This window comes from Paenibacillus sp. YSY-4.3 (genome assembly GCF_054767475.1).
On the sequence record NZ_BAABMC010000007.1, the window covers coordinates 57672 to 115342 of the forward strand.

56 protein-coding genes (2 of these 56 cut by a window edge) are annotated in these 57671 nt (G+C 50.6%); 9 read left to right on the plus strand and 47 right to left on the minus strand.

The window, feature by feature from the left end; translation table 11 throughout:
• The 7 genes from ACYUJT_RS19925 to ACYUJT_RS19955 all read right to left on the minus strand — a co-directional run.
• Positions 1 to 578 carry the 5' portion of a hypothetical protein gene (locus tag ACYUJT_RS19925; protein WP_460325509.1) on the minus strand. 316 nt of this gene lie to the left of the window's left edge, so only the first 578 of its 894 coding nucleotides appear in the window; it begins with the start codon at positions 576 to 578; its stop codon lies beyond the left edge, outside the window.
• Positions 579 to 858: 280 nt separating this feature from the next.
• Positions 859 to 1269, minus strand: coding sequence for a VOC family protein (locus ACYUJT_RS19930; protein WP_460325511.1), 411 nt, complete (start codon positions 1267 to 1269; stop codon positions 859 to 861).
• A 152-nt stretch (positions 1270 to 1421) separates the two neighbouring features.
• A complete protein-coding gene (locus ACYUJT_RS19935) occupies positions 1422 to 2441 on the minus strand; it encodes an LLM class flavin-dependent oxidoreductase (protein WP_460325513.1) in 1020 nt (339 codons plus the stop codon).
• Between the two features lie 42 nt (positions 2442 to 2483).
• The gene (locus tag ACYUJT_RS19940; RefSeq protein ID WP_460325515.1) at positions 2484 to 2966 is read right to left on the minus strand and encodes an RrF2 family transcriptional regulator; all 483 of its coding nucleotides are present in this window, start codon (positions 2964 to 2966) and stop codon (positions 2484 to 2486) included.
• Between the two features lie 215 nt (positions 2967 to 3181).
• Positions 3182 to 4111, minus strand: a complete 930-nt coding sequence (locus ACYUJT_RS19945) for an ABC transporter ATP-binding protein (RefSeq protein WP_460325517.1) — start codon at positions 4109 to 4111, stop codon at positions 3182 to 3184.
• A gap of 18 nt (positions 4112 to 4129) precedes the next feature.
• Complete coding sequence (locus ACYUJT_RS19950; protein WP_460325519.1) at positions 4130 to 5176, minus strand: FecCD family ABC transporter permease; 1047 nt, start codon at positions 5174 to 5176, stop codon at positions 4130 to 4132.
• Positions 5173 to 6156 (minus strand): FecCD family ABC transporter permease, encoded by a 984-nt coding sequence (locus ACYUJT_RS19955; RefSeq protein ID WP_460325521.1) that lies wholly within the window; start codon positions 6154 to 6156, stop codon positions 5173 to 5175. The genes ACYUJT_RS19950 and ACYUJT_RS19955 overlap by 4 nt, the downstream gene beginning before the upstream one ends.
• 214 nt (positions 6157 to 6370) lie before the next feature.
• Here ACYUJT_RS19955 and ACYUJT_RS19960 point away from each other — a divergent pair, with 214 nt between their 5' ends.
• Complete coding sequence (locus ACYUJT_RS19960) at positions 6371 to 7399, plus strand: ABC transporter substrate-binding protein (protein WP_460325523.1); 1029 nt, start codon at positions 6371 to 6373, stop codon at positions 7397 to 7399.
• A gap of 50 nt (positions 7400 to 7449) precedes the next feature.
• On the opposite strand, the gene ACYUJT_RS19965 is transcribed toward ACYUJT_RS19960, so the two are convergent.
• The 11 genes from ACYUJT_RS19965 to rhaB form a co-directional block, all read right to left on the minus strand.
• Positions 7450 to 8553, minus strand: coding sequence for a metallophosphoesterase (locus ACYUJT_RS19965; RefSeq protein ID WP_460325525.1), 1104 nt, complete (start codon positions 8551 to 8553; stop codon positions 7450 to 7452).
• Positions 8554 to 8601: 48 nt separating this feature from the next.
• Positions 8602 to 8991: a hypothetical protein gene (locus ACYUJT_RS19970; protein ID WP_460325527.1), complete on the minus strand. Its 390-nt coding sequence runs from the start codon at positions 8989 to 8991 to the stop codon at positions 8602 to 8604.
• Positions 8988 to 10403 (minus strand): radical SAM protein, encoded by a 1416-nt coding sequence (locus tag ACYUJT_RS19975; RefSeq protein WP_460325529.1) that lies wholly within the window; start codon positions 10401 to 10403, stop codon positions 8988 to 8990. The genes ACYUJT_RS19970 and ACYUJT_RS19975 overlap by 4 nt, the downstream gene beginning before the upstream one ends.
• Positions 10400 to 11179: a prolipoprotein diacylglyceryl transferase gene (locus ACYUJT_RS19980; RefSeq protein ID WP_460325531.1), complete on the minus strand. Its 780-nt coding sequence runs from the start codon at positions 11177 to 11179 to the stop codon at positions 10400 to 10402. The genes ACYUJT_RS19975 and ACYUJT_RS19980 overlap by 4 nt, the downstream gene beginning before the upstream one ends.
• A gap of 204 nt (positions 11180 to 11383) precedes the next feature.
• On the minus strand, positions 11384 to 12121 hold the full coding sequence (locus tag ACYUJT_RS19985; protein ID WP_460325533.1) for a LutC/YkgG family protein: 738 nt from the start codon (positions 12119 to 12121) through the stop codon (positions 11384 to 11386).
• A complete protein-coding gene (locus ACYUJT_RS19990; protein WP_460325535.1) occupies positions 12118 to 13716 on the minus strand; it encodes a LutB/LldF family L-lactate oxidation iron-sulfur protein in 1599 nt (532 codons plus the stop codon). Before ACYUJT_RS19990 ends, ACYUJT_RS19985 begins: the two co-directional genes overlap by 4 nt.
• Complete coding sequence (locus ACYUJT_RS19995) at positions 13713 to 14441, minus strand: (Fe-S)-binding protein (protein WP_460325537.1); 729 nt, start codon at positions 14439 to 14441, stop codon at positions 13713 to 13715. The genes ACYUJT_RS19990 and ACYUJT_RS19995 overlap by 4 nt, the downstream gene beginning before the upstream one ends.
• A 46-nt stretch (positions 14442 to 14487) precedes the next feature.
• A complete protein-coding gene (locus tag ACYUJT_RS20000; protein ID WP_460325539.1) occupies positions 14488 to 15252 on the minus strand; it encodes a DeoR/GlpR family DNA-binding transcription regulator in 765 nt (254 codons plus the stop codon).
• 45 nt (positions 15253 to 15297) lie between these two features.
• Positions 15298 to 16518: an L-rhamnose isomerase gene (gene rhaI, locus ACYUJT_RS20005; protein ID WP_460325541.1), complete on the minus strand. Its 1221-nt coding sequence runs from the start codon at positions 16516 to 16518 to the stop codon at positions 15298 to 15300.
• Positions 16519 to 16620: 102 nt separating this feature from the next.
• Entirely contained in the window at positions 16621 to 18690 is a 2070-nt protein-coding gene (locus ACYUJT_RS20010; protein ID WP_460325543.1) for a bifunctional aldolase/short-chain dehydrogenase, read from the minus strand.
• A gap of 61 nt (positions 18691 to 18751) precedes the next feature.
• Positions 18752 to 20236, minus strand: a complete 1485-nt coding sequence (rhaB, locus tag ACYUJT_RS20015; RefSeq protein ID WP_460325545.1) for a rhamnulokinase — start codon at positions 20234 to 20236, stop codon at positions 18752 to 18754.
• Between the two features lie 335 nt (positions 20237 to 20571).
• Between rhaB and ACYUJT_RS20020 the strand changes: the two genes are divergently transcribed.
• On the plus strand, positions 20572 to 21612 hold the full coding sequence (locus ACYUJT_RS20020) for a MaoC family dehydratase (protein WP_460325547.1): 1041 nt from the start codon (positions 20572 to 20574) through the stop codon (positions 21610 to 21612).
• On the opposite strand, the gene ACYUJT_RS20025 is transcribed toward ACYUJT_RS20020, so the two are convergent.
• The 17 genes from ACYUJT_RS20025 to ACYUJT_RS20105 form a co-directional block, all read right to left on the minus strand.
• Positions 21609 to 22769 carry an acyl-CoA dehydrogenase family protein gene (locus ACYUJT_RS20025; RefSeq protein WP_460325549.1) on the minus strand — a complete coding sequence of 387 codons (1161 nt, stop codon included), beginning with the start codon at positions 22767 to 22769 and terminating at the stop codon, positions 21609 to 21611. The two genes, ACYUJT_RS20020 and ACYUJT_RS20025, sit on opposite strands and share 4 nt — an antisense overlap.
• A gap of 51 nt (positions 22770 to 22820) precedes the next feature.
• Positions 22821 to 23957 (minus strand): glycosyltransferase, encoded by a 1137-nt coding sequence (locus ACYUJT_RS20030; RefSeq protein ID WP_460325551.1) that lies wholly within the window; start codon positions 23955 to 23957, stop codon positions 22821 to 22823.
• A gap of 67 nt (positions 23958 to 24024) precedes the next feature.
• The gene (locus ACYUJT_RS20035; RefSeq protein ID WP_460325553.1) at positions 24025 to 25257 is read right to left on the minus strand and encodes a glycosyltransferase; all 1233 of its coding nucleotides are present in this window, start codon (positions 25255 to 25257) and stop codon (positions 24025 to 24027) included.
• Positions 25258 to 25280: 23 nt separating this feature from the next.
• Positions 25281 to 26129: an SDR family NAD(P)-dependent oxidoreductase gene (locus tag ACYUJT_RS20040; RefSeq protein ID WP_460325555.1), complete on the minus strand. Its 849-nt coding sequence runs from the start codon at positions 26127 to 26129 to the stop codon at positions 25281 to 25283.
• Positions 26130 to 26152: 23 nt separating this feature from the next.
• The gene (locus tag ACYUJT_RS20045) at positions 26153 to 27322 is read right to left on the minus strand and encodes a thiolase family protein (protein WP_460325557.1); all 1170 of its coding nucleotides are present in this window, start codon (positions 27320 to 27322) and stop codon (positions 26153 to 26155) included.
• Positions 27323 to 27324: 2 nt separating this feature from the next.
• A complete protein-coding gene (locus ACYUJT_RS20050) occupies positions 27325 to 28866 on the minus strand; it encodes an AMP-binding protein (RefSeq protein ID WP_460325559.1) in 1542 nt (513 codons plus the stop codon).
• A gap of 40 nt (positions 28867 to 28906) precedes the next feature.
• Positions 28907 to 30631, minus strand: a complete 1725-nt coding sequence (locus ACYUJT_RS20055) for an adenine deaminase C-terminal domain-containing protein (RefSeq protein ID WP_460325561.1) — start codon at positions 30629 to 30631, stop codon at positions 28907 to 28909.
• A gap of 9 nt (positions 30632 to 30640) precedes the next feature.
• Complete coding sequence (locus ACYUJT_RS20060) at positions 30641 to 31444, minus strand: energy-coupling factor transporter transmembrane component T family protein (RefSeq protein WP_460325563.1); 804 nt, start codon at positions 31442 to 31444, stop codon at positions 30641 to 30643.
• 3 nt (positions 31445 to 31447) lie between these two features.
• Positions 31448 to 32323 (minus strand): ATP-binding cassette domain-containing protein, encoded by an 876-nt coding sequence (locus ACYUJT_RS20065; RefSeq protein ID WP_460325566.1) that lies wholly within the window; start codon positions 32321 to 32323, stop codon positions 31448 to 31450.
• Positions 32308 to 33120: an energy-coupling factor transporter ATPase gene (locus ACYUJT_RS20070; protein ID WP_460325568.1), complete on the minus strand. Its 813-nt coding sequence runs from the start codon at positions 33118 to 33120 to the stop codon at positions 32308 to 32310. Before ACYUJT_RS20070 ends, ACYUJT_RS20065 begins: the two co-directional genes overlap by 16 nt.
• 105 nt (positions 33121 to 33225) lie before the next feature.
• Positions 33226 to 33795 carry a biotin transporter BioY gene (locus ACYUJT_RS20075; protein WP_460325570.1) on the minus strand — a complete coding sequence of 190 codons (570 nt, stop codon included), beginning with the start codon at positions 33793 to 33795 and terminating at the stop codon, positions 33226 to 33228.
• Positions 33796 to 33951: 156 nt separating this feature from the next.
• Positions 33952 to 35676, minus strand: coding sequence for an assimilatory sulfite reductase (NADPH) hemoprotein subunit (cysI, locus tag ACYUJT_RS20080; protein ID WP_460325572.1), 1725 nt, complete (start codon positions 35674 to 35676; stop codon positions 33952 to 33954).
• A 39-nt stretch (positions 35677 to 35715) separates the two neighbouring features.
• Positions 35716 to 37539, minus strand: coding sequence for an assimilatory sulfite reductase (NADPH) flavoprotein subunit (locus ACYUJT_RS20085; protein ID WP_460325574.1), 1824 nt, complete (start codon positions 37537 to 37539; stop codon positions 35716 to 35718).
• A gap of 479 nt (positions 37540 to 38018) precedes the next feature.
• Positions 38019 to 38777 carry a MerR family transcriptional regulator gene (locus tag ACYUJT_RS20090; RefSeq protein WP_460325576.1) on the minus strand — a complete coding sequence of 253 codons (759 nt, stop codon included), beginning with the start codon at positions 38775 to 38777 and terminating at the stop codon, positions 38019 to 38021.
• A 134-nt stretch (positions 38778 to 38911) separates the two neighbouring features.
• Complete coding sequence (locus ACYUJT_RS20095) at positions 38912 to 39580, minus strand: pectate lyase (protein WP_460325578.1); 669 nt, start codon at positions 39578 to 39580, stop codon at positions 38912 to 38914.
• Between the two features lie 245 nt (positions 39581 to 39825).
• Positions 39826 to 40368: a methylated-DNA--[protein]-cysteine S-methyltransferase gene (locus ACYUJT_RS20100; RefSeq protein ID WP_460325580.1), complete on the minus strand. Its 543-nt coding sequence runs from the start codon at positions 40366 to 40368 to the stop codon at positions 39826 to 39828.
• The gene (locus ACYUJT_RS20105) at positions 40365 to 40931 is read right to left on the minus strand and encodes a bifunctional transcriptional activator/DNA repair enzyme AdaA (RefSeq protein ID WP_460325582.1); all 567 of its coding nucleotides are present in this window, start codon (positions 40929 to 40931) and stop codon (positions 40365 to 40367) included. Before ACYUJT_RS20105 ends, ACYUJT_RS20100 begins: the two co-directional genes overlap by 4 nt.
• Positions 40932 to 41080: 149 nt before the next feature.
• On the opposite strand from ACYUJT_RS20105, the gene ACYUJT_RS20110 reads away from it, so the two are divergent.
• Entirely contained in the window at positions 41081 to 41992 is a 912-nt protein-coding gene (locus ACYUJT_RS20110) for a DNA-3-methyladenine glycosylase 2 (RefSeq protein WP_460325584.1), read from the plus strand.
• A gap of 68 nt (positions 41993 to 42060) precedes the next feature.
• Complete coding sequence (locus ACYUJT_RS20115) at positions 42061 to 42849, plus strand: hypothetical protein (protein ID WP_460325586.1); 789 nt, start codon at positions 42061 to 42063, stop codon at positions 42847 to 42849.
• Positions 42850 to 42963: 114 nt separating this feature from the next.
• Here the strand turns inward: ACYUJT_RS20115 and ACYUJT_RS20120 are convergent, their stop codons facing one another.
• From ACYUJT_RS20120 to ACYUJT_RS20140, 5 genes are all read right to left on the minus strand, one after another.
• Positions 42964 to 43389: an Rrf2 family transcriptional regulator gene (locus ACYUJT_RS20120; protein ID WP_460325588.1), complete on the minus strand. Its 426-nt coding sequence runs from the start codon at positions 43387 to 43389 to the stop codon at positions 42964 to 42966.
• An 82-nt stretch (positions 43390 to 43471) separates the two neighbouring features.
• Complete coding sequence (locus ACYUJT_RS20125) at positions 43472 to 44257, minus strand: TIGR00266 family protein (RefSeq protein WP_460325590.1); 786 nt, start codon at positions 44255 to 44257, stop codon at positions 43472 to 43474.
• A gap of 182 nt (positions 44258 to 44439) precedes the next feature.
• The gene (locus ACYUJT_RS20130) at positions 44440 to 44916 is read right to left on the minus strand and encodes a hypothetical protein (protein ID WP_460325592.1); all 477 of its coding nucleotides are present in this window, start codon (positions 44914 to 44916) and stop codon (positions 44440 to 44442) included.
• Between the two features lie 92 nt (positions 44917 to 45008).
• Positions 45009 to 46151, minus strand: a complete 1143-nt coding sequence (locus ACYUJT_RS20135) for an AI-2E family transporter (RefSeq protein ID WP_460325594.1) — start codon at positions 46149 to 46151, stop codon at positions 45009 to 45011.
• 51 nt (positions 46152 to 46202) lie between these two features.
• Entirely contained in the window at positions 46203 to 46472 is a 270-nt protein-coding gene (locus tag ACYUJT_RS20140; protein WP_460325596.1) for a hypothetical protein, read from the minus strand.
• A 183-nt stretch (positions 46473 to 46655) separates the two neighbouring features.
• Here ACYUJT_RS20140 and ACYUJT_RS20145 point away from each other — a divergent pair, with 183 nt between their 5' ends.
• Together ACYUJT_RS20145 and ACYUJT_RS20150 are read left to right on the plus strand one after the other, a co-directional pair.
• Positions 46656 to 48011 carry a TrkH family potassium uptake protein gene (locus ACYUJT_RS20145; RefSeq protein WP_460325821.1) on the plus strand — a complete coding sequence of 452 codons (1356 nt, stop codon included), beginning with the start codon at positions 46656 to 46658 and terminating at the stop codon, positions 48009 to 48011.
• 109 nt (positions 48012 to 48120) lie between these two features.
• Positions 48121 to 49353, plus strand: a complete 1233-nt coding sequence (locus tag ACYUJT_RS20150; RefSeq protein ID WP_460325598.1) for an aminopeptidase — start codon at positions 48121 to 48123, stop codon at positions 49351 to 49353.
• 83 nt (positions 49354 to 49436) lie between these two features.
• On the opposite strand, the gene ACYUJT_RS20155 is transcribed toward ACYUJT_RS20150, so the two are convergent.
• Together ACYUJT_RS20155 and ACYUJT_RS20160 are read right to left on the minus strand one after the other, a co-directional pair.
• Positions 49437 to 49628, minus strand: a complete 192-nt coding sequence (locus tag ACYUJT_RS20155; protein ID WP_460325823.1) for a hypothetical protein — start codon at positions 49626 to 49628, stop codon at positions 49437 to 49439.
• Between the two features lie 57 nt (positions 49629 to 49685).
• A complete protein-coding gene (locus ACYUJT_RS20160; RefSeq protein ID WP_460325601.1) occupies positions 49686 to 50876 on the minus strand; it encodes an MFS transporter in 1191 nt (396 codons plus the stop codon).
• Between the two features lie 235 nt (positions 50877 to 51111).
• Between ACYUJT_RS20160 and ACYUJT_RS20165 the strand changes: the two genes are divergently transcribed.
• Both ACYUJT_RS20165 and ACYUJT_RS20170 read left to right on the plus strand, forming a co-directional pair.
• Positions 51112 to 51726: an RNA polymerase sigma factor gene (locus ACYUJT_RS20165; protein WP_460325603.1), complete on the plus strand. Its 615-nt coding sequence runs from the start codon at positions 51112 to 51114 to the stop codon at positions 51724 to 51726.
• A complete protein-coding gene (locus tag ACYUJT_RS20170; RefSeq protein ID WP_460325605.1) occupies positions 51680 to 52525 on the plus strand; it encodes a DUF4367 domain-containing protein in 846 nt (281 codons plus the stop codon). Before ACYUJT_RS20165 ends, ACYUJT_RS20170 begins: the two co-directional genes overlap by 47 nt.
• A 76-nt stretch (positions 52526 to 52601) precedes the next feature.
• Here the strand turns inward: ACYUJT_RS20170 and ACYUJT_RS20175 are convergent, their stop codons facing one another.
• The 3 genes from ACYUJT_RS20175 to ACYUJT_RS20185 form a co-directional block, all read right to left on the minus strand.
• Entirely contained in the window at positions 52602 to 53885 is a 1284-nt protein-coding gene (locus ACYUJT_RS20175) for a hemolysin family protein (RefSeq protein ID WP_460325607.1), read from the minus strand.
• A 399-nt stretch (positions 53886 to 54284) separates the two neighbouring features.
• Positions 54285 to 54746: a spore coat protein GerQ gene (gene gerQ, locus ACYUJT_RS20180; RefSeq protein ID WP_460325609.1), complete on the minus strand. Its 462-nt coding sequence runs from the start codon at positions 54744 to 54746 to the stop codon at positions 54285 to 54287.
• A 55-nt stretch (positions 54747 to 54801) separates the two neighbouring features.
• Complete coding sequence (locus tag ACYUJT_RS20185; RefSeq protein WP_460325611.1) at positions 54802 to 55224, minus strand: cell wall hydrolase; 423 nt, start codon at positions 55222 to 55224, stop codon at positions 54802 to 54804.
• Positions 55225 to 55500: 276 nt separating this feature from the next.
• Here ACYUJT_RS20185 and ACYUJT_RS20190 point away from each other — a divergent pair, with 276 nt between their 5' ends.
• Positions 55501 to 56829, plus strand: coding sequence for an FAD-dependent oxidoreductase (locus ACYUJT_RS20190; protein WP_460325613.1), 1329 nt, complete (start codon positions 55501 to 55503; stop codon positions 56827 to 56829).
• A gap of 84 nt (positions 56830 to 56913) precedes the next feature.
• Here the strand turns inward: ACYUJT_RS20190 and ACYUJT_RS20195 are convergent, their stop codons facing one another.
• Entirely contained in the window at positions 56914 to 57333 is a 420-nt protein-coding gene (locus tag ACYUJT_RS20195) for a DUF2500 domain-containing protein (RefSeq protein ID WP_460325615.1), read from the minus strand.
• Positions 57334 to 57543: 210 nt separating this feature from the next.
• On the minus strand, positions 57544 to 57671 hold the 3' portion of the coding sequence (locus tag ACYUJT_RS20200) for a hypothetical protein (RefSeq protein ID WP_460325617.1). It continues 67 nt past the right edge of the window; 128 of the gene's 195 nt are visible here — the last part of the coding sequence; its start codon lies beyond the right edge, outside the window; it ends in the stop codon at positions 57544 to 57546.

Here is a 57671-nt window from a genome sequence, read left to right on the forward strand (position 1 = left end):
AACCACTCCGCGCGCAGTTCCTCCTCATCCGAGATCAGTACGGAGCATGGCACTAATTTTTTCCCTCCGGCGCTTGCGGCTGCTTCGCTCCAGCCCTTTTCCGTAAGCTGAAAAGTCATTCCCTCCCTGATAAGCAGCTGCTCGCTTCTAAGCTTATCAATGATATATACCAGCTCTTGCAAATTGGGAGAATACGTCAGATTATAGCTGCTGGAGAGCGGATGAATGACAACCGGCTCCCCGGGGCCTTGTGAATGCCTATACAAAAATTGCAGCAGACGGTTTCCTTTATCTTCAACGGCCACAGGAATATTGGGAGAATTAACGATAGCTTCTAAATCATTGGCTTGTAAAGTGACCTTCTCATCGCAATCCGTATGCTGCCGGATATAAGCAGAGACTATATGAAACATGTCGCGTTTTTTTTGGTGCGTGAACGAATAAATCGTTTCATAGCTGTCTCTTCGCAGACTATAGAACCCATTTGGCGAACAGGAACAGCCTACGTAAATATCGTAATCGCCTTCCGCTTTAGTTGGGACTATCTCATCGCAGAACAAACAATGTTTCTTATTCATAACCACTTATCACCTCTTATCTATTACTTATCCTCTACCTTACCAAGATTTTTTTGAAAAATAGACAAGAAAATTCTTCCTTGGTCCAAGTTAACAATCTATGATACGGCGGCGATAAAAAAAGAAGTCTCCCCAGGTCTAACCTGAAGGAGACTCCCTATTTCAAATTACGTCCTAACTATATTCCTTGCAATGATAAGCAACGTCTTCTTGGCTTATCGTTAGTTAATGCAATTAACTAACTCCATTAATTCATGTCGTTAAATATATCGATTCAGCCTTATTCAACCGTGGCCGGATCCATATAAATGACTTCCCATAAATGGCCATCGGGATCCTGGAAGCTCCAACTGTACATAAATCCATGATCCACCGGATCATTAAACGGTTGCCCTCCCGCGGCAAGAGCGCGCTGCACGATTTCATCCACCTGCTCCCGGCTGCTCGCAGACAAAGCGACGATAACCTCTGCATTTTCCTTCGTATCCGGTATTGCCTTCTTCGTAAACGATTGGAAGTAGGCCTCGCTCAGCAGCATGGCATAAATATGCTCGCTAATGACCAGGCAGGCTGCTTTCTCGTCCGTAAACTGGGGATTAAACTCAAATCCGACCTCTTCAAAGAATTCCTTCGTCTTTGGCAAATCTTTTACCGGCAAATTCACAAAAATCTGATTACATTGAAGCGCCATTGGGATACCACCTTTTCATGGATTGGTAATACATAGTTAAGCCTGACGAAGGTGCTTAAACAAAGAAGAACCTTTGTTCGTATATATATAATACTATAATAATCCAAAAAAGGGAATCCAAATTTAGTTTACATAATATATATTACGTTAACTCATTTCTTCATGCCAGTAATTTCGGCAACAAGCTCATATGAACGAATGCGCGCTTTATGATCATACATCGTCGTATTGATAATCAGCTCATCCGCCCCGGTGTTATCTACAAACGCCTGTAGTTTCTCCCTTACTTCGTCCGGGTTGCCAATAATCGAAGCATTAAGCTGCTTCATGACCAAGGCTTTCTCATACTCCGTCCAAATGTTCTCCATGCTCTCGACAGGCGGTGGAATTTGGCCGGGATGATTGCGGATCAGGCTAAGGAACTGTTGCTGGAACGAGGTCGCAAGGTACTCCGCCTCTTCCGTCGTGTCGGCTGCGAACACATTAATCCCCGCCATCGCATGCGGCTTATCCAGCACATCGGAAGGCTGAAACTGAGATTTATACTGCGTTAGCGCCGCAACCGTGTGCTCAGGGGCGAAATGGCTAGCGAACGCAAACGGCAATCCCAGCTTTGCCGCTAGCGCGGAGCTGAAGCCACTGGAACCAAGCAGCCAGATCGGAATATCTTGACCTTCTCCAGGTATCGCCCTTACACGGTTATGCCGTGAATTCTCATCCAGGTAGCTCTGCAGTTGCTGCAACTGATCCGGAAAATCATGGCCGTTCGCGCGCGGATCCCGACGCAGCGCCAGCATCGTGCTCTGATCGCTTCCCGGAGCGCGGCCTAAGCCCAGATCGATTCGCCCGGGATACATGGCTTCAAGCGTGCCGAATTGCTCGGCGATGACCAGTGGCGAATGGTTCGGCAGCATGATTCCTCCAGAACCAACTCGAATCGTGCTTGTTCCGCCAGCGATATATCCGATGACCACCGAAGTCGCCGAGCTGCCGATTCCCGGCATATTGTGATGCTCTGCGAGCCAAAACCGCTGATATCCCCATTGCTCGGCATGCTGGGCCAAATCAAGACTGTTCTTGAAAGATTCGGCTGGCGAGCCCCCTTTCGTTATCGGCACAAGATCCAATACAGAATATGAAATTTCGTTTAGCTTTTTATGATGATGGCTCATATAATTTCCCTCTTTTCCGTGTAATAAGCTTCCTAGCTTACGTTATATAACCATTTTTTCCTTGATCCATGCTTGTAAACACTCTAATTTGCCTCTAAACCGCTCCTCCTGCATTTCCGCGGACAAATCGGCGACAGTTTGGCGCTTCAGCACGGACTTCCAGGCCGTCTCCGCTTCCTGCATCAAATCGGTTAACAGACAGCAATGATCCTCCTCAGGCAGTTCGAGCATATCGTTCAAAGTTCCGCACGAGGAATACAGCGTCTGTTGTCCCTCTATAGCGAGATACACGTCATAAATCCGGATATCCTCCAGCTTCTTCTTCAGCTTGAAGCCGCCTTTAACGCCAGGTACGGATGTAATGAGATCAGCACTCACCAATTTTCGCAATAATTTCTGAAAATAGGTAGCCGAGGCTCCCAATTGCTGGCTGATCGCTTCCCCCGGCAACACCGCCTTGTCGGGCAGCAGGCTGAGCAGGAAGATGGCATACACCGATTGTTCAACGCCCGTCTTCATGTGCATTTGTGTTTCTCACGCCTTTATGTTGATCTTATGCAACTAACGCGGATAAACATTATCCACGTTAATTACACTTTTAACAATATACTTTATTTTTTATAGTAAGTAAACCTCTTCTCTATCCGTCGCAGATGTTCTTTTTTTGCAAAATTAAAAAACCTCGCCAATTGGCGAGGTCGACATCGTGCAAATACCTATAAACTGTAACAAGCTTCAACTTACATCGTAGCGGATGAGGCAGCAACTAACTCCTTCTTCGGCTCAGCTGCTTCATCTTCTTTGTTTCCTTCTTTAAGCGATGAGCCATTATGCGGGTTATCGAACTGTCTTTGCTTTTGCTGCGCCAGCGCACGGGCTGCCCGCAGTCGGCAATTATCATGCGGAATGCACAGCGGTGTGCCATATAACGGGTCAGCAATGATCTCGCATTTGAGCCGGAAGACGTTTGCGATCAGCTGCTCGTCTATAACTTCATTAGGCGCTCCTTGCGCTTCGATTCGTCCGTCGCGAATTGCCACGATATGATCCGCATATCTGCAGGCAAGATTAATGTCATGAAGTACCATGACAATGGTCCGTTTATCGCGATCATTCATCTCATAAAGTAAATCCAGAACTTCGATTTGATGCGTCAAATCAAGGTATGTCGTCGGTTCATCAAGCAGGATGACCGGCGTCTCCTGAGCCAATGTCATGGCGATCCATGCTCGCTGCCGCTGCCCGCCCGACAAGGCGTCTACCGGCCGCTCCGCAAACTCGCTCATGCCTGTTGCTTCGAGCGCCTTCTGAACGATTTCCTCGTCTTCTCGCGACCATTGCTTGAGCCAGCTCTGGTATGGATATCTTCCCTGCTTAACAAGCTGCAGCACGGTCAAACCCTCTGGTGCCGTCGGTCCCTGCGGCAGGATCGCCAGTTTCCTTGCAACCTCTTTGGTTGACATGCTGGAAATGTCGTTCCCCGCGAGAATGACCGAGCCTTGCTGCGGTTTCAGGAGTCTGGCCATGGAGCGAAGGAGCGTTGATTTGCCGCAGCCGTTGCTGCCGATAAATACGGTAATCTTGCCCTCCGGTATAGAGAGATTCAAATTCTCGAATATATAGGAGCTTCCATATGACAATCCAAGCTCTTTCGCTTCCAGCGTACCCATAATAGCATTCCTCCTGAATTAATAACGGTTTCGATTCCTATACAGCAAATACATAAAGAACGGAGCTCCGATGGCTGCGGTTAATACCCCGGCAGGGACATCATTTGGCAAGAACGCCGTCCGCGCCGCCAAATCAGCCAGCAGCAAAATAATCGCACCAAGCAGAGCACTGACAGGCAGTAAGCTGCCAAAGGATGAACCCACGAGCTTGCGCGCCATATGCGGAGCCATTAAACCAATAAACCCGATAGCTCCGGCAATAGCGACCGCAGCTCCTGCGAGCGCTACGCTCAGCGCAAGAAGTACTAGACGATGCCTCTGTACATGCGCTCCGGCACTGCTTGCCACCTCGTCCCCAAGCGCCTGAATGTTCACATTCCGCGACTGAAGCCAGGTAAGGGGCAATAGAATCGCCACCCACGGCAGCAGCGTCATAACATCTTTATCCCAAGACGTTCCGTAGATGCTTCCAGTCATGAAAGTTAATGAGCGCTGGGCTAGCTGCAGCGGCCCGGAGATGATTAACATGTAGGAGATCGATTTGATCGCAGCGGACAGTCCGATTCCGATCAGCACCAACCGCAGCGGATCGACGCCTTTTTTCCAGGATAGGATGTACAGCAGCCCTGTGACCAGAAAGGCTCCCACTATAGAAGTCAGTGGCATCCAATGGATTGACACCGTGCCTCCGAACATAAAAATAAACAAAACGGCGCCGAGCGACGCCCCTTCCGTGATCCCCGCGACATCCGGAGAAGCTAGCGGATTGCGGATAATGCTCTGCAGAACCGCACCGGCGACAGCCAACGATGATCCCACTAGCACAGCAATAACAATACGCGGTAGTCGGAGCTTCATGATGATGACTTCATATGTAGGCTCCCCTTTGCCCAACAGAACTTTGATAACATCCAGCGGCGAGATGAACTGACTTCCCGATCCAGTGCTCACGATCATAACTGCCAAACAGATAAATAATAATATGAAGGAAGTCCAGACAGCCTTTTTCTCGATCAACAAGGATAATTTAGCGTCCTTTGAACGTAGCGATTTATATTTACTCATGACGTGCGTCTGCCTTTCCTAGCAATGTAGACAAAGAACGGTACGCCGATCACCGCGGTCATTACCCCGACGGGTACTTCCTTCGGCATAGCGATATAGCGCGAACCCAGATCGGCACCCACCAGCAGTATAGCGCCGAGCACTGCGCAATAAGGAAGTATCCAACGATAATCCGAGCCGACCCAGTAACGTACGATATGCGGAATGATGATCCCTACGAACGCAATCGGGCCTGCTGCGGCGACCGAACCGCCCGCCAGCAGTATTACCGCAAGCGCACCGAGTAGCTTGATGTATGCCGTGCTTTGGCCGAGCCCCTGCGCGACATCATCGCCCATCGCCAGTACATTTAAATGCCTCGACAGCAGCAGCGAAAAAACCATGCCTGCCAGCATATACGGCCAAACCGCCTCAAGCTGGGCCATTTCCCGCCCCGCGACCGACCCGACAAGCCATACGAGAATCTGATCGAACATTTTGCCATTCGTCAGCATCAGGCCCTGAGTCAGCGAAGCAAAAAATGCCGACATCGATGCCCCGGCAAGTGTGATCTTGACCGGCGACATGCCGTCCCTGCCAATGCTCCCCAAAAGAAAGACGATTCCTCCGCTAATCGCAGCTCCGATCAGCGCTACCCACGTAAAAGCATGCATCCCGGACACCCCCAGCCAAAGCGAGGCCAGCATAATGAAAAAAGCGGCTCCCGAGTTCACGCCAAGCGTACTAGGCGATGCAATCGGATTTCGTGTCATCACCTGCATAACCGCTCCGGCTACCGCTAGACAGGCGCCTACCGAAGCGGCGATCAGCGCCCTTGGAATCCTCGTGGTGCGAATCACCAAATGTTCATTGCTTCCATTAAAGTGAGTAAGCGATTCCCAAACTGTGCCTAACGGAATATCGGTTACCCCAAAGGCGATGCTAGCTATCATTATCGCGCCCAGGGCGACGAGTGATGCGACCAAATATACGACTCTCATAATTTTCCACGCTTCCAACTTAATCTCTGCAATAATATCACATGAACTCCTTATGAATTTTAGATGAAGAAGCCGGCAATGTCAATGAATATGAGAATCATTCTCAGATTTTTATTGACAGCAATTCTTCTCTCGATTATAGTTTGATAGTGTCAACAAGTGATAATCATTCTCAGACAGAGACACTACATCATATTAGGGGGAAACAGAATTCATGTTAGTACACAAAACAAATAAAAAATTGAGCCATACTTTCAAAATAGCCGCACTATTTATGGCACTGTTCCTGGTGCTCACCGCATGCGGCAGCAAGGATTCGGCGGGCGGAAACAACCAGCCTGCTCCAGCCAATAATGCACCGACTGAGAATGCTTCTGCCGGCAATGACGATCAAGTTCGCGTGGTCAAGCATGCCATGGGAGAAACCGAAATCAAAGGCACGCCGCAAAAGATCGTAGTCCTGACCAACGAAGGAACCGAAGCCCTGCTCGCTCTTGGCGTCAAGCCTGTAGGTGCCGTTCGATCCTGGACGGGAGATCCTTGGTATGATCACATTAAAGATGAGATGGAAGGCGTAACTGTAGTCGGCGAGGAAAGCCAGCCGAACCTGGAGCTGATCGCCGGGCTGCAGCCAGATCTAATTATCGGAAACAAAATGCGTCAGGAAAAAGTTTACGAACAGCTGAAAGCTATCGCTCCGACTGTAATGGCCGAGGATCTGCGTGGTGAATGGAAAATCAACTTCAAGCTATATGCTGAAGCACTTGGCAAATCTGCAGAGGGCGATGAACTGATGGCCGCATACGATGCACGGATCGAGGACTTCAAAGCGAAAGCCGGCGACAAATTGAACGAAACCGTATCCGTCGTCCGTTTCATGGCAGGCAAAACTCGCGTCTATCATACCAATACGTTCTCCGGCATTATCTTCGACCAGATCGGCCTGGCACGTACAGAAATGACAAAGAACGCGAAGGACAGTTTCGTTGATGAAATTACCAAGGAACGTCTGCCGGAAGCAGATGCCGATCGTCTCTTCTACTTTACGTATGAGACCGGTGATGACAAGGCCAGTGAGACGGAAAAGGAATGGACAAACGATCCATTGTGGAAAAACCTCAGTGCGGTAAAGAACGGACGCGCCTATAAAGTAAGCGATGCGATCTGGAACACCGCCGGTGGCATTAAGGCAGCTAACTTGATGCTCGATGAACTTTATGAAATCTATGATATTCAACAATAAGCGCTAGAAACGATATAAAAAAAGAGACCGTCATCGGTCTCTTTTTTATTTCAATCCGTGAAAGTAATATGAATTTGTACGATTTCGGACCGGCTGCCAATACGGATCGGCGGGCCCCAGAAGCCGAAGCCGGAAGTTACGATAGAATGCAGCTTTTCCTTCTGTAAGTAGCCCCAATCGTTCTCGAATAACATGCCGGTAATGAGATGCGCCGGCGCAATCTGTCCGCGATGCGTATGACCCGACAACATCAAGTCGATCCCCTCCTGCTGAGCGAGATCGAGGTCATAAGGCTGGTGATCCAGTAAGATCAACGGTTTGGTAGCATCCAATCCTTGGACAAGCTCGCGAAGTGGAGCGCGTTCCTTGTCGATCCGGTCCTTACGCCCGATCAGGGTAAAGCTATCGTCGATCGTAATGGCCTCATCGTAAAGAATCTTCATATTCCCCTGTTCAAGGACCTCGATCAAATGCTCCATTTGGCCGCTGTAGCGGTCATGATTGCCCAAGGTGGCATAGACGCCATAACGGGCGGAGATGCTGCTTAGAATTTTATCGATCCCCTTATGCTCGTATGGACGGAGATCGTCATCCACGATATCTCCCGGAAATAAGACGATATCTGGCTGCAGAGCGTTGATCCGCTTCACTAGCCGGATCGCATGCTGCTTTCCTGATAACACTCCGAAATGCATATCTGCCGCCATGACGATATTCATTTCCGGAGCAGCCGGATTAGCCTTCGGAATTTCAATGCGATATTCCCGGACAACGGGGCTATAGGCGTTAAAAGTGCCGTATCCGATGGCGGCCAGCAGCGTAATTAGCACAAGGGCCCCTGCCCCCTTTTTCGCCGTTGAGTGCGACAGCCTCGTCAGCCGGAGTACCCACAAGCTAATATGAACGACCGGCAGTACAAGCAGCAGCACGCAAAATATGGCCATCCAGTATGCACCGAGAATCTGGAACAGCACGAGCCCCTCTCCAATCCTCCCTAGCAGAAAAGAAACGGCTAGCAGCACGACAATTCCTATGTATACGTACTTGAACCAGGCGGGCGTACTCTCCCTCATCCAACCCCAACAGCTCCGGCCGATATAAAATACTAACAGGCCGTAAACAAGCAATGCAATGATGCCAAACACAACAAACATATTAATCTCCCTTCATTTCTATCGCTATTATAGCGCATCTACGGGAAATTAAAAATTGGCCATAATGACGCCAAAGCAAGCCGCATTCAACAGAAATGTAACAGCTCCGCCAATCAACAGCCCCTGCCCAATGCCAACCCGTTTTTTCGCAAAGGCCACCACGGCAGCAGGAATTAAATATACGATTTGGGCTATGCCAATAAAGAAGTAGGACATCGGTACAAAAATGAGCAAAAGATGAAGCAATGCCAGAATTCCGATCCCTTTGAATACCTCGATAGTATGGTCACGTTTCGGCGGTTCCTTCGATAGTTCCTTCAGCGTATCCTGAGACGGTTCCTGCGGTAGTTCCTGCTTAGCTTCGTTCTCCCCGGACGCCTTACCTTCTTTAGGTTCAAATAAATCCTGTTTATCCCGCTCGTTAGGGCCATCGGTCATGCTCTGCTTCCCTCCATTTCAGCTTTAATTTCCTTTAAGCGTTCTTCCAGATCACCCCGGTAAAAAATGTTGTACGTATCAAAAGGGATAATTCTTCCGTCCGGGTGAACGATATGCACGCAAGACTTCTTGACAGAGCGTACATCGAAATGATACGGATCGAGGAACTGCATGATAATGACACGGAACACATTGTCATAGCTTACCGTCTCGGGAACCTGTACGAACGGCAGGCAGCAGAGCAAGCTCTTTAATGACATGGCTGACGATTCCGGCGAATGGTTGGTGGAGAACAGCTCGAATATATGCTCCCTCAAAGTTTGATCCTGTTCAAACACGATTGTGTTGCGGCCGCCCTCCAGCAAAATCTGCGGATCTACCATACGGGTAAGAGGTATAACGCCGTCATTCAGCTTCAATGCATAACCCATCGCCAGGCTGTCCGGGTGGCAAGGCACCGGAAGCATGTCCTCTGCCTCGAATACGCCGGACTGATCGATAATCGACTGCCTGACCTCGCTCAGCGTTAAACGATCTTTGGCGGGATCGAAGTCCTCCGTCCGTCCGGCCGCCTGGATCGGCTGAAACGTAACGCCGCGTACCGCCCGCTGCTTGAGGCCGTATTGAATAATATCGCCGATTTCGTGATCGTTTAGCCCTTTTTTCAGCGTCACTACAAGGGTCGTGGAAATATTGAACTCATTCAAATGCGCTATCGCCTTCTCGCGGATTTGCCGCAGATCGGCGCCGCGCAGCTCCTGCAGCACCTCTTTTTCAAAACTGTCAAACTGCAAGTAAAGCTCAAAGCCCGGCAAATAGTCCGCCAACCGCTTCACGAACTCCCGGTCCTGAGCGATGCGGATCCCGTTCGTATTCACCATCAAATGCTTGATCGGCTTACTCTTGGCCAAATCGAGAATTTCAAAAAACTGCGGATGGATCGTCGGCTCTCCCCCGCTAATCTGTACGATGTCCGGCTCGCCTTCGTTGCGTACAACGGCGTCCAGCATCCGCTCGACTTCCTCCAGGGAGCGCCACAACTTCTTGTCCGGGGAGGAATCGGCATAGCAAATCGGGCATTTCAAATTGCATTGATCGATAATCTCCACGATGGACAGGCAGCTGTGCTGCTCATGGTCGGGGCATAATCCGCAATCGTAGGGACACCCATAACGAATTGGCGTATTCCAATGCTGCGGCATCTCCGAAGGCTTGATGAACTCGCGGCAGCGCTTATAATACTCGACGTCGGTCGAAATTAGCACTTTTTCCCGTCCGTGTTCGAAGCAATATTTCGACAGGTAGACGCAATCGTTTTCAATTATGACCTTCGCTTCCACCTTCTTCAGGCATTTCGAGCAGATGCTGTTCGTCAGCTCGTAAAATAAATACGGTCGATTTTTCGTCGTCATGAGGCATGGCTCCCTTTCAAAATATTTGCTCTGTGGCTAACCGCAAACATGCGATATGCAAAATACATCATGCCGAATATGCAGGCGAGCTGGATATTATTCAGTCCGAAATAAGGATGCGGCGTCGGCTTGATAAAGTCAATGGCGAAGCGGAACGTTAAATACCCGAACATGAACCATATGTATATGAGCCCATTGGGCAGCTCCTGCCTGCGCGCAGCGCTTGTCTTCTTCGCCGCAAATAACGCAAAGGCCAGAAGGAGCAGAAATCCGATTTCATACAATTGCGTCGGATGCCTCAATACCCCATCCCCGTAATCGAAACCCGTAACCCAACTGGTCGGCTTGCCATGTGTATGGTCATCCAGGCCGGTTAAGAAACAACCGATCCTCCCGATCGCCATCGCGATGATTAGAGGAAATGCAAACTCATCTCCGGTCGAACGCGTGATGCCTACTAATTTTTTCGTTAACTCGACACCAATCAATCCGCCCAGCAGTCCGCCAACGATCGTCTTGCCTCCGAACAGCTCTCTCCAGTAATCCTGAATAGACAGCAGCCATGCCGGATTCTCCAGCCAAAAGAGCAGCTTGGAGCCAAGTGAAGCACCGATCGCCGCGCCGACGATCAACCAGAACATATTAATGGTCGAAATGTCGCTTTTTTTACGCCGCCAAACGTAGATCCGGAAGCCGATGAAGTAAGCGAGCGATTCAAACAAAAAATGAGGGTGAATCCGCAATCCTCCGATATGTATGTAGACGGGAAATTCCAATATTCCACCTCCTATTCCTCTAAAGATATTAACCAATTTAGTGAATGGATATTTTTAGGAGCTGTTTCTATTATACACATCTTACCAAACTGGGAGAAAAAGATAAAAGAAAAAACCGCTGAATTAGCGGTCATATGGCAGTTGTTTTCTCATTTTCTAGTATCGTATCTCTAGCTCCGAATAGTTGTTTGTCTCCGCGGCAGCTCACCCAACAATCAAGGCGTACACGATTCCTGGCCCATGCACGCCTATCGTCAAATCATTCTCGATATCCGAAGAACGGCTTGGCCCCGAGATAAAATGAATGCCGGCGGGAAGTCTCCCCTGGCCAAGCTCGTCGAACTTAGGCAGGACCTCTCCCAGCCTAGTTTGTAGCCGTTCGGCGGGAATGAGGATCATAAGCACCGTAGGCAGCAGGCTTACCGAACGCCCTTTATGCGGAGAGGACAAGACGACCACGGAACCCGTGTAAGCGACAGCGTGGTCGGCCATGACAACTCCGATATCGGCTTCGGCTGCGCGCGCCTTCCAGAAATCTGGCCCGGAACCATCGGAATTCCATGCGGATACTTGCGCGCCACGAAGCTTCACTTCAAGGTTAAGCTGCTCCAATTCGGGTTCCTGCTGCCTGACGATGTATTTCGCGTCGAGCTCCAAGGCTTTAGCTGTAATAAAGTCGCTGGCCTCCTCCATCGAACCCAATCGCTCGATATAGCCGCCGACGCTCAGAAAATTTTGCGTGAACCGCTCAATGCGTTCCTGCTCATTCCATTCGAACGTACGCCAGAAGTCCGGTGCTCCGCGGAATGGTTGGGCTGGCCTCTCCGTTAACCTCGGCCGGTTCAGCCGCTGGGCGATGCGGTTCATGAACTGCTCCTGCTTCGCCCTTGACTGGGCCTCCAACCTGCTAAGCCATTCATCCTGAGTCTGTGAACTGCTCAATTCCGATCCCCTCCCTGCTGCCGCTGCCTGACGATGCGCTCCATCCGCTCACGGATTTCCGGATCCAACGAACGGGCGGCTGCGCCATCCGCGGCTGTTCTCAAGCCGTCTCCTTCAAGCTCTTTCTGTCCATGATTCGCTGGGTGGGAATCACTCCATCCGCTCAACTCCTGCAGCTCGTGCTCCAATTCAGCCCAGCGCTGCCGGAAGGTCCGCTTGGCGACGGATGGAGCGATGCGATAGCTGTTCCAACCCTTCAACGGCCCAAGCTTCAGCGCTATTCCGCCATCTCGGACAATCGCTTTTTGACCAATTTGCGCTGCCCTGACGGCGGCCGCAAACCGCTTGGAATTGCCGGCGACTGCAGCGAAGCCCTTCATGCCGACCGTCTCCAGTTTATTCCCCTGCCCCTGCTCTACCTTGCGTCGCCGCAAGGACACGAGCATGTCATGCAGCGGAATTTTTACCGGACAAGCCTCGTAACAGGCCCCGCACAGACTCGAAGCGCTGGCGATATCGTTCCACTCGCTGACATTGCCGTTCAAGGCTGGGGTCAGTACGGCGCCGATCGGGCCGCTGTACGTGCCGCCATAGGCATGGCCGCCGATATGGCGGTAGACGGGGCAGGCGTTCAGACAGGCGCCGCAGCGAATACAGTTCAGCAGTTCCTGGAACTCGGGATCGCCAAGCTGCAAGGAACGCCCGTTATCGATGATTACGATATGCATTTCATCCGGGCCGTCCGCATCCTGCGTCCGCCGTGGTCCCGAAATGCATGACATGTACATCGTCAGCTTCTGTCCCGTCGCCGAGCGCGGCAGCAGTGTCGCCATCACTTCCAAATCTGCAAAGGAAGGGATGATCCGCTCCATGCCCATATACGTAATTTGCGTCTTCGGAACCGTAGACACCATGCGCGCATTGCCTTCATTTTCGAAGAGAACCATCGAACCCGTCTCCGCGATTGCAAAGTTACAGCCGGTAATCCCGAGATCGGCTTCCAGGAACTTCTCTCGCAGCTTCTTGCGCACAAACCCGGCCAGCACGGTCGTATCGGCAGCCAGCGGCTCGCCGGCCTCTTTTGAGAGCAGCTCGGCAATTTGGTACCGATTCTTATGAATCGCAGGAATGACGATATGGGAAGGCCCTTCTCCAGCCAACTGAATGATATATTCGCCCAAATCCGTCTCGATCGCCTCGATGCCTTCCCCGGCCAGCGCCTCGTTCAAATGCAGCTCCTCGGTGACCATAGACTTTGATTTCACGGCGCTTTTCGCTTGTTTTTGCCTGGCGATCTCCAGAGATATCTGCACAGCCTCTGCGGAGTTATCTGCAAAATGAATATGCACCCCGTTATTGCGGGCGTTTTCCACGAACAAGTTCAAATAATAGTCCAGGTGAGCGATCGTATGCAGCCGGATCTCACGACCTCTTTCGCGCCACGCTTCCCAATTGCTGAGCTCTTCAGCGGCATTCAGCTTGCCGTTTTTGAGCCGCTCTGTCGTAAAGCGAACCGCTTTGCGCAGGAAATCATCGTTCAACGCTAGTTCGGCTCTCTTCTTCACGTCGACCGCCATCGGATTCATCGTACTCATGTTACCCGCATCCCTTCGTAGAGCAGCTCCGCCAGGTGCATTACCCGCACCGGCTCGTTGCGATAGCGCAAATGGCCTGCGATGTTCATGAGACAAGCCATGTCCAGCCCGACAAGCACCTCGGCTTCGCTTTCTTTCACATGCTCCGCCTTCTCGGTCACCATTGCGCCAGAGATATCCGGCATTTTAATCGCAAACGTGCCCCCAAAGCCGCAGCAGTCTTCGGCATACGGAAGCGGCACGAACTGCAAATCCTTCACATGGCCAAGAAGCTGCATCGGCTCCTCCTTAACCCCAAGCAGCCTGCTGCCGTGGCAGGAAGGATGATAGGTAACCTTATGCGGGAACCTTGCGCCGACATCGGTAATGCCCAGCACCTGAACGAGGAACTGTGTGAACTCGTACGTTTTCTCCTGCAGGCGCTTCGCTTTGTCCAGCCATTCAGGTTCGTCTTTGAACAGCTCGCTGTAATGATGGATCATATACGCGCAGGAGCCCGAAGGCGATACGACAAAATCGCTGTCATCAAAAGCCTGCAGCAGCGTTCGTGCTGCGGTTCGCGTCTCCTCCCAGTATCCGCTGTTATAGGAAGGCTGCCCGCAGCATGTCTGGGTTTCGGGAAAGTCCACCTGAACGCCATACCGGGCAAGGATGCGCACGATCGCTTCGCCGACTTGCGGATATATGACGTCGCTAAGGCAAGTGATAAATAAGGATACTTTCATGGCAAACCTCTCTTCCTGGAGCCGTCCGAAATTTCAGCTTTCTCCATTACACGACCGTTACGGAAAGAGACCGGTCGGATAAAGCGGCCAGTGTCTCCTCCGTGATGCCGTCATCCGTAATGATCGCACTTACCTGCTCGAGGTTCATGACATGGGTAAAGCCCTGCTGCCCGAATTTGCTGGCATCGGCCAGCAGAATCACTTGATCGGCTATCGCCACCATCTTTTGCTTGATGCGGGCCTGCAGCTCGTTGGATTCGCTGACCCCGCGATCAAGATGAACCCCTTTGCAGGAGAGGAACATTTTATCTACATAATAAGATTCAAGTGAACGCTCAGCGAGCGGGCCGACGAAAGACATAGAGCGGCTCGCCAGCAGCCCGCCCGTGGAAATCACTTCGATTTTCTCTTTGCCGCTGAGCTCGGTAGCGACGCGAATCGAGTTGGTCAGCACGGTGAGCGGGATATCTGGAAGTTTGGATGCCATATACCATGCGGTGGTGCTCGCATCCAGCAGGATGCGCTCTTTCGGCAGTATCCGTTTGACTGCCTCGTCCGCGATCCGCATTTTCTGCTCGGCATGTGTAATTTCACGCTCCGCATATGGAATTTCCGGTACATCTCCCTTTAGCTTGACACTCACAGCTCCACCGTGAGAGCGCCGAAGCCGCCCGGCCTGTTCCAAGCGGTCGAGATCACGGCGGATCGTCTCCTCGGTGACGCCACAAAGCTCGCTAAGCTCCGAGACCCGCATGCTTCCCTTCTCATTAATCATCTGTACGATGTATTCATAGCGTTCAGCTACCAGCATTCCTATTTCACTCCATCTTTGTATTCATTGGAACGGGCTTGCCGACTACCAGCTTGCTCCGCCCTTGCCTCTAGCCAGTATCCCTGCTCCGTAGCCGGAAGCGTGATACGCCTTCATCGGATCAACCGCAAGCCCTGCTTCCTCGCGCACCGCATGAAGCAGTGGCGTCACATCGAACTCAAACGCGCGGCGCACCGCATCCTCCGCACCGAGCACATCACCCCGTTCAGCTGCTTCCGCGACCTCCTTGTGATTGATGAGCAGGGATTTGGCATACTGCGTCTGTACATTCAGCACGGAGCGGATCATGGCTGGTATTTTCTGTTCAATGTTGTGGGACTGGTCGATCATAAACGCGATTTTCTCCACTGCGCTTCGAATTTCCTCATCCGCGTCATTGGCCGCAAGCACGATTTGGTAGAAAATCAGAAACAATTCATACGGATTCATCGAACCAACGATCAAATCGTCATCCGCATATTTATAGCTGTTAAAATGGAATCCGCCCAGCCGCTTCTCGTCAATCAGATAAGCCACGATATGCTCGATGTTGGCCCCCGGCAAATGATGGCCGGTGTCAACCAGGACCTCGGCTTGCGGCCCAAGCTTCTGAGCATAGTTGTAGGCCATGCCCCAATCGGCGATATCCGTATGGTAAAAAGCCGGTTCAAAAGCTTTATATTCGATCAGCATACGCATATCCGGCGTCAACGCACCGTACATTTCCGCCAATGCTTCAAGCATCCAATGCTTGCGCTTGCGGATATCGCCTTGGCCCGGGTAATTCGTTCCGTCTGCAAACCACAGGCTCAAGTCCTTCGAGCCCGTCTCCTTGGCGATATCCACGCATTCCAGCAAATGATTCGTCGCTTTGCGGCGAATGGCCGGGTCGCTGTTCGTTACGCTGCCCAGCATATAATCGTCATCCTGGAACAGATTCGGATTGACCGCGCCGATCGAAAGTCCAAGTCCCTCGGCATGGCTTCTTAGCTTCCCGTAATCATCAACGTGATCCCACGGAATATGGATCGCCACGGAAGGGCACAGCCCCGTGAGACGGTGGACCACCGCAGCGTCTTCGAATTTCTCATACGGATTCCGCGGAACGCCGACCTTCTGGAACACTTTAAAACGCGTTCCGGAATCCCCATAACCCCATGACGGCGTTTCTATTTTCAGTTTCTTCAGCCTGGCCTTAACCTGCTCCAGATCAATCCCCCGCAACTTCTGCTGCTCTTCAAATAACATATACGCTTTATCCGACATCGACAAGCCCTCCTCTTCATCCTATGAGAAATCAATTCTACGAATCACTTATGAAAAAATAGGCGACGCTTCCCCTAATATTAAAATACCGAACCATCCATCTTAACGTGTAAATGCCGCCGGCACCCCACCATCGATTGTCAACATGCAGCCCGTAGTTTTATCCGCTTTGGAAGAAGCGAAGAAGGCGATTCCTTCGGCTACGTCCTGCGGGTAAATATTGACCAGCAGCGTCGTGCGCTTGCGGTAATGCTCCTCTAGCTTATCCGGCTCAATCCCGTAAGCCGCCGCCCGCTCATTGCGCCAATTCGAGTTCCAGATCGCCGAGCCCTGTAAGATCGCATCCGGGAGAATCGTGTTCACGCGAATGCCGAATTCCCCGCCCTCCGCGGCGATGCAGCGGGCCAAATGGGCTTCCAGCGCCTTCACTGAGCTGTAGGCAGACGCGTTTTTACCAGCATAAATCGAATTTTTGGAGCCTACGAACACCATGCTGCCGCCAAGTGCTTGTTCCTTCATGAGCTTGAAGGCTTCTCTCGCCACAAGAAAATAGCCGGTACCCAACACATTCATGTTCAGGTTCCATTCCTGCAGCGAGGTCTCGTCAAACGGACTCGAAGTCGCCAGCCCCGCGTTGTTCACGATAATGTCGACGCCTCCATAATGCAGAGCGGCTTGCTCGTATGCGGCGCGAACCATGTCCTCATTGGTTACGTCCATTTTCACGGCCAAAGCGCTGTTATCGCCATAATTCTCGTTAATTTTCGCGGCCACCTGCTGCGCGCCTTCCAGGTTCAGATCCGCCAGTACCACATGCGCTCCTTCACTAACGAGGCGCCGTGCCGTCGCGCTGCCGATGCCGCCTGCTCCGCCCGTAATGAACGCAACCTTGCGGGAGAATTCCGCTTCGGCCGGGGCCAAGGACAGCTTATACAGCTCAAGCGGCCAGTATTCTACGTTATACGACTCATTCTCGCTGAGCGAGACAAATTTACCTAGCGTCGTCGCACCGCGCATAACCGCGATGGCGCGATGATACAAAGCGGCGCTGACTCGAGAATTAGCCCAGTTCTTACCGGTGTTGATCATGCCAATGCCCGGTATGAGGATAACCCGTGGAGCCGCCTCGAACATGACATCGCCCTCATTTTTGTTCCGCTCGAAATAAGCCTTGTATTGCTGCTTGTAATCAGCGATCCCTTCGATCAGCTTCCTGCGCAGTCCCTCGACGTCGCTTGCATCTGGCGTCCAGTCGATGAAAAGCGGAACTACCTTCGTGTGAACGAGATGATCCGGGCAGGCCGCGCCCACCTGGGACAGCTGGGCCGAATCCTTGCTGCCTACAAACGCAAGCACATCCTCTTCATCGTCGAAGGTTAGGATCATTTTCTTACCATCGCTGACCGCGCCGCGAATCGATGGCATGAGCTTTGCTACGATGCTTTTGCGCTCCTCGCTTGGCAGCGGCTGGTGAACCAAGCCTCCGAACAAGGTAGCCACGTTGACGCGGGACTCAATGTAGCGCTCGGCCTCATTGATGATTTCGATCGTCTTGGCATAGCAGGCTTCAGAGGTATCGCCCCAGGTAACCAGTCCATGCTTCTCCATCAATACAAGCTCGGCCTTAGGGTTATCGAGAACGCCTTGGGCAATCATTTGGGATAGCGTGAATCCCGGTCTGATGTACGGGACCCAAACGAATCGATCCCCGAAAATTTCCTTAGCAATCTCTTTCCCGTTATCTGCGCAGCAGAGGCTGATGATTGCGTCCGGATGCGTATGGTCTACATGATTAAACGGCAGAAAAGCATGCAGCAATGTTTCGATGGAAGCGCGCGGATGTTTAGAGTCGATCATGCAATTCGCCAAGTAGGCGACCATGTCTTCATCGGACATTTCCTCGCGTTCGAACAGCGGCTGGATGTCCTCCATGCGCAAGCCGGTGAAATTTCCCTGCTTCATCGTAGCAAGGTCCGAGCCGCTCCCCTTGACGTACATGACTTCAATGTCACGGCCTCTGAAATCCTTGATCACGGTCTTGCTCGAAGTATTGCCGCCACCCCAGTTGCATACCCGGCGGTCCGAGCCGATGAGATTGGAGCGGTAAACGAGTTGATCGAGTCCTCCTTGCAGTACGGATGCTTTAGATGAGTCCCATAAATTTTGTACCATATCGATAACCTCCGATTGTTTGAAGTTTTAAGATAATTGCATGAATATATATTCAGTGAAGCTAAACCAATCTCGCTTTGATTTGCTCCCAGCGTGCCACGGCATCGTCCATGCCTTCCAGCCCTTCCAAGTCATGAATAGGCCGAGGCTCGTATCTCTTCAGTGGAACAGAATTGCCGATGATGCCCCGAGCTTCTTCCAGCCCCTGCAATTGTCCCGAGCTGATCATCTGGACGGCGATGTTGCCTAGAGCGGTCGCCTCCGATGGACCGGCTATGACCTCGATTTGCGCCATATCTGCGCTCAACTGGCAAAGCAGCTCGTTATTGGCTCCTCCGCCGACAATATGCAGTGTATCGATGTGCTGTTCCGTTAGTTTCTGCAGTTCTTGGATGCTGTCCTTATATGTCAGAGCCAGGCTATCGAAGATGCAGCGCGCCAGCTTGCCGATCGTATCCGGCTCTGACTGCCCCGTCTCCCGGCAGCAAGCCCGAATTTCCTCCGTCATGCTGCGGGGGTTTAAGAACCGCTGATCATTGCAAGGAACCAAGTGCTGAAACGGCTTTTCCCGCATCGCCAGCTCCGCCAGCTCGGCAAAGCTATAAGCGTCCTGCGTCTCCCGGCGCACCTCCTGGATCATCCAGAGTCCCATAATATTTTTGAGAAAACGATACGTGCCGTAAGCGCCCCATTCATTCGTGTAGTTTGCGTTCATGGCCTCTACAGTGTTCAACGGAGTCCCGCGCTCTACTCCCAGCAAAGACCATGTCCCGCTGCTGATGTATGCCCATGTTGTATGCGGCTCGGCCGGAACCCCGGCGATAGCCGAGGCCGTATCATGGGTCGGAGCAACAATGAGCTCACAATCGGGCAAATCATACTGCCGCTGCAGCTCGGGGGAGATACTCCCCAACTTCGCACCTGGCTCCATAAGCTTCGCGAACTGATCGCGGCGCAGTCCCAGCAGCCCCAGCAGTTCCTCGTCAAAATCTCCAGCCGCCAAATTCAGAAGCTGCATCGTCGAAGCATTCGTGTACTCATTCATGAGTTTTCCGCCTAGGCGGTAATAGAGATAATCCGGCACCATTGCGATTTTGGCAGCCCGGGAAAGCTGCTTACTGTCATGAACATACAGCTGATACAGCGTGTTGAAGGGCAGCTCTTGAATTCCCGTCCTGCTGTACACCTCGGCTCTGCTAATCGTTCTGTGCAGCCGATCCGGAGCATCCTTTGTCCTGCCGTCCCGATAAGCATACACCTCATGAATACGCTTACCATTTTCGTCAAGAAGCACATAGTCGACAGCCCATGTATCAATGCCGAGCGTGCAGGCATCTATCCCCTCCTTCTTGGCTTTCTGGAGTCCTTTCACGATTTCCGCGAATAAATAATCGATGTCCCAATAATGATGTCCTTCTGTCTCGGTAAAAAAGTTGTTGAAGCGATGAATTTCCTGCAGCTCGATCCTCCGCTCCTGCTGATGAAGGGTTCCCCTCACAAGGCGGCCGCTCGAGGCGCCGATATCCACGGCAATATAGTTATTCATTCCATACCCATCTCCTTAATAAAATAAGGTATGTCATCATCCTAATCCCAAAATACCATAAAAGTCAACAAAAATACATAATAATATCTTGTTTTATATTTGTTTTTGTTTATTTTATAATTTATTTTATTTTGTTTTCGTGTTTTCTCTTGGTTTATCTGTATTATTAATTGTTTTTATGAAGAAACAAAACAAACCCGGTTCATTAGGGAACCAGGTTTGACCTATATATATTGCAGCAGCTTGAAATCATCGGTAATATTATGGATGAGGAATTTTATGTAAGTTAATTGCTTGAGTATTTTTCTCGTGCTAAGACGGAGGTAATGTCTACGATGGATCACAATTGGCAGCAAGCCGCAACATTGCCGCAGCATTCAACGATAACAAAGGAACGAATCAGCACGTTTCTGCAGGGCTTTCCCGAAGTCTTTCGTTCTGATGCCTCCCGCATTCCTGTGACTTACCCTATCACGCTGTGGCAGGATGTAAAGTTGCCCTGGCTGCCAGGCGATCATGATGGCAAAACCATCATTCACGGCCAACAGACGCTGCATTATTTTCGGACTTTTCTATACAATGAGAAGATCATCTGGCAAATTCACCTGGCAAGCATTCGGGAAACGAAGGGCTCCCAAGGGAAAATGCAGTTGCTGGACTGCGTGATGGATGTCAAGAATGCGCACGCCGAAACGATATTGCAGGCGAATACAACCCTTCTCCTGCTGGATCAGCCAAGGCCAAGTCCACAGCCGAAGTCCAAATCCCATTCACAGTCACATACCAACCTTGTTAGATCCATGACTGCCGGACGCATTTCGCCTCCCGAGCTGTACGGCCTATGGGATAAGAAGAGCCTTCTCATTCCGGGAGCGGTGCTGATCGACGCCTGCCTCGGCACGATAACCGAAGACATGCTCATCGCTTATGCCGCTGCTTCGGGCGATCACAATGCCATCCACTTGGATTTGCAGAAAGCCTTGGAATTCGGACTGCCCGGCCGGGTAGCACATGGCATGCTCGTATTAGGCATGGTCGGAAATCTGCTGCAAGAGCTGCAAACCGGTCATATGACACTTAGGAGCCTAGAGTGCCGCTTTCGTATTCCTATTGTGGAAGGCGATACCGTATTCTCCAAGGTCATTGTCCAATCCGTAGTCACCTCTCAGTGTGCGGACAAAGGTGCCTCTTCCTCCGAAGAAGCAGCGGCCCGAAATAATCCGGGAGTCTATTGCCTGCTGGAAGTGTTTATCGTTCGGCCCCAGCCCGATTCATCGAATTCAGAATCGCATCTATACGCCGCCACTGCACATTCGAGCGGCAACTCGCAGCGAATATTGGCATACAGTGGTTCGGCCGTCTATGTATTCGTCTAATCCCAATGGCCGATTTCCACATTCCCTTTCAACAGATTTCGCGCAATAATGAGCCGCTGGATTTCATCCGTGCCCTCATAGATACGCCATACTCTCATCTCCCGGTACCAGCGCTCGATCGGCAGATCTTTGGAATAGCCCATGCCGCCGTAGATTTGCAGCACCCTGTCGACGACTTGGTTGGCGACGCCCGCGCCGTACAGCTTCGACATGGAGGCATGATGGCGCGCATCGAGCTGTTTCTCCACCCGCCATGCCGTATGCAGGACAAGCCATTTCAGCGCCTCGACCTCAACGGCGGAATCGGCTATCATCCACTGAATACTCTGCCTAGAGGCCAGCGTTTCGCCAAAGGTCACCCTTTCGTTCGCATAATCGATCGCCATTTGCAGCAGCCTTTCCGATGCCCCGACCGCGATGGCCGGTACGACCCAGCGTCCTCTGCTGATCCACTGCATAGCCATTGTTAAACCGTGGTCCACTTCGCCAAGCACATTCTCATCCGGAACGAGCACATGATCAAACATCAGCAAGGAAGGGCTTTTATCTCCGCCCATCGTCAGAATCGGTTCCGACGTCCAGCCCATTTCCCGATCGACAAGAAAACAGGAAATTCCTTTATGCTTACCGAATGATGGATTCGTCACGGCAAAGACGATCGCAAAATCTGCTTCGTTTCCGTTCGTAATAAAGGCCTTCTCGCCATTCAAAATCCATCCGCCGACCGTCCGCTTGGCCGACATTTGAATATTGCTTGCATCCGAACCGGCTGCTCGCTCGGTAAGCGCAAAGCAGGACTGCCTTTCTCCGGAAATGACCGGGTACAGGTACCGTTCCATCTGCTTCTCATTGCACATAAACAGGATGTTATCAGCCTCTCCGCCCAGCACGAAAGGAACGCAGGTACGGCCCAGCTCTATTTTTACGATGGCGCTTGTGATCGTTCCCAGATTGGCTCCCCCATATCTTTCCGGCGTTTCAATGCCCCAAAGCCCGAGGCCTCTAGCTTTGTTCTGAAGCGATCTGAGCTGCTCCCGGCTGATCCCCTCGCGCTCATTGAGAAGCAGCTGGCGCTCCAAAGGAATCAGCTCATCGGCGACAAATTTGCGTACAGTGCGTTGAATATGCTTTTGCTCTTCGGTCAGTTCAAAATTCATGCTTCTCTTCAGCTCCTTATGAATATGATCCGATATTGAAGCGATCGAGATTCACTCGAACACCTGCTGTCTCCCAATTCCTCGTGCTGCAAAAATGCGGTAAAGCTCGACAAGCTGCCTCTCTGTGGGGTGCTTATAGTAAAGCACATCATAAGCTTGCCTGATCGACTGGCATATGAGATCGAGATCGGATAACACGGTCATGTCGATTACGGCGACTTCCCTGCTTACGGCTTCGGCAGTAATGGCATCGACAGCTTCGGCGCTATGCTTATAAACCACGATAATGCTGACGGGGTAACGACTCCCCTCATACCCCTGATAGGCCCGTACGACATTTTCGAACCGCACATAGCAGTCCCACCAGGAAATCCTGATTTCCGGATTGAAGAATTCCGCCAGAATTTTTTGCGCCTCTACTTCAAAGGATGGGTGGCGGGAGATGAAATGCTGCAAATTCGCCAGCCAGCCAGTGTAACGTGCTTCATTGAATTCGGAAGGATGATGCACATGGTAGACAAGAGCGTTTTTGTTGAAAATAAACATCCCGCCCGACTGCTCCAGCCTGTAGCCCAGCTCGCTGTCCTCCAGTCCCCAGCCCTGGAAGCCGTCACTAAACATACCGGCACCGATCAGGCTTTCCCTTCTGACCGATATATTACAGCTGAAGAACAAGTGCCAGGCCGTACGCAATGCCCCCGCATTTTCGGAGAACTGTTCCATCAGCCAAAATCGTTCATCTTCCTCGAAGGGCGGCAATCTGCCTTCGTCAAAGAGCGTTTTTCCCCGCCCTCCGGCGATCGCTCCTTGCTCCATATACCTTCTAAAGCCGATGACGAGCTTGTCGTCTGCGTATTTATGAACGCGCAAATGCTCAGCGACAAACCCCGGTCCGGGAATTTGATCCCCATCCAGGAAAATAACGATATCGCCGCTGGCGCTTACGATGCCCTGATTCCGGGAAACAGCTCTGCTCGATTGCGCCGTGCTGGGAATATATCGATATATTAGCGGGTAATTAACCGCCAGTTGATGGATCAATTCCTCTGTGCCATCCGTTGACCCGTTATCGACGAGTACGACCTCGAAGCTGTCCCCCTCCTGTAGACTTTGACGGGATAAGGATGTCAGGCAGACCTCGATAATTTCTTGCTGGTTATAGGCCAGTATGACGATGCTAGCCTTCATAGAATCCTCCTTTCTCGGCCCGCAGCCCCGGAAACTCCTTTTTATAAGGTACCAATCTGCGCTATGGCTATAGCAGTCCGTTGATCAAGGCGGCAGCGCGCTCTGCGCCCCCGTAATGCCGGGTAGCAATGCTGTCTCTCAACGTTTGCCCCTGCCCCAAAGCACCGCCGCTGAGCATCGTTTCTACGATGTCCGCAAGCCACCGGCCCGTCACCTCATCTGGGCGGATCATGCAGCCGCCGCCGATATTCTGCAGCTGCCGGGCATTGAACTCCCTTTCCGCCCAGGTAGGGATCATCAAAGAAGGCGTGCCTGTCAGCAGCGTAGTCATGCAGCTACCGTGACCGCCATGGTGTATCATGATGTCGCTTCGCTCTGCTGCCATAACCCCGGATACGTAAGTCGCAAAACTTACGTTCGGGGGAATTTTCCGCTGATCTCCCTCCAGCGGATTAAAGCCCGTAGCGATCAATATTTCCGTGGAGGTATGGCCCAGTGCATTGATCACTTCCCTAAAAATATGTCCGCCGCTCTCGACACCCCATTCCACGAGCCTGCTCGTATACACAAATACGCGTCTCTTCCCGGCCAGGGTCCGCTCCTCTGCCAGCCAGGATGGCGGCAGGCCTGCCGTACTGTCATCCCTCCAGACGATGGGTCCGACATATTCCAGCGGGACAGTGAGGGCCTGCGGATTTACGGGATCAAATTCAGGGATGCTCGGCACAATCGCTAAATCACCGGCCAGAAAAGTCAGGACGTTATCGCTCTGGTCCAGCCCGTGCAAAACAAGCGTTTCGTTTAGCGCCGCAGTAACAGTATTACTGGCCTCATCGGCATCGAACTTTACCTGACTTGCCGCTGCATGAGTGGTAAATGGCATGCCTCCGGGGAGAGAGCAGGCTTGGTGGATGGAAACGAGCGGAACTCCGAGCTTGCGGGCGATGAAAGCGGCCGACAAACTGGAATCTGTCAGCACAAGATCCGGTTTGAAGGCCGACGTTACGCCTAACCTGGTTTCAAGTTCGTTCTTCATATATACCGGATCGGCATAGCCCATCATAGCCAAGAAATGGTGGAAGTTCGCAAAATCGGGATCAAACGCCTGGCCCTTCGGCTCCGGAATAGGCGGAATCGGAATGGCTTCAAAGCCGAGCTTCTCCATAGCTGCGCCCGCATTGCCCCAAATCGTAAAAGCGACCTCATGCCCCATGTCCCGCAGCTTGATCGCGATGGGCAAACAGCGGTTGATTCTGCCCATTCCGGCCATCATGCCGATAAATATTCGTTTCTTCTTCAACAAGGCATTCCTCCATAGCTTGATCAATTCGAAGATTTGGTCAATAGTTCGGCGGCAATTTCGCTAGCCTCCCATTGTCCAGAAGTGCGCGAGGCCAGCATTTCATGCTTGGGACGTGCCCACAATCCAATATCGCAGCCGTTAACGGTAAATATTTCGCCGCTAATTCCCCGGCTTTGCGGCAGGCTTAGCGCCACCGCCAGCTCGGCCGCTTCTTCGGGCGTTCCTACCCGCCAATAATCAGGGGGGCTATGCCCGGCTGCCTCCGCATCCCGCCTAGCCCGCTCAATATACGGAGCGGTCATGTCCGTCAAAGCCGCCGGTGCTATGGCGTTGACGCTGATTCCATAATTCTGGAGCTCCAGCGCCAGCGTCCACGTCATGCCAAGCAAGCCGGCTTTGGCCGCGCTGTAGTTAAGCTGCCCAGCCGTTCCTGTTAAGCCCGCTGTCGAAGTCATATTAATGATGCAACCTTGCCTTCTCTCCCTCATGCCAGGCAATGCGGCCCGAATGCAGGAAAAAGCCCCTCTCAAATGGGTGCCGATCACAGCATCCCAATCTTCTTCGCTAAGCTTATGAGCCATTCTATCGCGGATAATTCCGGCGTTGTTCACCAGAATATCGACTTGGCCGAAATTCGCCTTAGCCTCGGAGATGATCCGGGCTCCCCCCTCCATCGTAGAGACCGATTCGGCGATGCCGATTGCGACGCCGCCATTTTGGCGAATTTCCTGAACAACCTCGTTAACGCGGCTTGCATCGGTGCCATTGACGACCACCCGGGCGCCTTTATCTGCCATTCTTAACGCGATGGCCCTGCCGATACCGCGGCTGGAGCCAGTAATCACTGCGGTTTGCTGATCAAGCTGCAATGCGGTCGCCTCCTTTTCCCTTCTTATTCGACTTTCTCCCATAACGTCGCTAGCCCCATTCCGCCGCCGATACCCAGCGTCGTAATGCCTGTTGCGGCGTTCAAGCTCCGCATTTCGCTATACAGGCGCGTAACGAGAATCGCCCCGGAGGCTCCGTAAGGATGGCCAAGCGCGATAGCCCCGCCGCCGACATTGACGACTTCCTCCGGGATGTTCAGCTGCTGCAGAGAAGCCAGCACCTGCGAGGCGAAAGCTTCGTTGAATTCCACGATATCGATATCTCTTACCGTTAGGCTGCTTTTTGCGAGCAGCTTGTTTACCGCGGGTACCGGACCGATCCCCAAATAATTCGGATCAACTCCGGCAGCAGTCGAATCGACGAATTTCATAACAGGCCGCAAACCAAGTGATCTGGCTTTCTTCAATGACATCATCAAGACGATGGCTGCACCATCGTTAACTGGACAAGCGTTGCCCGCCGTTACTGTGCCCTCGGCATCGAATGCGGGCGGCAAAGCCGCGAGCTTCTCGAGCGTCGTGCCTGGACGCGGACACTCATCGGTATCGATAATTTTTGCTTCCCCGTCTACCGTAACGGTGATCGGCATAATTTCGCCCTGAAAGCGCCCTCTGCGGATCGAGTCCACGGCCTTCCTTTGACTATGAAGGGCATATATATCCTGTTGCTCCCTGGTGATTCCGTACATACCTGCGACATTGTTCGCGGCCTTGCCCATGCCCGGATCACCGATAAAATCGGGCGAGAATCGTGCGCGGCCCATAATGGCAGGAAATTCTCTGCCGTATAAAGAAAGAGGCTTCTCGATCTTCCATGGTGCACGACTCGTGCTCTCTACGCCGCCCGCCAAATAAATCTCTCCCGCTCCAGCCTGAATCAGCCGCGCCGCTAGATTAATCGCTTCGAGACCTGAGCCGCATTGCCGATCGACCGTAACCCCAGGAACCTCTACCGGGAGTCCGGCAGTCAATGCCGATAATCTGGCGATATTGCCGCCGGGGCCAACGACATTGCCGAGGATCACGTCATCGACATCCCCGGATCCCACGGAAGTTTCGTCGAGAATGGCTCGAATCACCTCGGCAGCCAGAATCTCCGGCGGAATCTCCTTGAACATCCCCCCATATTTGCCAATGGCCGTTCGCTTTGCAGCTACGATCACGGGAATCGACATGCTCACACCACCTTTCCAGCCAGCCACTCATTGACTGATGCGCGCGATATTTTACCGCTGTTCGTGTAAGGGAAGGAATCCACTCGCAGAATTGCCTTCGGACATTTGTAGCTGGCCAGCCGCTTGCGGCAGCATGCCATGATCTCCTGATCACTGATCACCGCGCCTTGTTTCGCTTTAACGATTGCAACGACCTTTTGCCCCCAATAGGCATCAGGCAAGCCGGCAATAACGGCTTCCTCGATTTCATCCAACGACAGCAGAGCCTTCTCAATCTCTTCGGGGTAAATGTTAAGCCCTCCGCTGATGATCATATTGTTGCTTCTGCCCACCATATAGAGGAAGCCTTCCGAATCCTTCATCGCTAGGTCCCCTACCGTGGCCCACTCTCCATGGATGACTTGCTTCGTTTCGTCTTCATTATTGAAGTAACCGGAGAATATCATGCCGCTTCTGATATAGACCTGTCCCACTTCACCTACACCGGATTCCGTGCCGTCAGGCTTGCGAATGGACACCTCAACTCCGTTAAACGGTTTGCCGATTGAGTCCGGTCTAGACTGATTGCCTATCGGGTCCAGCACCGTGACGAAGCTGAGCTCGGAAGCGCCATAGAATTCATAGATGCCTGCCTGAGGAAAAACCTCACCCGCTTTTCGCTTCGATTCCGGCGTCCACTTGTCTCCCGTCGTAATTAGCGATTTTACATAGGGTGCAGCAAAAACGGGGGTATGCGAGACCGCAGTATGGTATAGCGCTTCAAATATCGTAGGAACGAGATAAATATGGGTTATGGGACAGGCTCCCAGCATGGCCACCGCCTGTTCGGCGTTGAATTTTCGCGAGAGATAGAAAGTTCCGCCAAGGTACAGGGTTTGAATCGCCGCGTAGATCGTCAAGGAGTGCACGAGCGGCCCGGTACCAAGAACATGATCGGCTTCGCTTAAGCCAAACGCCTCTTTGGCTTGAGCGAAACTCTCCATCCATGAGTGCTGAGCGCGGAGGAATCCTTTCGGCGTACCGGTTGTTCCTGAAGTAAAACCCATATAGAATATGCTGTCTGGCTTTGAAGTAAGGGAATACCGCTGCCTAGCTTCGGCGGCAGTTGGACTGCCTTTGCGGTTATGATCCGTAAATTCCTGCGCTGCGGATTCGCTGTCGATAACGATTATATTCGTGGAATTAGGGATACTTGCTATACGAGGCAGCAAATCAATGCCAACGATCAAAATGGCTGGCCTGCACTCCTGTATAATCGCTTCGATATTCGCATCAGCCCATTTAGGATCGAATAACGCCGAGCATAACCCAAGCTGGGCCGCAGCCAAAAAATATTGCACGAACTCCACGCTGTTATGCAGCAAAAAACCGACGATCGCAGGCCCATCTGAAGTAAAGCTATTCTCAAAGGTCATCAGTTCGCAAGCCGCCTCATTAATGGCGTCATCAAGCTCCTCATACGTCAACCGACGGTGATCGACGACAAGCGCGGTTTTCTCCGGGTTTCTGGCGGCGTGCGCTCGCACGGCATCCGTAATCAGCATAAGGATCACACCTTCCCTACGGAATGTTTGGTAAAGACGTTTAACAAATATCCAGGCGTTCAGTATTGGCTACCACTTGCCCCGTTTTAACCAGATACAGTCCTTTGGCGGACATGCGAATATTAGGCAGATGGGAAGCAGTCAGAAAAAGCAGCGTATAGGCGGGATCGCGATACCGGTATCCGTGCTCCTGCATCAGGCGCGCAAAGAAACCAAGGGATTTGCTGATCTCTTCCATATTTCCGGCGCTCATCGCGCCGCCTAACGGAAGGGGGATATGCAACTGCTTACCGTTTGCAAAGCAAGCTAGTATCCCATCGCCACGCTCATTCAGCTCTTGCAGCATCTCGCACATGACCGTTTCGTTCCTGCCGATCAGCAAAGTATCGCCGGAAGCGCTGTAGGTGCTGGCGAGCGCTGTTATCCCGGAAGCAAAGCCTTTTATGCGGGTGTGAAGTGCCCACTCCCCTTTGGAGTCGAGCAGCGTGATGAGGCTCTCCTCATCCTCAAGCGGCGCATTGGCCACAAATTCATATGGCTTCGTAATGACATCATTGCTGAGCTCAATGCCAATATTGCCCTGTACACGGATCTGTTGCGGGGTCAGCCTGGCGTGCACTCTTCGGGTGGGGAAACAGGAATAGAGCCAGCTTGCGATTGAAGCTTCATCGGCTGGATGCAGGTCAACCCCGTTCCAGATGCACCACTTCCCCTGCTGCATGACATGGAGGGGAGCCGGCTCGTTCAGCGAGCGCAGAACGTTGAAGCTGGCAAGCTTGCCAGGGGCAATCCCGCCCAGGTCTTCATCGAGGCCGTAGTACGTCGCCGGATTCAGGGTAGCCAGCCTGTAGGCGTCCACTGCGGATAGGCCGGCTTCCATGCATAGCTTGATCATACGGGGAGTGCTATGCTCCTCCGTGAAATGCGGAGAAGGGCCGTCGCTCGTAAGCATGATGCGGTTCAAATTAAAGCGCGGATCGCCTGCTAGCCCAGCCAAAATATCCGGCAGGTCCGGGCGTATGGAGGAGTATCTCAGGCTGACATACAGCCCAATCCTTAATCTCTTCAACACGTCCTCAGCATTTAGAGACTCGTGATCCGCTCCGATTCCAGCCGCAGCGATCCCGCTGATTTTCTCATGGGAGACACCTGGCAGATGCCCTTCTACCCGCACTGAGGGTCCGCCCTTTAACATATACAGTCGTTCCAGCATCTCTTCATCGCCCTGAAGAAGCTTGAACCATTCCGTAAATTCGCCGCCTTGAATAACGAGCGGATGAGCAAGCCATGCCCGGAGCATACTGCGATCTCCAGCCTGCACTTGATCAAAATTGCACCACCACAAAAACATATGGGTGCTGATGCGGTCTAATTCCTCTATAAATGGAATGGCCCGTACGCCTAGGAGCATAAGCAGCGACAAGTTATCGTTGATCGATAACACCGTCCCATGGCGGAGCTGGCTAACGCCCCATGCGAACGGATTGTACATTTGGCAGGGATGCGCATGGGGTTCAATATAACCGGGAACAATGATTTGCCCCTGCTCCAGCTCAACGATTTGCGTATTCGGCGATGCCGCAAGTTCCTTCTCCCCGACGTAGGCAATACGTTTGCCGGAAATGTAAATATGACCCCTCTCTACTTGTCCCGTGTAAACATTTAGATAAGCAGCGTTCTTTAACCAAACATCCGGGGACTTGCTGCCAACGGATACGGCAATGAGGTCGCGGTATTCTTCAAAATGGCCTGGATTTATTCGCATCGTTCATCCTCACAATCTTAGTGCGATCAGCACGGTCAATAATAATCCACACAGGAGCATCGCCTTATAGTCAATGGCCTGCAAAACAAGCGTTCTTAACTGTGTGCGCTGCATCCCCGGGCGGTACCCTCGGGCTTCGATGGCCTGCGAGGCGCTTTCGGCTTTCTGGAACGCCAGCATCAGGACGGGTACGATGATCGGGATAAAATTCAGCAATCTTTTGACAACATTGCCGGAAGAGAAGTTGACGCCCCTGGCTCTTTGAGCTTTCATGATTTTGTCGGTTTCCTGCAAGAGAATCGGAATAAAGCGAATCGTTAAAGTCATCATCATGGCGATTTCCTGGGTCGGCACTCCTATCCTACGCAGCGGTGACAGCAGCGTTTCGATGGCGCTGGTTAAATCGCTCAGCTTCGTCGTTAAGGTCAACAAGGTCGCCATGGCTAACAGCAAAACGATGCGTACAGTAATCATAATCGCCTTCAGTACGCCTTGCTCGTAGAAGGACAAGGGGCCGATTTGGAACAGCACCTCCCCGCCCTGCGTTAAGAAAATATGGAAGACCGACGTGATGATCACGATCAGCCATATCGGCTTTAATCCTTTAATAATGTAGGAGACTGGGATCTTAGATATGGCAATCGCAGCTGCGACCATAAATGCCAGCATGGCGTAAGAGACAAGCGTCGTGAGGAAAAGCGCCGATATCATGAAGAACATAACGATCAGCAGCTTGGTCCGAGGATCAAGCTTATGGATTATCGATTTTTTTTCGATATACTGACCAAATATCAATTGCTGGGACAAGGCCATGCTTCAAATCCCTCCTTTACCGCTGGCAATCAGAAAATGATCGGCAAGCTGCGCCAGAATCGCTTCCTTCTTAACGGATTCAACCCTAATGGGGGTATCAAGCTTGGCATTTAGCTGCTCGACGAGCGCCAGCGCCATCGGAAGCTTTAGTCCTAATGCCTCTATTTCCTGCCGATAATGCGTAAAGAGCGTTTGCGGATCTGTTTTCATCTTAACTGTACCGCTTTCGAAAACGATGACCTCTTCGGTATATTCGGCCAATAGATCCATGTCATGGGTAACGATGACGAGTGTACGCTGCTTCTCCTTGCGCCAGCTTAGAAACAGCTCCATGAGCGACTGTTTTCCCTCAGCATCCAGGCCGACCGTTGGCTCATCCAGAATCAATACGGAAGGCTCCATCACCAATACTCCGGCAATTGCAGCTCTTCTCTTTTCCCCGCCGCTCAGCTCAAAAGGCGATCTATCCCCGAAGGATTCATCCAGACCGACCAGCCTAAGTGCCTCCAGCGCCTTGGTTCGGATCAGTTCCTGCGGCCAGCCTAAATGGTTAGGTCCAAAAGAGATGTCCTTGAGGACGGTATCCTCAAACAGCTGATGCTCCGGCATTTGAAATACGATACCCACTTTATCAAAGAGAACGGGCTTTCTTTTGCTATCGCTCCTGATGGTTGCGTCGCCAACACGGATGTTGCCCCGCGTCGGATACAGCAGCCCATTGAGATGTTGGACGAAGGTGGATTTACCAGAGCCCGTCCTCCCTACGACAGCGGTGATTTTATTGGCTTCCAGCGTCAAATTGAGTTCTCGCAGCACTTCGTTCTCCAGCGGCGTTCCGGCGTTATAGGAGAAAAATACGTCTCTTAATGTAATTTCCATAAACCATCCACCAAATCTTCCATACAAAATAGGGTGCGCGGGAGCGGAATCCCTTTGCTTCGCAAAGCATCCCTTACATTTACGGCAAAGGGGGCCGCCAAACCAGGAATCGACCGATAGTCTTCCTCGAATAATCTGGCCGGCGGGCCGTCGTACCGGATACGGCCTCGATCCAACACGATCATTCTTGAGGCTTCGGCCAGCTCCTCCATATCATGGGTGATCGAAATGATCGTGATCCCCTTCCGGTTCAGCTCCCTGATCAAGCCAAGTACCTGTTCTTTGCCTTCGGGATCGAGCATTGAAGTAGATTCATCGAAAATAATCACTTCCGGCTCTACAGCCAGAATGCCAGCAATCGCTATTCTCTGTTTCTGACCGCCCGATAAAGAATCGACATCAGCATAGATGTAATTCAGCATGCCTACGCTTTCTAGTACGAGCCTAACTTTCATTGCAATCTCCTCCGGGGACATGCATAGATTCTGCAGACCGAAAGCAACATCTTCATACACAGTAGAAGCAACGATTTGATTTTCGGGATTCTGGAAGACCATCCCGATTTTTTGGCGTATCATTTCCAGCTCCTGTTCATTACTGGTGCGGTAATCCTTATACCGGACCTCGCCCTCGGTAGGCAAAAGCAACCCGTTGATCAGCTTGGCTGCGGTGGATTTCCCAGTGCCATTCGTTCCTACGATAATCAAATATTCCCCGGATGGAACAGCCAAGGAGATATCGCTAAGAACGCGTCCCTGCCGGGGATACTGGAATGAGACGCCCGTAAACTGAATCATGGCATGACCTCCAAATAATGTTAATAGTACGCTGGAAATGTTTCGTTGAAAAAAGGTTTGCCGGGTGTAGGCAAACCTTACGTTTCATTCGCATTGGTAGGAGAATTAAGCTTTATGTGAGCGGCTGTTTGCCTCGTGGAGCAAAGCAGGACTTACCTTTAGCATTCGGATCGCGATCAGTGAAGACACTACGACTTTGAGCAAATCGCCAGGGATGAAGGTGACGTTGCCGATGATCGCTTTCCCGAGCGGTACATCTGTCATGAAGGACATGTAGGGGATTCCAATAGCATAGATGATTAATATTCCGCCAACCACATTGACGAGTATCAGTTTCCAGAGGTTGATGCGCGTTCCTATGCGTTGCACCAGATATCCGATCACAAATGCGGCGATCGGCCAGCTTAGGAAGTAACCTCCGGTTGGACTTGCCAGGACGGCCAAGCCTCCTCTTCCACCGGACAATAGAGGCGCTCCTGCGAGGACGATCATCGTGAAGATGAGTAAACTTAAACCTCCTAATCTAGCGCCTAAAATACTGCCGGCCAACATGACTCCCAACGTTTGAGCAGTAATCGGCACCGGGATGAACGGGAGCGGAATAGGAGGCAATAATCCTAAAACAGCCATGACTGCGGCAAATAAAGCCACATACATCATATCTTTGATTTTCATAAATGGCCCCCTACTATTCGATTTTTCATTTGATAGATTCAATATTGACACAATAATGACATAATATTATTTTCATGTCAATAATTAACTTTTTAAGACAAAAAAACAAAGAGCGCCTCACTTTGCAGTGAGACGCTGTGTTCAACTAAGCTATGTTTAAGCGTGGAAATTCTGGCCATCGGTTACTTCTTGCACGTATCCGGCACGAATTACGAAGTCTCCAAAATGCTCGCCTTCTTGGCGATCATTAGCGTACTGGGTAATGATCGGCTGCAAGGATTCCAAAATTTCAGCCTCGCCGATATTTTCCTTGTACAATTTATTCAACCGGTTCCCGGAGAAGCCGCCGCCAAGGTACATATTGTACTTGCCCGGCGCTTTGCCAATAAAGGCGATCTCAGCGAGCATTGGTCTGGCACAGCCGTTCGGGCAGCCCGTCATCCGGATGACGATGTCCTCCTCCTGCAGGCCAGCCCCCTCCAGCATTGGCTCTATTTTGTCGAGCAATGCCGGCAGGTATCGTTCAGACTCGGCCATGGCGAGGCCGCAAGTCGGGAACGACACGCAGGCCATGGAGTTTCTCCGCAGCGCGGAATAATGCAAGCCGTCAGTAAGGCCATATTCCTGAATCAGGCCCTCGATTTTTTTCTTCTTCTGGCTGCTGACGTTGGCGATGACCAGGTTCTGATTCGGCGTAAGCCGGAAATCACCGGTATGGACTTTGGCAATTTCCCGCAGGCCCGTCATAAGCTTATAATCCTCTTCATCCTTGATTCTTCCGTTCTGAATAAAGAGCGTAAAATGCCATTTGTTGTTGCTGCCCTTCTCCCATCCGTAACGATCGCCGTTATGCTCAAAGTGAAAAGGCCTTGCCTCCTCCAAGCTCCATCCCAGGCGAGTCGTCAGTTCCTGGACAAACCAATCGATACCGCGGTCATCGATTGTATACTTGAAGCGTGCATGCTTCCGAACGGAGCGGTCTCCGTAATCCCGCTGGATGGTGACTGTCTTCTCCGCCACATCAATAATTTGCTCTGGCAAGCAGAAGCCGATTACTTTAGATACCTGCGGATACGTCTTCACATCTCCGTGGGTCATTCCCATACCGCCGCCCACCGTGACGTTGAAGCCTTTTAATTGTCCGTCCTCAATTATCGCAATAAATCCCAAATCCTGCGAGAAAACATCGACATCGTTCGACGGAGGCACTGCCAAGCCGATTTTAAACTTCCGCGGCAAGTAGACGCGTCCATAAATAGGCTCTTGTTCGACTTGAGCATCATTGCTGTCAATAACCTTCTCGCCGTCCAGCCAAATTTCATGGTAAGCTTTCGTTTGCGGATCAAGATGGTCGCTTACTTTGCTGGCCCAGTGATATACCTCGGAATGGATTTCCGATTGGTACGGATTAGGGTTGCACATGACGTTGCGGTTCACGTCGCCACAAGCGGCTAAAGTGCTTAGCATCGCTTCATTCACTTCCTGAATGGTGTTCTTCAAGTTCCACTTGATGACCCCATGAAGCTGGAACGATTGCCGCGTCGTCAACCGGATCGTTCCATTCGCGTACTTTTGCGACACACTGTCCATCATGAGCCATTGCTCCGGCGTAACGACGCCGCCTGCCGCGCGCACCCGCAGCATGAACTGATAGGCTGGCTCCAGCTTCTGCTTCTGACGCTCGTTCCGCAAGTCCCGATCATCCTGCATATAACTGCCGTGGAATTTCATCAATCGGTTATCGTCTTCCGGTATGGAGCCGGTGATCTGATCTTGAAGCGTCTCTTCAAGGCTTCCGCGCAAATAATTACTTCTTATTTTGATATCTTCAACGTCGCTATGCGGCGCGCTGTTCGGCGACAATAAATTGTTGTCTGACATATTGGCAATTCTCCTCTCGTAATCTTCAGGATTCCTCGCTTAATACACATCCCGTTGATAACGTTTCTCCTGCTGCATCCGCGTCAAATACTCCGCAGCTTCCTCTGGGCTAAGACCGCCCTCTTGTTCTAGAATAGCAGCCAAGGCGGCATGCACGTCATGGGCCATCTTTTTCTCGTCCCCGCATACATACACTACTGCGCCTTCCTGCAGCCACTCGTAAACCTCTTTGCTCTTCTCGAGCATCCGGTGCTGGACGTAGACCTTCTTGTCGGTATCCCGGGAGAACGCAACATCCATGCGGGTCAGCACGCCATCTTTCAGCCAGCGCTGCCACTCCACCTGATACAGGAAGTCCGTTGAAAAATGTTGATCTCCATAGAACAGCCAGGACTTTCCTTCCGCACCCGACTCTTCCCGTTCGCCGAGAAAAGCCCGGAAAGGTGCGACCCCCGTTCCCGGCCCGACCATTATGATCGGCGTGTCGGGATTCTCCGGCAGCTTAAAGCTGGGGTTATGCTGAATGAATACCGGCAAAGCATCTCCCGGCTCTATCCGCTCCGCGAGCTGAACCGAGCAGACCCCGTAACGGTTGCGGCCATGCGCTTCATAACGGACAGTGCGAACGGTGAGATGCACCTCGTCCGGATAAGCTTTGGAGCTGCTGGCGATGGAGTACAGGCGCGCAGGAATTTTCCGCAGAATCGAAACGAACTGGCTGGCGCTTACCCCGGCAAAAGAGTGATCCGTTACCAGGTCGAGCAGATCGCGTTCAGCCAGGTAGGCCCGCAGCTCCTGTTCGCGCCCTGCTTCAAACAGCTGCTTCAGCTCTGCACTTGTGCTTAGCTGTGCGGCTTGCTCCAGCAGAGGTTTAGTCAGCACCGAAATTTCATAATAACGGCTCAGCGCATCCCGAAGCGTCCGCTGTTCACCATTCTTATTTACGGTAATCGTTTCCTCGCCGTTCCAACCCATAACCGTGATCAGATCCTCTACCAGCTGCGGGTGATTTTGGGGATAAATGCCCAAACTGTCTCCTGGTTCATACTGAAGATTGGAGCCTTCCAGCGATAGTTCAATATGACGTGTCTCCCGATCTGAGCCCCGGCCGTTCAGGTTCAGATTCTCCAGCACTTCCGCAGAGAACGGGTTGCTTCTGGAATATTCGGACTCCGTGCCGCTGCTTGCGGCCGCAGGAGCCGCGCTGCTAACTGAAGCACCGGAAGCCGACAGCTTACCGAGCGCTTCGAGGACATTCCCGATCCATTCCGTGGCGGATTCATCGAAATCCACATCGCAATCCACGCGCGGAGAAATCCGCTCGCCGCCTAGCTCCTCCAGGCGTTTATCGAAATCTTTCCCCGTCTGGCAGAAAAATTCATAGGATGTGTCGCCTAGCGCAAGTACAGAATAGCGAAGTCCCTCAAGCTTCGGAGCCCGCTTGCTATGAAGGAATTCATAGAAGGCAATGGCGCTGTCCGGCGGCTCTCCCTCGCCATGCGTGCTTACGACGATAAATAGGTTCTCAATTTTCTTAAGTGTATTCGGTTTAAAATCGCTCATCGACGCCAAAGTGACCTGGAAGCTCTGTTCCTCCAGCTTCTTCGACAGTTTCCCAGCCAGATTATGACTGTTCCCCGTCTGCGAGCCGTAAAGCACGGTCACTTCCTTGGAAATGGCCGGTTCTTGGGCCGCAACCGCCTGAACGAGCGTAGCTGCAGCGTTTAGCGCACCGGCTCCCTGCAACGCGGTTAGGTATCCGCTTAGCCAAATACGCTGATGATCGTTCAGCGTAGGAAGAAGACGATTGAGCAATTCCGACTGCTCTTGACTGAATGGGCTGTTACTCACTTGTAGTTCCAACAATATCCACCTCACGCAGCATACATAGAATTTAAATTAATTCCTAGTATTACTATCTAATTTATCATTTAATAAAATTTATCATAGCGCGCGCAGACGGTCAATTAGAATGATCTTATATCTTTGATTAGGAAAACTGATAATTGCATACTCAACGTCCGATAAAGTAAAAAAGACCCCGCGCCAAGGGCGCAGAGTCTTTAAACGTGGGAAGCGGTGGCTTCAAATCATATTCAATTATTGGCGCAACCAATCATGGTGCTGCCCTCTGTGGGCTACCATTTATAGTGCTGCCGCCTTCCAATAGCTAGGGTGCCTTGCCAGAGAACAATCGACGCAGAATCGATTTTCTCTTTCTTTTGAGAGAGTACATGGTGAATCAACTACCTTTCGGAATACAGGATTCTGTCGTTCCGTCTGTTCATTGATTATGACCACTTCCCACTTGTTCGTTATTACCCGCTTCCCGTGGGGATGAATCAATTTCTCGTATATATGAGGATTGCATCGCGAAGGAACTGGGCCGTACCGGGCTGTTCCGCATCATAATAAGCGGTGAACCTATCATCGTCCACGTACATCTGCGCCAGACCTGCATGGGCTTCTGCGCTGTATTCCTTCCAAGAATAGCACAGCCACTGCTTATGCAGATCCGCCACCCGCTGAGCGATCTCGCTTGCCGGGTCGCCGGTCTTATATGCTTCGGCCAGCGTACGCATAAGCTCCTCCTCTAAGCGCGTCATTTTTTCATATTGCTCTTCCGTCATCCCACGCAATTTCAAGTTGGACTGGTCAACCTTTTCATCCCCGTATTTTTCACGGATTTCCCTGCCGTATTTCTGCTCGTTATCGTCGATCAATCGCTGTTTGAACCCTTCAAATTTCTCTTTATCCGTCATGCTTATTCTCCCTTCATGCATAGCAATCGTCTTATCCACATTTCCGATAAGGACATCCAATTGCTTTCTTCTGTCAAGGAGTTGCTCCCGGTGCTGCTTTAGTGCCAATACGCTGTTAAACCCGGGTGAGGTTACGATCGCTTTGATTTGCTCCAGCGAAATTCCCAGCTCGCGATAGAACAAAACTTGCTGCAGCAGGTCTACTTCGGCTTGGCCGTATATCCGGTAACCGGACGAGTTGATTCTTGCCGGCTTAAGAATATCAATCTCGTCATAGTAGCGAAGCGTTCTCGTGCTGACTCCGGCCAGCTGGGCCAGCTTCTGTACGGTATATTCCATGGAATCACCTCCTGACAACTTCACTGTACACCTTTACGCAGCGTGAAGGTCAACACTAATATTTTTACAATATATAAAAGACCTGCGAATGACAATAAGTGCATGTCATTCGCAGGCCGTAATAGCCTTAATTATTAATATTGCGTATTGCCGGATTGGCTTGTATTGCCGGATGCGAAGCCTTTAAATAAGGTAGGAACACTAGAATATCTCGTATTCGTGATTTTCCCGGTTGATGTACTGCTATCTGTACGCAGAATCGAATCTTTTACCTTGGAAATATCGCAGTTGTCTACGTTCATCACAACTTTGAAAGTGGTACCGCCATTTTGCCGCACAAGCTTGCCGATGTCATTCGCTTTGAAATTCTTAATGTTGATCGTTCCTGCTGCATTGATTTGAAATACTTTGTCGTACGCCTTGTAAGCGCCTCCACCATTAATGTTAACGGTTCCAGAAGATTTGAGTGTAAGTGCATCTTCACCTACATCCGCCCATGTTACGTTATTGATGTTGCAGTTTCCGTAACAGTGAACTCCGTCAGCGCCTGGTGCCCCAATAATAACGTTCGTCAGCGTGGCATTCGCTTCCAATCGGAAAATCGGCTTCTGATCCTCAGCCTGGCTGCCATCGCCTAAGGTTTTCGGGTTGGCAACATAGGTTTGGCCTTTACCGTCAAACGTCGTTCCTGCCTTAACGATAATTGTAGAGTCTACCGTAATGGACGCCGCGGATGCATGGAGTGCTCCAAATAGCGTCATCACTAACGATAGGGCGAGAAAAAAACTAACTTTCTTCTTCATACAATTCATCCTCCCGATATGGTGTGGTGAGTTTATGCACACGTCTGCAATTTTTAACAGTTTTGTGAACATTTTCTCCCAATCACAGATTAGTGGAGGACCATCAGTAAATCAATAGGACCTTTGCATCATATTTACATATATGTTAAATTATAGAAAACTTATTTTAGCTTTTCCTATATCATTTTAACACACTTTATTGCCGCGCAAAGCATAGCTGGCTCAAAAAAATTTCAAGGAGCCAATTATATGGCCCCTGCCTTTATTTCGTGATCCTGTTCCAGCTTCATTAATCGCGCCTTCATGTCCAGTCCACCGCGATATCCGGTAAGTGCGCCATTCTTGCCGATCACACGATGACATGGAATGACGATCAATAGCGGATTTGCCCCGATCGCCGCCCCAACGGCGCGTACGGCGGACGATTTAGAGATTTTGCGGGCTATGCCCGAATAAGATTCCGTACAGCCATAAGGTATTTCGACGAGCGCTTGCCACACCTCTCGCTGAAATACGGTTCCGGGAGCATCCAATGGGAGGTTGAAGCACGCAAGCTCTCCTCGTAAATATCTGCTCAATTCCTCAGAATAGGGACGCATTCTCGCCTCGTCCTCAATCAAGCTATAGCCGGGGAAGCTCCGGCCAGCCCAAGCGTTCAGCTCTGCAAAAGGCAGGCCATGGGAGCCGACATAGCACAGCCCCCGGGTTGAAGCGGCAATATGAATGCTCCAATGGTCCACTTGCAGCAATGACCAATATAATGGGGATTCCAATGACTTTGTTATCATAATTTACCTCCTCGGTCGCGGTATTCTGCCGGGGTCTGTCCCGTCGTTTTTTTAAAAAGAGTGATGAAATAAGATGTGTTGCCGATGCCGACTTTCTCGGCGATTTCCGATATCGCCTTATCGTTTGTACACAAATATTCTGCGGCCATGTTCATTCTCTTCTGCTGCAGGTATAAGGCCGGAGTCACCCCTTTAATTCGCTTAAATGTGCGATGCAGATGATAAGGGCTGCCATGGCACATTTCGGCCAAAGTATCCAGCGTGAGCTTCTCCCGGTAATGGGCATCTATATACCCGGCAATCTGCTCCACCCATTCATCGTCCGGAAGCCGGCCATGAGCAGGCTTGCATCTTTTGCATGGACGAAAATTCGCGGATAAAGCTTCTTCGGCATTAGAGAATATACGGATATGCTCCCTCTTCGGCGGTCGGGATTTGCATGAGGGCCGACAGAAAATACCCGTCGATTGCACGGCGTAAATAAATTGATTGTCGTAAGACGCATTATTCCCTACGATCGCTTGCCATAACTCTTCGGTTAACGGCTGATCTTGTTTCCTCATAGCTTGCTTCGCCTCCATCAACAAGTATACCTCCGGATTCGCCAATTTGAACGTATATCCGGATGTAAAAGCAAGATATCGAAACTATTGATCCAACTTTCATGTTACAACTAGAGTGGGCTCTAATCAGCCGGAATGGAGGAATATATATGGAGGCAAGTACAGAGATGAACTTAATCATAACCGTACCCGAGCCATTTAGCTTCACACAAAATTTGACTTACTTATTGAGATCGCCCAATGAATGTCTATATCAGATCCATGACGGAAGGATTAGCAGAGCAATAACTATCGGGCAACATACACCGATCATAGAGATCAGCGATAATGGGAACAAAACACTGAAATTAACTATTAAAGGCGGCACTGCTCCAATCAGCAATTGGCTGCAATCCGAAGTCGCGAAATATGTCAGAGAATGGTTCGACATGGATCGCGATCTTCTTCCCTTTTATGAGATGGCTAGGGAAGATCGGCTGCTGAAGCAAGCGGTCTCTTCCTTCCATGGACTGCGGGTGATCGGCATCCCCGATTTGTTCGAAGCGATCAGCTGGGGAATTCTTGGACAGCAAATCAGTCTGGGTTATGCCTATACGTTGAAAAGACAGCTGGTTGAGCGCTTTGGCAGACAAATAACCTGTGAAGGTGAGCAATATTGGCTCTTCCCTTCCGCAGAAGATATAGCCGCGTTAACAGTTGAAGATTTAAGCGGGCTGCGAATGACCGTCAAGAAATGCGAGTATCTTATCGGTGTTGCCCGGCTTATCGCCGAAGGGGAATTGACGAAAGACAAACTGCTGAGAGCCGGAAGTCTGAAGGAAGCGGAACAGATGCTTGTTTCCATTCGCGGCATCGGGCCATGGACAGCTAATTATGTGCTAATGCGCTGTCTGCGGATGCCTTCGGCCTTTCCGATCGATGATGTCGGACTGCATAATGCAATTAAGCATGTAACGGGCAGCGATCGCAAACCGTCAAAACAAGAAATCCGCACACTGTCCGCGGCGTGGACAGATTGGGAAGCGTATGCGACATTCTACTTATGGAGATTCCTGTACTGAGCATGCCGCTATTTGGAGCAAAACATGATAAAATATGATGGAATAAACAATAAAGGCGGAGAAAATATATGGTGCATTCGTTTCTGATCGAACCGGATACGTATACGGCTTTCCCGGACGAAGCAGAGCTCATCGATAAGTGCAAGGAATGGGGCCTGCTATCTGACAAGGCTGCTAAAATCAAAATTTTCTACTATAAAGGCCATGGATTAAATGAAGCATGCAGCATTGTCGGCTATGTCGATCATATTACAGCTGTCATCCAATTAGCGAACAATCAAAAACACTGCATCCACCCTTCCTATCTGAAGGAAATGCAGGCTGCCAGCTACGGGGTCAAAGCCGGAGATGCGGCGGAAGCGCCAGACGAGAAGGCCAACGAACCGATCTCGTCCAAGACAGCCAATGCTGAAGCGGTAAACGAAGCTAAAAGCGATGCCACCACCGTTCCTGCAGAGGAGAAAGCGAAAATACCAGCTGGCGAAGCGAACGACAAACTCCCTGAAGCTGCTGAAGAGGCTCCGAAAACCAGCAGTAAAAAAGCTAAAAAAACCAAACTGGAGCTTCCAGAGGGCAAAGTGAAAATGGTTGCCACCGTCAAGGAGTTTACTACAATCCCCAATCACTTCTCCGATAACGATGATGAGGTCGTTATCTATGAGGATGTGGTTGTCATCGAGCCTGTAATCGAAATCGGGGACGCTTGGTCAAGCCATAGCGCGACCATGAAAAAGGCCGGACTGGACATTGGAGATACCGTTACCTTCGAGGCTAAAATCGTGGCCAAAAAACTGGCCAAGCATCCCGTGCGGCATAAGCTCAACAACGTCGCCAAAATCGAAAAGCAAGAATCATAAGCCGATGCCTGTTAGCGAAAAAAGTCGATTCACTCTTGCGAGGGAATCGACTTTTTTGGGCTTATTTCATCCGTACTGCTAACGTTAATACGAAGTCAAGTCAGAACGCGTTGCTTATGGCTTGCTTACCAAATCGCGGACGATGTCCGCCAATGTAACCTTCTGAAGGGTGCCCTCCATCGCCTTCTGAGCCTCAGCGAAAACAGGTTCAATCGTCGATTGGATGTTGCGTCCCACAGGACATTTATCATTCGTCTTGTCATGGACCGTGAACAATCCATTCTCATCAACAGCATGAACAGCATGGTAAATGTCCAGCAGCGTAATATCGGAAGCCGCCTTTGCCAGCTTCGATCCGGCAACGCCAGGCCTCACTTCTACGAGGCCTGCTTTGCTCAGCATTCCCGTTATTCGCCGAATTACGACTGGGTTGGTGTTCACGCTGTCCGAAATATAATCGGAAGTATTAACACCTTCCCGGTTCGTTTCCAGCACGGTCAATATATGAATAGCGACGGCGAACCGTGAACTGATCGTCATGGATATCCCTCCCGCCTATACTGTAACAAGTGTAGTTACACTAGAGCCGGATTGTCAATAGGATGCCTGAATCTTATTCGCTTTATCTGCCTTCAAATAAATTGCCTAGTCCTCCTAAAATGCTGCCTTCATCCTTACGTCCCGAATAACGCGCTGCCGAGAGCACGCGATCCGCCATACGGCTGAATGGCAAAGACTGCACCCACACTTTGCCCGGCCCGCGAAGCGTGGCAAAGAAGAGCCCTTCGCCGCCGAACAAGGCTGACTTGATTCCCTTCACGAACTCGATGTTATAATCGACTCCGGCCGTCATCGCGACTAGACAACCCGTATCGAGGCGCAGCACTTCGCCCGGGGCGAGGTTCTTCTCCAGGACGAGGCCGCCGGAGTGAACGAACGCAAGCCCATCTCCCTCGATTTTCTGCATAATAAAGCCCTCGCCGCCAAAGAAGCCGGTGCCGAGCCGACGCTGAAACTCAATGCCTACCGATACGCCCTTGGCAGCGCACAGGAAAGAATCCTTTTGGCAGATAATCCTCCCGCCGAGCATCTGAAGATCCAGCGGAATGATTTTACCCGGATAAGGAGATGCAAAGGTCACACTTTGTCTATTGTAGCCTGCATTCGTAAAGACCGTCATGAACAGGCCTTCTCCCGTAAGAAGCCGTTTGCCCGCTCCCATCAGCTTTCCGACTAATCCGCCGCCGTTCTCGCTGCCATCGCCAAAAATCGTCTCCATCCGAATATCCTGGTCCATCATCATGAAGCTTCCTGCTTCAGCGACGACACTCTCCCCCTGATCCAGCTGAATTTCAACGCACTGCATTTCACTGCCGTAAATTTCATAATCGATTTCGTGTGCATTCATACGCAGTCCCCCAATAAATTAACATAATTATAGTTATGTAAACCAAAGATGGCTAAAGCGGAAATCAATTCCGTTTTCTTATTTCATTATACACCCCGAGCCACACAAAAATAAAAAGCATCCATCTCTCCGCCAAGGAAAAGTGGATGCCCGCAGTGGAACCGCATTCAATAAAAGCTCTGCTACTCATACTCTAGAATATCCCGCACCTGCTTAGCCATTTCGATGTAAGGTCCTTCTGATAAAATGTTAAAAGCCAAATGGGTCGCACGCATGCTAAGCAGCTTATCGCCAGGCTCCAAACCGAACTGCCGCCATGTCTGCAGAGGTAGCTTGATATAGCGATCTTTGCTCAGCAGCACCCAGCAGAACATGCGCTCCTTGAAAATAACGGCCTGCCCTTCGGGAAGGGAGTGGTTCTGCAGCTCGGGCAAGCTCCCGAATATCGCCGCAAGCGGCGAGTTCGGGATTAAATCTCTGCACACGACGCTGAAGCCCTTCGCTGTATTGCGACCCGTCATCAATATAATTTTGGAGTTCAGTTTGATATTGTATTCCTGCAGGGCCTGATCCGGCAGGCAAAAAGATCCGTCAGGAAGTATCGTACTCCATGCGTAGAAGTACTTCCCGCCTTTGGCGGTTACTGCCATACTTATCATCCCCCGAGAATTAATGATAGCCTCTAGTTTCATCATCACCCAACGGGTAGGGATGGAGATATGACATTAGTCACCATGGCCTGGAAATGAGCTTAGGGATGCACATCCCCCGATGCAGGAACAGCCGTATGCAGCGTTGGGTCATCCGGCGTATCATCCCCGTCGTCCCCTTGCCTGCTGGCCAAATACAATTGATAAATGCGTACGATAATGATTTTCGCCATCATATAGACGGGAATCGCCAGAATCATGCCCAGAATGCCGGCAAAGTCGCCGGCGATCAATAATAGAATAATCGTGGTGAGCGGATGAATGTTGATCGTCTTCCCATAAATATACGGGGAGATCAAATTGCCTTCGATCTGTTGGGAAACCACGACGATAACGATGACCCAAATCACCATCGAGGTAGATTCGGTAAATGCTACGATCACGCAGGGAATAGCCCCCAGAAACGGACCGAAGTAAGGGATGAAATTGAACAGCGCCCCGACGATGGCCAGCAGCAGCGGATAAGGCAGCCCGATCAGCCAAAAGCCGACAAATCCCATCACAGCCAGCAGCACTGCGCTAATCATCCGGCCGGCAATGAAGCCTTTGAGCCCGTTATCGATTTCATGGATGACCTGCTCACCGTCGCGGCGATAACGCTTCGGAAGCATGCGCGTCAAGGATGGAGTCACCTGGTCATCCTGCTTCAGCATGTAGTATAGAAGGATCGGCGCAGTTCCCACGACGATGAAGAAATCGTTCAGGAAGGTAATGACGTGAGAAATCGATTTGGTGGCCGCCTCGATCACCGAGTTGATGGACTCCGTCAGCTTATTCGATATTTGCTCGTTCTGTTCGCTGAACATGGAGAACAGCTTGGATTGCCGTATTTCATTGAACTGGGCCTGCAGCTCGCGAAGCAGCAGCGGCACATTATTCACGAAATCGGTCACCTGCTTTTGCAGCGGAGGCCATACGACGATCAGAAAGACGGTAACGACGCCGGCAAACAGCAAGTATATGGCCAGAATGGACAGCATCCGGTTCCAGCCCTTCCGCTCCAGGAATTGGACAATCGGCCGAAGCAAATAATACAAAAATCCCGACAGCATGACCGGCACAATCAAAATGTTGATTAATGTAACAAGCGGAATAAAAATAAAGCTAACCTTGGACAATAATAAAATGATCGTCAGGACCATAATGATTCCTAGGCAAATACGATAAAAAGGCTTTTGCAGCAAGCAATCCCCTCCCCTTTGTACAGAGTAACGTCACCGTTTGTCGCATTCTCCTTATTCGACTGGCAGCGTATCCCATGCCGCATCGAGCAGCCTGTCAAACATTTCGTCGTCCTCTTCGATCCTAGAATCGACAAACAGGAATTGCTCCTCAATTCCGGGTTCATCCGCATAATGCAAACTGTAGTCCCAATCGTTTCCCTTTTTGCTGAAGAACGTAATTTCGTAATTTGCTTTATGCGACGCAACTTTAAAAATCGTTTTGCCTATGTAAGTACCATCCTCCTGTCGTTGCATTTGCGCTTCAACGATGTGCAGCTCCATTTCTGACGACTCTCCTCTACTCTATTAATTTTGTAGCGAATAACGGTGTAAATTTTGATAAAATTGCTCTATAATCGGTATACTGTGCAAACCGTCGGCCAAGCTGGAGGCTTGCTCAGCTTTACTTATCGTAACCATGTTTTGTTTCAATTTCAAGAAGTCTATATTGAGGTGCATTCCAAAGTGCTTAAGCGCAAAAAAAAGCAAGATTCTTTATCTCCAGCCAAAGTATTAACCTTCGGATTTATTATTATTATTGTTATCGGCACGTTTCTGCTGTCCCTCGGGCCCGCCTCGGCGAACGGACAGAGGCTTGGCTTGGTTGACTCCTTCTTCATGGCTACGTCGGCTGTCTGCGTTACTGGGCTTGTTGTCGTCGATCCGGCGACGCAATTTTCCCTGTTCGGCGAACTCACTTTAGTGATACTTACCCAAATCGGCGGCATCGGCTTCATGACGATGGGCACCTTGATCGCCCTTGCCTTCAATCGGCGCATTTCCCTGCGTGACCGCCTGGTGCTTCAGGAGGCAATGAAGCAGAATACGCTGGAAGGGCTTGTATCGCTGATCCGGCGTGTAGCGATCTATTCCTTTGTTATCGAATCGATCGGAGCCCTGCTGCTTGCCGTGAGGTGGTCTTTCGATATGCCGCTGGGGCAGGCGATCTATTATGGAGTATTTCACAGTATTTCGATTTTTAATAACGCGGGATTTGATTTGTTCGGTACAGTGCATGGGCCTTATAGCGGGCTCTCCGCTTATGTCAGCGATCCCTTCGTCAATATCGTCGTCATCAGCCTGATCGTGCTTGGCGGCATCGGTTTCATCGTGCTGGCAGATCTGCTGTCTTTCCGCGTCACTCGCAGGTTGTCCCTGCACTCCAAAGTCGTGCTCACCGTTTCGGGTATTCTAGTCGTCGTTGGTTCGCTGCTGATTTTTGTGATGGAGGTATTCAAATCTCCTGCATTTCAGGAATTATCGCTAGCGGATCAGATTTTTGCAGCGGTATTCCATTCTGTTAGCGCCCGTTCCGGCGGAGTGTCGACGATGAGCGTGTCGGACATGCAGCAGTCGACCCAATTTCTGCTCCTTCTGTTAATGTTCATCGGAGCCGCTCCCGGCTCAACGGGCGGCGGAATTAAAGTAACCGTGTTCGCGATTCTGATCGGGGCGATGTATTCGATGCTGCGAGGTAAAGAGGACATCGTATTCTTTCGCAAACGCTTGTCCAAAGAGTCCATTTTGCGGGCGATCACGCAGACGTGGCTAGCTCTGTTTCTAGTGTTCATCACCGCGATGATTTTATCGGCCGTGGAGGACCGGGCCTTTCTGGCGCTCCTATTCGAGACAACTTCGGCATTCGCTACCTCCGGTCTTAGCCTGGACGTAACGACGCATCTGACGGATTTCAGCAAAGTAGTGCTCGGACTGGTGATGTTCCTTGGCCGGATCGGACCGCTGACGCTCGCATACGCTCTAACCCCTAAATCAAAAAAGGAACTGTTCCGATATCCTGAGGGCGATTTTATCATCGGATAATGGAGCTAATGCTAAGACAATTTGCCCGCTGATTTGGATACACTTTCCGTTTCGTAGTACAATAAAGGGTAGCTAGAATTTTCTATGTCACTATGGAGGAGTTACAAATATGACTGATTTCGAACAGAAATTGCAAAAATATGCGGAGTTGGCCGTCAAGATCGGCGTTCAAATCCAGAAAGGGCAAAATCTGATTATCAATGCCACTTTGGATTCCGCGGAATTGGTACGCCTGATCGTGAAGGAGGCTTACTACGCTGGAGCCCGCTTTGTGAAGGTCAATTGGAGCGACGATACGGTTACCCGCTTGCGCTATGATATGGCTGCGGATGAATCCTTCCTGGACGAACCGAAATGGTATGCCGGAGAAATGCTGGAATACGTAGAGAATAATGCAGCTGTGCTGCACGTCATCTCCTCGGATCCGGATTTGTTAAACGGAGTATCGACGGAGCGTCTGACCAACCACCAGAAAACCTATTCCAAAGCGATGACCAAATACCGCCAGCTGCAGATGGCGAATTACTTCACTTGGTCGATCGTTGCCGTCCCTTCCAAGGCATGGGCCGCCAAAGTTCTCCCGGATCTTCCGGAAGACCAGCAGGTCCCTGCACTATGGGAAGCGATATTCCGAACCGTACGCATAGACCAGCCTGATCCCGTCGCGGCTTGGAAGGAGCATATTGCGAACCTGAGTCAGAAGGCGGATTACCTCAATCGCAAGAAGTTCAAGAAACTGCATTATATTGCTCCAGGAACGGATTTGACGATCGAGCTTCCGGCTGATCATCTATGGGTAGCCGCTGAGAGCGATAACGATAAGGGCGTCAGCTTCCTGGCGAATCTGCCTACGGAAGAAGTGTTCACTGCCCCGCTGAAGACCGGCGTCAATGGTACGGTATCCAGCACAAAGCCGCTAAGCTACAGCGGCAATATTATCGATAAGTTCTCCCTGACTTTCGAGAACGGCAAAGTCGTCGGCTACAAGGCTGAGCAAGGCGAGGCGACCTTGAAGCAGCTTGTAGAGATGGATGAGGGAGCGAGCTACCTCGGTGAAGTAGCTCTGGTACCGCACGTGTCGCCAATTTCCCAATCTGGCCTCCTGTTCTACAACACCCTGTTCGACGAAAATGCCTCCAACCATCTGGCTATCGGCGCGGGGTATGCTTTTACACTGAACGGCGGCACGACTATGTCGCAGGAGCAGCTGCAGGAAGCAGGACTTAACAGTAGCCTTGTTCATGTGGACTTTATGATCGGCTCCGGAGAGATGGACATTTTCGGCATTTCGGCAGATGGTGAACAGGAACAACTCTTCGCCAAAGGCAACTGGGCCATATAATACTTCACTGTTTGAACAGAAGAAGAGCCAAGCCGGCGTAATTGTTGCGCTGGCTTGGCTCTTCTTCGATCACTAATCCGCTATCAATCGAGAATCATTGCGACCAATACGGAAATAACAATAATGGATGCGGCGTACATAACCGTAAGCCATACGATATTTTTCGTCGTCCGCTTATCATAATTTGGGTTACCTGTCCTGTTTTGTTTAGATGTTCCTACCCATAGAGTACCTATTCCTGCGATAATGACCAGAACGATAATTACAGCATACATCCAGCTCACGATTTGTTACCTCCTCTGTAACATCCTGCATTGATTATGACAAATGTCTCAGGCTTCGGCAATACGTTTTGCGCGAAACCGCTCGATAAGAATAGCCGAAATGCTAAGAATCAACAGAAAAGCCACGAACGCGGACAGCAGCCAGGCGGATGTATCCGCTCCGGCGACGTCCATGCTCTTGCCCATAGCGAGCGGCAGAGCCGCGCCTCCTGTACCTCCTGCAGCGATAAGGATGCTAGGTGTAGACTCTTCTGCCCCAGGCAGCAGCTTGCTTGCAAATACTAGCGCTATAGAGAACAACCCTGACATAAACAATCCGAACAGCATAATAAGTGCGAACATGACGGACAACTGCCCGGTGATGGCAAACAGAGATATGAGCACCAAGCTTGCAGCACAGCTCCACAGCACATAGCGGCTATAGGAAATGCGCTCTGCAATAATTCCAGCGAATATGCGGCCTACCGTCATGGCCATCCAAAACAAGGTCACGCTGAACGCTGCTGTCGATTTGTCGGTCCCCAGCTTCTCGATCAGCAGGGATGGCAGAAAGTTAACAAAGCTCATTTCCGTACCGACGTAAAGGAAGAAGAAGATTGTAAAGACGGCAAGCAACAGCCCGCGAACTCCCTGATACTGCGCAAACAGTGCCCCTTTCTTCTCCCGTTTCGCTTCCTTCGCGTTCAATAGGCCGTTTAATTCCCCAAAATCGCTCTTCATCCAAGCCAGCAGCATCAGCAAAGCCGACATGGCGATAAAGAGGAAGGAAAAACGCCACATTTCCGTACGGATCAGCCAGCCGGCAATCAGCGGCATCATCAAGGCGCCGACTCCGAAAAATACCTCGAGCTTGCTCATCGCGACGGCCGTTCCTTCCTTCACGGCAACGATAATCAGCGTGCCGATGACAGCCTCGATCATGCCGAATCCAAACCCGGCGACCGCCCCGACTACGTACATCCACTCCCACGGAAGCAGCATCGTGTAGCAAACTTCGGCGATGCAGAGCATCCCCGTCGCGATGATCAGCCCTGTTCTTTTGCCAAAGTTGGATATAAGCAGTGGTGAAACAAGCACCCCTACTAGAAATCCGGCAAACTGCGCAAAAATGAGGCTTCCGCCGGCCGTATACTCCTTGCCGTAATACTCGAGCAGGTTAGGCATAATCGATCCGACGACGACGTGCGCAAGACCGATTAGCAAATACGCCCAACAGCCCATCCAAATTAAGCGTTTCATGTTAAATGCTAAGCTCCTCTCCTGATGTACCTTTTTATATGTACGACATCGAACTACTCCATTGTAGATTAAAGTGACGGTTGCGTCACCACCCAGCTCTCGAACCAGCTGAAAGATTCACAATTCAGTTTAAGTTTTCATCCGGAGGGAAAAGTTTCCTCTTCGGCCAAAAATCATGTAGAATGCATATAGATGAATGTGAAATACCGTTAGGGGAACCTGAGAGGAGAAAATCATGTCGGAACGCCTGAAATGGTTGCTCGTCGCTGATTTTTACGACTTAGCCGAGAGCGTTCAGGAAGAGATTTATTATGCTTTCTACGATCTTGTCTACGGATCAGTTTATTATATGGTCAAGGATCATCAAACCAGTGAAGATATCATACAGGAAGCCTTCCTAAAAATCGTCGACAATAAGCCCGCCTTCGACAGCGAAGTCGGAATGAAATCCTGGCTGAAAGTCGTTACGCGCAATACGGCCATAAATTTTTTGAGAAAAAGCAAAAAGTACCGTAACCATTTGGATGCAGACAGTGTTTATATAGAAATAGATCCGTTCATTAACCCCACCGGCTCCGTCGAGCAAATGGTGGAAACGAAATTAATGGAAGAAGCCATCATCGATTACTTACATAAGCTTAAGCCGGAATACCGATTGCTGATGGAATACCGCTGGAAGCTGGGTCTGAGTTACAAAGAAATCGCCGAAAGGCTCCATATTAGCGAAGATGTCGTCAGGCAGCGATTGCACCGTACCCGAGAAGGAATCAAAAAAATGCTCTTTAAAGAGTGGGGTGACCATATTGAAACGAAGCAGTCCCCGCGAACCCGTATATCCCGCGGAGTTTAACGTTCTGTTTGATGAGGCTTTCGATGAGGCGACCAAGCAGCTCCCTCCTTACACCGACGCTTATAAGCAACAATCCTGGAATCGAATACAGCCGAAGCTCATGAAGCAGGCTAGACGCCGCAAACGCTGGAAATGGCTTCGCCGTTACGAGGTCATTGCTTTGATTTCCGCCTTTATGCTATTCAGCGCAATCCTGTTTACGCCGCCAATCGTGACGCAAGCGGTCTCCCCCATTTATCAGGAATTGAGGAGCTGGGGCAACGGCATGAGCCAGATTATTTTTGGAAAGGGGCGGCAGCCGGACCAAAGCGGCATATCTTACGCGATGAATGCTTCCCCTGACGAGGCAGACATCACCCAGCCGCCATGCCCGAAAGTTTTTCCGTTGTCCATGAAGATGCAGCTGAATGATCTGCGGGAGAACCTGCCTTTTTCACTGCCCAAGATCACTTACATGCCTAGAGGATATATGTATAATTCAGCAGAACTGATTACGGCGAAGGGCTCAGTCCTGGATTCCGTGGAGGGCGGCGAAGCTGAAGGCGTATATTTGCTATTCGAAACGAGGCATAACGAGCAATTAACCATGATGTTCAAGACGCTGAAGGAAGACGAGATCATCCGCATGCCTTATGAAGAGAACATCGAGACAGTGACCTTGAACAATGGCACCATCGCTTATTTCACTCCGGGGAAATCTGCTCAAATCACCTTCATGATTGGTGATGTGTACTTTATGGCTGCAGGCCACATTAATAAAGAAGAACTATTGAAGATTGCAAACAGTTTGGATATATAAGAAAACAGTTGGTAAGTCCTGATATCTAAAGAAGGGCGCCCTCATGGGCGCCCTTCTTCCGCTGTCGTCATCTATGTTACGCGCCAGCTCCTTCTAGCGGAATCAACTCCTGCTTAATGAGCTTCACACGCGATATTCTCTTGTTGTCGGTGTGTTCCACTACGTACACATAACCATCATTTTCCACTGACTGCCCGACCTGAGGCGGCAGTACCTGGATTCTTGAATATAACCAGCCGCCGATCGTATCGTAGTCATCGGAATCCAGTTCTAAACCGAACCGATCGTTTACCGCTTCGATCAGCATAAGTCCGTCGATGGAGTAAGTATCCTCATCGATTTGCTCGATCCCCGGACGTTCCTCGTCGAATTCATCCTGGATCTCGCCAACGATTTCCTCGACGATATCCTCCAGCGTCACAAGCCCGGACGTGCCACCGTATTCGTCGATCAGTATCGCGATCTGCGTCTTGTTGCGCTGCATGCGCTTCATCAAATCGCTGATCGGGGTCGATTCGGGCACTGCCATAATCGGACGAAGCAGGTCTAAATAATTCGCCGAATTCGAACGTATCAAATCTTTTATATGAATAAAGCCAATCACGTGATCCTTATCGTTTGCACATACCGGATAACGTGTACGTGTTCCTTCCAAAGCGATTTCCAAATTTTCATGCAGGGTATTCTGGGTGTATAAACAAATCATTTCGGTACGAGGTATCATGATTTCCCTTGCCGTTGTATCTGCAAATTCAAAAATGTTATCAACGAGAGACATCTCGGTACTGTCGATCAGACCGCTCTCGCTGCTCTCCTTCATCATCACCCTGATTTCTTCTTCGGTATGCGCCGGATCATGCTGATCCTTAAGCGGCTCGATGCCGAACAATCTCAGCAAGCCGGAAGACAAGCCGTTCAGCACCCAAATCATCGGAAACATCAATCGGTAGAACACTTGCATGGGACGTGCGGACAACAGGGTTACCTTCTCCGCATTGCGGACGGCTACCGTCTTCGGCGCCAGCTCCCCAAGAACGATATGCAGCACGGCAATAAGTACAAATGCCGTAGTCAGCGATATGGTGTACGCGGCCTTGTTCCCTATTCCCGTGAGCTGAAAAATCGGATTCAGCAGACGTGCCACAACTGGCTCACCAAGCCACCCTAGACCAAGAGAGCTAAGCGTGATGCCCAACTGGCAAGCGGACAAATAACCGTCCAGGCGGCTCATGAGTCCCTTAGCCGTTATTGCGCTTTTCTTTCCTTCTTCAATCAGGGCATCGATTCGGCCTGTGCGAACTTTCACGATCGCAAATTCAGCCGAGACGAAAAATCCGTTAAGCAGAACTAATATAATCATAAGTCCCACATGATAAATACTCGGTAAAGGGTCAGTCAATATGATTCCTATTCCCGCCGTACAAAAAGCGGAGAACAGGTGCACCTCCTTCGCGGTTTGAATTAATTTGACTGTGAACAGGTTCATGACCTTTTACATCTAATTATATTATTATACACTACACAGTCAAACGGCACGGTATGACAACAGACAAGAGTAAAGGGCTAATTTATTTTGTTTTCCACAGAAAGTTGCCGTTGGTACAGCGATGCATAGCTTTTGCTGGCTTTTCCTATCGATTTGATGTTAAATTCCATGCTGAAAAGCGATAAATATGACTATAAAAGCAACAAGGCTGCCCTAATAGGACAACCTTGTTGCGCGCGTTGCTGGCAGTCGATTATTAAATGTTCGTTTATCTTATCTTGACGTCTGCGGATTTCCGACCGTTCCCGGATATTGATAGTAAAGCGGCTCAGCGAAAGTAGCGTAGTCCAGATTCACCATAAGCATAACCGTGCGAACTCCTGTTGCGGGATCGCTGATAATGATATGGTCTCGGCCAGCCGCTTCGAGAACGCCTTTGAATATTTTCGCGTTCCATTCCGAATTGTTCTCATAAGTCATGTAAAAAGTGCCCACCTTGCCCAAGTTCAAGCGAAAGATGTTCTCGATGTACGATTGCTCAAATTGTGGAGTTGTCGTAGGTACGACCGTACCCGTCGGCGTCATCGGACTGCCGCTTGGAACCTGCGGCGGATACGGCAGCGGCGTTGCTCCTTGCATTTGGTACTGAGTGGGATAATTGCTTCCCCCGACGTGGGCTCCCGAGGGGCTGTTGCCGATCTTATAGGTTACCGGCCGATAATTTGGATTGAACATGTAAATAAACCTCCTTAATTAACTATGTTTCAGTTTGCAAGCGGGATTGCTCCCGTTAATATACAGAAGGACAGTTTTCAAAGGTTGGGGAGAAAAAGCAGTGAGCCTTGAATCGCCCCGTGTTCTCCTGGTTGTACCATGTACCCGGACACCCTCCTTCCGGCCTGAAAAACCATAAAGCATTACTCGCAGGCCATGTGCGCTCGCCATTAATCACCCTTCTGGCCAGACGGAGGTCGGATTCTCGCGCTCTTTGATAAAAGTAACTTTTTTGAGGTGCCTCGAACCCCCCGGGCGATTGAAATACCATTTGGTTCATGGTTCGTATATCCCCGAAGTCAAGGCAATTGCCGAGTATCCGGTTAACGCCCACGTTTCCGACCATCAACATGCCTAGATCACCTTCGCCCTCTGCCTCTGCCCGCATCAGACGGGCCAGCAGTCTGACATCCCCGGTGTTTGCTTTTATGACAGCCAATTGGCTTTCCTCCTTCAGTCTCTAATGAACGATATATCCTATGTGTATTTGCCTATATTTGTGCCTATTTTTTGCCGTCTTCCGCTATGTCAAGCCAATAAGGCCAAGCTTTGCGTTGAATGCGATTTCATTTTTGAACAAATCGTGTCTATTTCTATGGACGCGCTTACATGAATAGCATATACTAGTAATGAATCCATGCTTCTGTATGACGAAGCAAAATGTTGCGAGAAGCGCTTAAGCCGCGCTTCACAAAACGAACGGGAGGTACGACTAATGAGAATCGCGATTGTTGGCGGTGGACTTTCAGGATTAACGGCCGCTGCTTATCTGTCCGACAGTCCGGGTGTACAAGGAACAGTGTTCGAGCGTAGCCCACAGTTGGGCGGTAGAGCCTTTACTTATGAGAAATCAGGTTTCACGCTGAATTATGGAGCACATGCGGTTTACGGCATCGACAGACATACACTGCTCGATATGGAGAACGAGCTTAATCTCCGTTTTAACAGCAGGCAGGTAGACAAACGGAATGTCGTGTATGCCAAGCATGGCCAACTCACTCCCGCTCCGCTTGATTTCGTAAATATTATGAAGACCGGCGTACTCACAACGATGGAGAAAATCCGTTTCGTGGCCGAAATCGCCGCGGTCATCACTAATATTCATCAATTGAAAAATTATCCGACGTTAGGCGAGTATTTGAACAAGTCAAATGCCTCCCCTGATGTCAAAGAGCTGTGGGAACATTTAGTCAGCTCTAATTTCTTCATCACCCCGGAAGAAGCGAGACGCGTATCTGGCGAAGTAATCGCCGAATACTACCATAACCTGTTCCTCTCGCAGAAGCCGGTAAACTACATCCTTGGCAGTTGGTCGACGATCACGAATCAGCTGGTGGATAAAATATCCCAGAACAAGGATTGGGAAATTGCCGTCAAGGAACCTGTTGAATCGATTACGATGGAAAATGACAAATTCATTCTTAACACCAAAACTCGCGAATCATTAGTCTTTGACCAGGTCATTTTCGCTATGCCGGTACAACAGGTTGCTAAATTACTGGAATCGACACCATGGGGCCCGGCCCTTGAACCCTACAAGAACAATACATCGACAGAAGTACTTGTATACGATATCGGTTTTTCCAAGGTCATCAATCGCCCCTTCCACTATATCAGCGATATGAACAACAAGCTGTTCATCAGCGACGTCTCCGCGACAGATCATACCGTTGTTCCTGAAGGCGGCCAACTGCTGCAGGGTATTGCTTACCTAAACGATGACTTTGCCGATGAAGAACAGAAGAAGCAGTATCTGGAGAGCAAAACATTGCAGATGGAAGCGCTCTTTGATACTTACTACCCGGGCTGGCGCGACAATACGACGGTCAAGCGCGTATCCAAGAAAGCGATGGTCGCCAGCGTCAAGAACATTCATACGAATAAGCTGCTGCCCAATCAGTTAGACCAGGTTCCCTTCTATTTCTGCGGGGACGGCTGCCAAGGCAAGGGAGAACTGGCTGAGCGTGCATTCTCGAGCGGGCGCAAAGTGGCCCAGGATATTCTGGCTAACACGGCCAAGGTTAAAGCGTTATCTTATTCATAATAGTGAAATGACAAGAGAGCTGCCCAGACTGGACAGCTCTCTTGTTTCTATTTATAGGGTACCTCGGCGATACCCGGCTGAATTTCAATAATTTCTCCTGAAATCGCGAAAGCCATCATCGATCTTCAGGGACGATTTGCCTAAGCGTTCAAATCCTAAATAACGATTCCCTTGAAAGGACAACTTCCCTTGATCTCCTTCCGCGCATTGTCCGTACTCCATTCCGCTTACCGGAAATTCCAGCCGGTCACCGCTTTCCACCTCAAATGTAATGAAGTACTTGCTATCTGTCTGGCTTACTGCCGTATCCGTGTTATGGCGGTGAGAAACCTCCGTACGTTTGCCCACGATGATTGTTGGAACAATGAGCAGCGGCTGCTTGGAGTTAATCGCGTACCTTAGTATTCCCCGGCCAACAGAAATGAGAATGATCCCTAGGATGATAATGAAGAAAATAGGAAGAGCAGTGGTCATTACGCCGAACATTTCCACCCAAGATTGCATCCTTCTCCCTCCCTCGCATTCACGCCGGTAGTAGAACAATGTTAATGGTTCTTTGGTCATCCCTATACTTCTTTTCTATGTATATGCCATGGGCAGTGAAACTTGTCATAGCCCTCTGATAAATTCCTGGTCCACAAACAACAATAACCCCCGGTTCCTGAGCCCTGAACCGAAGGTTATGCTAATCGTGCCATAATTGTAGAGTTAAAGTTATGCATAGTAGAATTGCAGCAATTGACGAGTTTCTTCCGCCCCGGCTGCTTCTGTTTCCGCCTCTGCTTCATATAGTCCATTTTCGACCCAGCAGGCTTTGCATGTTTCTTCTGTCGTACACAGAT

Excerpts from the sequence above, each read along its gene's own strand:
- ACYUJT_RS19930 (WP_460325511.1), bottom strand. The coding sequence starts at position 1,269 with ATGGCGCTTCAATGTAATCAGATTTTTGTGAATTTGCCGGTAAAAGAT.
- ACYUJT_RS19935 (WP_460325513.1), bottom strand. The coding sequence starts at position 2,441 with ATGAGCCATCATCATAAAAAGCTAAACGAAATTTCATATTCTGTATTG.
- ACYUJT_RS19940 (WP_460325515.1), bottom strand. The coding sequence starts at position 2,966 with ATGCACATGAAGACGGGCGTTGAACAATCGGTGTATGCCATCTTCCTG.
- ACYUJT_RS19945 (WP_460325517.1), bottom strand. The coding sequence starts at position 4,111 with ATGGGTACGCTGGAAGCGAAAGAGCTTGGATTGTCATATGGAAGCTCC.
- ACYUJT_RS19950 (WP_460325519.1), bottom strand. The coding sequence starts at position 5,176 with ATGAGTAAATATAAATCGCTACGTTCAAAGGACGCTAAATTATCCTTG.
- ACYUJT_RS19955 (WP_460325521.1), bottom strand. The coding sequence starts at position 6,156 with ATGAGAGTCGTATATTTGGTCGCATCACTCGTCGCCCTGGGCGCGATA.
- ACYUJT_RS19960 (WP_460325523.1), top strand. The coding sequence starts at position 6,371 with ATGTTAGTACACAAAACAAATAAAAAATTGAGCCATACTTTCAAAATA.
- ACYUJT_RS19965 (WP_460325525.1), bottom strand. The coding sequence starts at position 8,553 with ATGTTTGTTGTGTTTGGCATCATTGCATTGCTTGTTTACGGCCTGTTA.
- ACYUJT_RS19970 (WP_460325527.1), bottom strand. The coding sequence starts at position 8,991 with ATGACCGATGGCCCTAACGAGCGGGATAAACAGGATTTATTTGAACCT.
- ACYUJT_RS19975 (WP_460325529.1), bottom strand. The coding sequence starts at position 10,403 with ATGACGACGAAAAATCGACCGTATTTATTTTACGAGCTGACGAACAGC.
- ACYUJT_RS19990 (WP_460325535.1), bottom strand. The coding sequence starts at position 13,716 with ATGAGTACGATGAATCCGATGGCGGTCGACGTGAAGAAGAGAGCCGAA.
- ACYUJT_RS19995 (WP_460325537.1), bottom strand. The coding sequence starts at position 14,441 with ATGAAAGTATCCTTATTTATCACTTGCCTTAGCGACGTCATATATCCG.
- ACYUJT_RS20000 (WP_460325539.1), bottom strand. The coding sequence starts at position 15,252 with ATGCTGGTAGCTGAACGCTATGAATACATCGTACAGATGATTAATGAG.
- rhaI (WP_460325541.1), bottom strand. The coding sequence starts at position 16,518 with ATGTCGGATAAAGCGTATATGTTATTTGAAGAGCAGCAGAAGTTGCGG.
- ACYUJT_RS20010 (WP_460325543.1), bottom strand. The coding sequence starts at position 18,690 with ATGGTACAAAATTTATGGGACTCATCTAAAGCATCCGTACTGCAAGGA.
- rhaB (WP_460325545.1), bottom strand. The coding sequence starts at position 20,236 with ATGAATAACTATATTGCCGTGGATATCGGCGCCTCGAGCGGCCGCCTT.
- ACYUJT_RS20020 (WP_460325547.1), top strand. The coding sequence starts at position 20,572 with ATGGATCACAATTGGCAGCAAGCCGCAACATTGCCGCAGCATTCAACG.
- ACYUJT_RS20025 (WP_460325549.1), bottom strand. The coding sequence starts at position 22,769 with ATGAATTTTGAACTGACCGAAGAGCAAAAGCATATTCAACGCACTGTA.
- ACYUJT_RS20030 (WP_460325551.1), bottom strand. The coding sequence starts at position 23,957 with ATGAAGGCTAGCATCGTCATACTGGCCTATAACCAGCAAGAAATTATC.
- ACYUJT_RS20045 (WP_460325557.1), bottom strand. The coding sequence starts at position 27,322 with ATGTCGATTCCCGTGATCGTAGCTGCAAAGCGAACGGCCATTGGCAAA.
- ACYUJT_RS20050 (WP_460325559.1), bottom strand. The coding sequence starts at position 28,866 with ATGCTGATTACGGATGCCGTGCGAGCGCACGCCGCCAGAAACCCGGAG.
- ACYUJT_RS20055 (WP_460325561.1), bottom strand. The coding sequence starts at position 30,631 with ATGCGAATAAATCCAGGCCATTTTGAAGAATACCGCGACCTCATTGCC.
- ACYUJT_RS20060 (WP_460325563.1), bottom strand. The coding sequence starts at position 31,444 with ATGGCCTTGTCCCAGCAATTGATATTTGGTCAGTATATCGAAAAAAAA.
- ACYUJT_RS20065 (WP_460325566.1), bottom strand. The coding sequence starts at position 32,323 with ATGGAAATTACATTAAGAGACGTATTTTTCTCCTATAACGCCGGAACG.
- ACYUJT_RS20070 (WP_460325568.1), bottom strand. The coding sequence starts at position 33,120 with ATGATTCAGTTTACGGGCGTCTCATTCCAGTATCCCCGGCAGGGACGC.
- ACYUJT_RS20075 (WP_460325570.1), bottom strand. The coding sequence starts at position 33,795 with ATGAAAATCAAAGATATGATGTATGTGGCTTTATTTGCCGCAGTCATG.
- cysI (WP_460325572.1), bottom strand. The coding sequence starts at position 35,676 with ATGTCAGACAACAATTTATTGTCGCCGAACAGCGCGCCGCATAGCGAC.
- ACYUJT_RS20090 (WP_460325576.1), bottom strand. The coding sequence starts at position 38,777 with ATGGAATATACCGTACAGAAGCTGGCCCAGCTGGCCGGAGTCAGCACG.
- ACYUJT_RS20095 (WP_460325578.1), bottom strand. The coding sequence starts at position 39,580 with ATGAAGAAGAAAGTTAGTTTTTTTCTCGCCCTATCGTTAGTGATGACG.
- ACYUJT_RS20100 (WP_460325580.1), bottom strand. The coding sequence starts at position 40,368 with ATGATAACAAAGTCATTGGAATCCCCATTATATTGGTCATTGCTGCAA.
- ACYUJT_RS20105 (WP_460325582.1), bottom strand. The coding sequence starts at position 40,931 with ATGAGGAAACAAGATCAGCCGTTAACCGAAGAGTTATGGCAAGCGATC.
- ACYUJT_RS20110 (WP_460325584.1), top strand. The coding sequence starts at position 41,081 with ATGGAGGCAAGTACAGAGATGAACTTAATCATAACCGTACCCGAGCCA.
- ACYUJT_RS20115 (WP_460325586.1), top strand. The coding sequence starts at position 42,061 with ATGGTGCATTCGTTTCTGATCGAACCGGATACGTATACGGCTTTCCCG.
- ACYUJT_RS20120 (WP_460325588.1), bottom strand. The coding sequence starts at position 43,389 with ATGACGATCAGTTCACGGTTCGCCGTCGCTATTCATATATTGACCGTG.
- ACYUJT_RS20125 (WP_460325590.1), bottom strand. The coding sequence starts at position 44,257 with ATGAATGCACACGAAATCGATTATGAAATTTACGGCAGTGAAATGCAG.
- ACYUJT_RS20130 (WP_460325592.1), bottom strand. The coding sequence starts at position 44,916 with ATGATAAGTATGGCAGTAACCGCCAAAGGCGGGAAGTACTTCTACGCA.
- ACYUJT_RS20140 (WP_460325596.1), bottom strand. The coding sequence starts at position 46,472 with ATGGAGCTGCACATCGTTGAAGCGCAAATGCAACGACAGGAGGATGGT.
- ACYUJT_RS20150 (WP_460325598.1), top strand. The coding sequence starts at position 48,121 with ATGACTGATTTCGAACAGAAATTGCAAAAATATGCGGAGTTGGCCGTC.
- ACYUJT_RS20155 (WP_460325823.1), bottom strand. The coding sequence starts at position 49,628 with ATGTATGCTGTAATTATCGTTCTGGTCATTATCGCAGGAATAGGTACT.
- ACYUJT_RS20160 (WP_460325601.1), bottom strand. The coding sequence starts at position 50,876 with ATGAAACGCTTAATTTGGATGGGCTGTTGGGCGTATTTGCTAATCGGT.
- ACYUJT_RS20165 (WP_460325603.1), top strand. The coding sequence starts at position 51,112 with ATGTCGGAACGCCTGAAATGGTTGCTCGTCGCTGATTTTTACGACTTA.
- ACYUJT_RS20175 (WP_460325607.1), bottom strand. The coding sequence starts at position 53,885 with ATGATTATATTAGTTCTGCTTAACGGATTTTTCGTCTCGGCTGAATTT.
- gerQ (WP_460325609.1), bottom strand. The coding sequence starts at position 54,746 with ATGTTCAATCCAAATTATCGGCCGGTAACCTATAAGATCGGCAACAGC.
- ACYUJT_RS20190 (WP_460325613.1), top strand. The coding sequence starts at position 55,501 with ATGAGAATCGCGATTGTTGGCGGTGGACTTTCAGGATTAACGGCCGCT.
- ACYUJT_RS20195 (WP_460325615.1), bottom strand. The coding sequence starts at position 57,333 with ATGCAATCTTGGGTGGAAATGTTCGGCGTAATGACCACTGCTCTTCCT.